Source organism: Bacillus sp. NEAU-Y102, assembly GCF_054788175.1.
Genome location: NZ_JBTWFK010000014.1, coordinates 1 through 55,682, shown reverse-complemented (window position 1 = coordinate 55,682; position 55,682 = coordinate 1). Strand labels below are relative to the sequence as shown.

The 55,682-nt window shown below is 36.0% G+C and carries 62 protein-coding genes, 20 tRNA genes, 2 rRNA genes and 4 riboswitches (1 of these 88 running past the window's edge); of the genes, 17 read left to right on the top strand and 67 right to left on the bottom strand.

From position 1 onward, the window contains the following. The 5 genes from ACYFX0_RS27115 to ACYFX0_RS27095 form a co-directional block, all read right to left on the bottom strand. Positions 1–99, bottom strand: the 5' end (the start) of a protein-coding gene (locus ACYFX0_RS27115) for a PTS sugar transporter subunit IIC (RefSeq protein ID WP_098662060.1). The gene continues 1,212 nt to the left of window position 1, outside the view; the window shows 99 of its 1,311 coding nt (coding positions 1–99); it begins with the start codon at positions 97–99; its stop codon lies beyond the left edge, outside the window. Positions 100–182: 83 nt separating this feature from the next. Beyond that, complete coding sequence (locus ACYFX0_RS27110; RefSeq protein WP_000275645.1) at positions 183–488, bottom strand: PTS sugar transporter subunit IIB; 306 nt, start codon at positions 486–488, stop codon at positions 183–185. A 1-nt stretch (position 489) separates the two neighbouring features. After that, complete coding sequence (locus ACYFX0_RS27105; protein ID WP_000774623.1) at positions 490–810, bottom strand: PTS lactose/cellobiose transporter subunit IIA; 321 nt, start codon at positions 808–810, stop codon at positions 490–492. A 110-nt stretch (positions 811–920) separates the two neighbouring features. Then, positions 921–2,861 (bottom strand): BglG family transcription antiterminator, encoded by a 1,941-nt coding sequence (locus tag ACYFX0_RS27100; RefSeq protein ID WP_142398813.1) that lies wholly within the window; start codon positions 2,859–2,861, stop codon positions 921–923. A gap of 76 nt (positions 2,862–2,937) precedes the next feature. Further along, positions 2,938–4,026 (bottom strand): DUF871 domain-containing protein, encoded by a 1,089-nt coding sequence (locus tag ACYFX0_RS27095; protein WP_001253355.1) that lies wholly within the window; start codon positions 4,024–4,026, stop codon positions 2,938–2,940. Between the two features lie 472 nt (positions 4,027–4,498). Here ACYFX0_RS27095 and ACYFX0_RS27090 point away from each other — a divergent pair, with 472 nt between their 5' ends. Together ACYFX0_RS27090 and ACYFX0_RS27085 are read left to right on the top strand one after the other, a co-directional pair. Beyond that, complete coding sequence (locus ACYFX0_RS27090; RefSeq protein ID WP_106082136.1) at positions 4,499–5,701, top strand: MFS transporter; 1,203 nt, start codon at positions 4,499–4,501, stop codon at positions 5,699–5,701. Positions 5,702–6,052: 351 nt separating this feature from the next. Next, positions 6,053–7,708, top strand: a complete 1,656-nt coding sequence (locus ACYFX0_RS27085) for a Na/Pi cotransporter family protein (RefSeq protein ID WP_000456251.1) — start codon at positions 6,053–6,055, stop codon at positions 7,706–7,708. A 36-nt stretch (positions 7,709–7,744) separates the two neighbouring features. On the opposite strand, the gene ACYFX0_RS27080 is transcribed toward ACYFX0_RS27085, so the two are convergent. Then, on the bottom strand, positions 7,745–8,830 hold the full coding sequence (locus tag ACYFX0_RS27080) for a YhdH/YhfP family quinone oxidoreductase (RefSeq protein WP_106082135.1): 1,086 nt from the start codon (positions 8,828–8,830) through the stop codon (positions 7,745–7,747). A 227-nt stretch (positions 8,831–9,057) separates the two neighbouring features. Here ACYFX0_RS27080 and ACYFX0_RS27075 point away from each other — a divergent pair, with 227 nt between their 5' ends. Together ACYFX0_RS27075 and ACYFX0_RS27070 are read left to right on the top strand one after the other, a co-directional pair. Next, positions 9,058–10,257: an LCP family protein gene (locus ACYFX0_RS27075; RefSeq protein WP_000437427.1), complete on the top strand. Its 1,200-nt coding sequence runs from the start codon at positions 9,058–9,060 to the stop codon at positions 10,255–10,257. Between the two features lie 148 nt (positions 10,258–10,405). Next, positions 10,406–10,846: a hypothetical protein gene (locus ACYFX0_RS27070; RefSeq protein WP_000642361.1), complete on the top strand. Its 441-nt coding sequence runs from the start codon at positions 10,406–10,408 to the stop codon at positions 10,844–10,846. A gap of 32 nt (positions 10,847–10,878) precedes the next feature. Here ACYFX0_RS27070 and ACYFX0_RS27065 read toward each other — a convergent pair whose 3' ends face one another. The 13 genes from ACYFX0_RS27065 to ACYFX0_RS27005 all read right to left on the bottom strand — a co-directional run bounded on the left by ACYFX0_RS27065 (position 10,879) and on the right by ACYFX0_RS27005 (position 20,435). Further along, positions 10,879–11,643: a sulfite exporter TauE/SafE family protein gene (locus ACYFX0_RS27065; protein WP_017762812.1), complete on the bottom strand. Its 765-nt coding sequence runs from the start codon at positions 11,641–11,643 to the stop codon at positions 10,879–10,881. A gap of 33 nt (positions 11,644–11,676) precedes the next feature. Further along, the gene (locus ACYFX0_RS27060) at positions 11,677–12,156 is read right to left on the bottom strand and encodes a DsrE/DsrF/DrsH-like family protein (RefSeq protein WP_000437741.1); all 480 of its coding nucleotides are present in this window, start codon (positions 12,154–12,156) and stop codon (positions 11,677–11,679) included. Between the two features lie 73 nt (positions 12,157–12,229). Continuing rightward, positions 12,230–12,526, bottom strand: a complete 297-nt coding sequence (locus tag ACYFX0_RS27055; protein WP_000661799.1) for a rhodanese-like domain-containing protein — start codon at positions 12,524–12,526, stop codon at positions 12,230–12,232. Between the two features lie 13 nt (positions 12,527–12,539). Continuing rightward, positions 12,540–12,899 (bottom strand): rhodanese-like domain-containing protein, encoded by a 360-nt coding sequence (locus ACYFX0_RS27050; RefSeq protein WP_001092313.1) that lies wholly within the window; start codon positions 12,897–12,899, stop codon positions 12,540–12,542. A gap of 37 nt (positions 12,900–12,936) precedes the next feature. Next, positions 12,937–13,164: a sulfurtransferase TusA family protein gene (locus ACYFX0_RS27045; protein WP_001022560.1), complete on the bottom strand. Its 228-nt coding sequence runs from the start codon at positions 13,162–13,164 to the stop codon at positions 12,937–12,939. Positions 13,165–13,189: 25 nt separating this feature from the next. Then, complete coding sequence (locus ACYFX0_RS27040; RefSeq protein WP_000351932.1) at positions 13,190–14,326, bottom strand: MBL fold metallo-hydrolase; 1,137 nt, start codon at positions 14,324–14,326, stop codon at positions 13,190–13,192. A gap of 38 nt (positions 14,327–14,364) precedes the next feature. Then, positions 14,365–14,925: a sulfurtransferase TusA family protein gene (locus tag ACYFX0_RS27035; RefSeq protein WP_000023977.1), complete on the bottom strand. Its 561-nt coding sequence runs from the start codon at positions 14,923–14,925 to the stop codon at positions 14,365–14,367. Between the two features lie 88 nt (positions 14,926–15,013). Beyond that, positions 15,014–15,277 carry a metal-sensitive transcriptional regulator gene (locus ACYFX0_RS27030; RefSeq protein WP_000456202.1) on the bottom strand — a complete coding sequence of 88 codons (264 nt, stop codon included), beginning with the start codon at positions 15,275–15,277 and terminating at the stop codon, positions 15,014–15,016. Between the two features lie 189 nt (positions 15,278–15,466). Beyond that, positions 15,467–15,856, bottom strand: coding sequence for a DUF2606 family protein (locus ACYFX0_RS27025; RefSeq protein WP_106082133.1), 390 nt, complete (start codon positions 15,854–15,856; stop codon positions 15,467–15,469). Continuing rightward, positions 15,822–16,790, bottom strand: a complete 969-nt coding sequence (locus tag ACYFX0_RS27020; RefSeq protein ID WP_142399140.1) for a trypsin-like serine peptidase — start codon at positions 16,788–16,790, stop codon at positions 15,822–15,824. The genes ACYFX0_RS27025 and ACYFX0_RS27020 overlap by 35 nt, the downstream gene beginning before the upstream one ends. Positions 16,791–16,964: 174 nt before the next feature. Further along, the gene (locus tag ACYFX0_RS27015; protein WP_106082132.1) at positions 16,965–18,236 is read right to left on the bottom strand and encodes a neutral/alkaline non-lysosomal ceramidase N-terminal domain-containing protein; all 1,272 of its coding nucleotides are present in this window, start codon (positions 18,234–18,236) and stop codon (positions 16,965–16,967) included. A 108-nt stretch (positions 18,237–18,344) separates the two neighbouring features. Beyond that, on the bottom strand, positions 18,345–19,760 hold the full coding sequence (gene spoVR, locus ACYFX0_RS27010; RefSeq protein ID WP_001202690.1) for a stage V sporulation protein SpoVR: 1,416 nt from the start codon (positions 19,758–19,760) through the stop codon (positions 18,345–18,347). A 114-nt stretch (positions 19,761–19,874) separates the two neighbouring features. Beyond that, a complete protein-coding gene (locus ACYFX0_RS27005; RefSeq protein WP_460272022.1) occupies positions 19,875–20,435 on the bottom strand; it encodes a nitroreductase family protein in 561 nt (186 codons plus the stop codon). 232 nt (positions 20,436–20,667) lie between these two features. On the opposite strand from ACYFX0_RS27005, the gene ACYFX0_RS27000 reads away from it, so the two are divergent. The 9 genes from ACYFX0_RS27000 to ACYFX0_RS26960 all read left to right on the top strand — a co-directional run bounded on the left by ACYFX0_RS27000 (position 20,668) and on the right by ACYFX0_RS26960 (position 27,377). Next, positions 20,668–21,264 (top strand): hypothetical protein, encoded by a 597-nt coding sequence (locus ACYFX0_RS27000; RefSeq protein WP_142399139.1) that lies wholly within the window; start codon positions 20,668–20,670, stop codon positions 21,262–21,264. Positions 21,265–21,389: 125 nt separating this feature from the next. Continuing rightward, entirely contained in the window at positions 21,390–22,907 is a 1,518-nt protein-coding gene (locus ACYFX0_RS26995) for a spore germination protein (protein WP_106082130.1), read from the top strand. Further along, on the top strand, positions 22,904–23,986 hold the full coding sequence (locus ACYFX0_RS26990) for a Ger(x)C family spore germination protein (RefSeq protein ID WP_106082129.1): 1,083 nt from the start codon (positions 22,904–22,906) through the stop codon (positions 23,984–23,986). Before ACYFX0_RS26995 ends, ACYFX0_RS26990 begins: the two co-directional genes overlap by 4 nt. A 16-nt stretch (positions 23,987–24,002) precedes the next feature. Then, positions 24,003–25,112 (top strand): GerAB/ArcD/ProY family transporter, encoded by a 1,110-nt coding sequence (locus ACYFX0_RS26985; protein ID WP_001092365.1) that lies wholly within the window; start codon positions 24,003–24,005, stop codon positions 25,110–25,112. Between the two features lie 45 nt (positions 25,113–25,157). After that, positions 25,158–25,670 (top strand): PCYCGC domain-containing protein, encoded by a 513-nt coding sequence (locus ACYFX0_RS26980; protein ID WP_106082128.1) that lies wholly within the window; start codon positions 25,158–25,160, stop codon positions 25,668–25,670. 120 nt (positions 25,671–25,790) lie between these two features. Then, positions 25,791–26,039, top strand: a complete 249-nt coding sequence (locus tag ACYFX0_RS26975; protein ID WP_001195459.1) for a YhdB family protein — start codon at positions 25,791–25,793, stop codon at positions 26,037–26,039. A gap of 165 nt (positions 26,040–26,204) precedes the next feature. Continuing rightward, positions 26,205–26,624, top strand: a complete 420-nt coding sequence (locus ACYFX0_RS26970; RefSeq protein WP_000532272.1) for a disulfide formation protein C — start codon at positions 26,205–26,207, stop codon at positions 26,622–26,624. Positions 26,625–26,636: 12 nt separating this feature from the next. After that, positions 26,637–27,089: a thioredoxin family protein gene (locus ACYFX0_RS26965; RefSeq protein WP_106082127.1), complete on the top strand. Its 453-nt coding sequence runs from the start codon at positions 26,637–26,639 to the stop codon at positions 27,087–27,089. A 72-nt stretch (positions 27,090–27,161) separates the two neighbouring features. Beyond that, positions 27,162–27,377, top strand: a complete 216-nt coding sequence (locus tag ACYFX0_RS26960; protein WP_106082126.1) for a DUF1540 domain-containing protein — start codon at positions 27,162–27,164, stop codon at positions 27,375–27,377. Between the two features lie 33 nt (positions 27,378–27,410). Here the strand turns inward: ACYFX0_RS26960 and ACYFX0_RS26955 are convergent, their stop codons facing one another. The 3 genes from ACYFX0_RS26955 to ACYFX0_RS26945 all read right to left on the bottom strand — a co-directional run bounded on the left by ACYFX0_RS26955 (position 27,411) and on the right by ACYFX0_RS26945 (position 29,460). Further along, positions 27,411–27,662, bottom strand: coding sequence for a hypothetical protein (locus tag ACYFX0_RS26955; protein WP_000834195.1), 252 nt, complete (start codon positions 27,660–27,662; stop codon positions 27,411–27,413). Between the two features lie 103 nt (positions 27,663–27,765). After that, positions 27,766–28,527, bottom strand: coding sequence for a L,D-transpeptidase (locus ACYFX0_RS26950; protein ID WP_106082125.1), 762 nt, complete (start codon positions 28,525–28,527; stop codon positions 27,766–27,768). Between the two features lie 66 nt (positions 28,528–28,593). Beyond that, entirely contained in the window at positions 28,594–29,460 is an 867-nt protein-coding gene (locus tag ACYFX0_RS26945; RefSeq protein WP_106082124.1) for an SDR family oxidoreductase, read from the bottom strand. A 201-nt stretch (positions 29,461–29,661) separates the two neighbouring features. Between ACYFX0_RS26945 and ACYFX0_RS26940 the strand changes: the two genes are divergently transcribed. Beyond that, entirely contained in the window at positions 29,662–30,963 is a 1,302-nt protein-coding gene (locus ACYFX0_RS26940) for an NCS2 family permease (RefSeq protein WP_000482710.1), read from the top strand. A gap of 83 nt (positions 30,964–31,046) precedes the next feature. On the opposite strand, the gene ACYFX0_RS26935 is transcribed toward ACYFX0_RS26940, so the two are convergent. The 3 genes from ACYFX0_RS26935 to ACYFX0_RS26925 all read right to left on the bottom strand — a co-directional run bounded on the left by ACYFX0_RS26935 (position 31,047) and on the right by ACYFX0_RS26925 (position 32,821). Further along, positions 31,047–31,250: a hypothetical protein gene (locus ACYFX0_RS26935; RefSeq protein ID WP_000432821.1), complete on the bottom strand. Its 204-nt coding sequence runs from the start codon at positions 31,248–31,250 to the stop codon at positions 31,047–31,049. Between the two features lie 126 nt (positions 31,251–31,376). After that, a complete protein-coding gene (locus tag ACYFX0_RS26930; RefSeq protein ID WP_000892695.1) occupies positions 31,377–32,231 on the bottom strand; it encodes a patatin-like phospholipase family protein in 855 nt (284 codons plus the stop codon). A 128-nt stretch (positions 32,232–32,359) separates the two neighbouring features. Beyond that, a complete protein-coding gene (locus tag ACYFX0_RS26925) occupies positions 32,360–32,821 on the bottom strand; it encodes a MarR family transcriptional regulator (protein WP_000384217.1) in 462 nt (153 codons plus the stop codon). 140 nt (positions 32,822–32,961) lie between these two features. On the opposite strand from ACYFX0_RS26925, the gene ACYFX0_RS26920 reads away from it, so the two are divergent. Beyond that, the gene (locus ACYFX0_RS26920) at positions 32,962–34,143 is read left to right on the top strand and encodes an MFS transporter (RefSeq protein WP_000748586.1); all 1,182 of its coding nucleotides are present in this window, start codon (positions 32,962–32,964) and stop codon (positions 34,141–34,143) included. A gap of 22 nt (positions 34,144–34,165) precedes the next feature. Here ACYFX0_RS26920 and kdpDN read toward each other — a convergent pair whose 3' ends face one another. The 18 genes from kdpDN to tenA all read right to left on the bottom strand — a co-directional run bounded on the left by kdpDN (position 34,166) and on the right by tenA (position 49,141). Further along, positions 34,166–35,320, bottom strand: coding sequence for a KdpD-like non-kinase potassium sensor (kdpDN, locus tag ACYFX0_RS26915; protein ID WP_074790778.1), 1,155 nt, complete (start codon positions 35,318–35,320; stop codon positions 34,166–34,168). Positions 35,321–35,376: 56 nt separating this feature from the next. After that, on the bottom strand, positions 35,377–35,958 hold the full coding sequence (kdpC, locus tag ACYFX0_RS26910; RefSeq protein WP_001085562.1) for a K(+)-transporting ATPase subunit C: 582 nt from the start codon (positions 35,956–35,958) through the stop codon (positions 35,377–35,379). Positions 35,959–35,974: 16 nt separating this feature from the next. Beyond that, positions 35,975–38,065, bottom strand: coding sequence for a potassium-transporting ATPase subunit KdpB (gene kdpB / locus ACYFX0_RS26905; protein ID WP_025988994.1), 2,091 nt, complete (start codon positions 38,063–38,065; stop codon positions 35,975–35,977). A gap of 13 nt (positions 38,066–38,078) precedes the next feature. After that, entirely contained in the window at positions 38,079–39,746 is a 1,668-nt protein-coding gene (gene kdpA, locus ACYFX0_RS26900; protein ID WP_000638320.1) for a potassium-transporting ATPase subunit KdpA, read from the bottom strand. A 19-nt stretch (positions 39,747–39,765) separates the two neighbouring features. Continuing rightward, the gene (kdpF, locus tag ACYFX0_RS26895) at positions 39,766–39,843 is read right to left on the bottom strand and encodes a K(+)-transporting ATPase subunit F (protein WP_223153441.1); all 78 of its coding nucleotides are present in this window, start codon (positions 39,841–39,843) and stop codon (positions 39,766–39,768) included. After that, a complete protein-coding gene (locus ACYFX0_RS26890; RefSeq protein WP_000887894.1) occupies positions 39,843–39,947 on the bottom strand; it encodes a SipW-dependent-type signal peptide-containing protein in 105 nt (34 codons plus the stop codon). Before ACYFX0_RS26890 ends, kdpF begins: the two co-directional genes overlap by 1 nt. A gap of 99 nt (positions 39,948–40,046) precedes the next feature. After that, positions 40,047–40,192, bottom strand: a riboswitch (cyclic di-AMP (ydaO/yuaA leader). 260 nt (positions 40,193–40,452) lie between these two features. Beyond that, a complete protein-coding gene (locus ACYFX0_RS26885; protein ID WP_003309103.1) occupies positions 40,453–40,686 on the bottom strand; it encodes a hypothetical protein in 234 nt (77 codons plus the stop codon). 13 nt (positions 40,687–40,699) lie between these two features. After that, positions 40,700–41,086 (bottom strand): hypothetical protein, encoded by a 387-nt coding sequence (locus ACYFX0_RS26880; RefSeq protein WP_000424070.1) that lies wholly within the window; start codon positions 41,084–41,086, stop codon positions 40,700–40,702. Positions 41,087–41,179: 93 nt separating this feature from the next. After that, positions 41,180–41,327: riboswitch (cyclic di-AMP (ydaO/yuaA leader) on the bottom strand. Positions 41,328–41,412: 85 nt separating this feature from the next. After that, positions 41,413–42,225, bottom strand: a complete 813-nt coding sequence (gene thiD / locus ACYFX0_RS26875) for a bifunctional hydroxymethylpyrimidine kinase/phosphomethylpyrimidine kinase (protein ID WP_000867373.1) — start codon at positions 42,223–42,225, stop codon at positions 41,413–41,415. A 15-nt stretch (positions 42,226–42,240) separates the two neighbouring features. Then, entirely contained in the window at positions 42,241–43,260 is a 1,020-nt protein-coding gene (gene thiF, locus ACYFX0_RS26870; RefSeq protein ID WP_001065410.1) for a thiazole biosynthesis adenylyltransferase ThiF, read from the bottom strand. Then, on the bottom strand, positions 43,253–44,023 hold the full coding sequence (gene thiG / locus ACYFX0_RS26865; RefSeq protein WP_000931979.1) for a thiazole synthase: 771 nt from the start codon (positions 44,021–44,023) through the stop codon (positions 43,253–43,255). The genes thiF and thiG overlap by 8 nt, the downstream gene beginning before the upstream one ends. A gap of 2 nt (positions 44,024–44,025) precedes the next feature. Then, the gene (thiS, locus tag ACYFX0_RS26860; protein ID WP_001049502.1) at positions 44,026–44,229 is read right to left on the bottom strand and encodes a sulfur carrier protein ThiS; all 204 of its coding nucleotides are present in this window, start codon (positions 44,227–44,229) and stop codon (positions 44,026–44,028) included. Positions 44,230–44,244: 15 nt separating this feature from the next. Then, a complete protein-coding gene (gene thiO, locus ACYFX0_RS26855; RefSeq protein ID WP_016078108.1) occupies positions 44,245–45,354 on the bottom strand; it encodes a glycine oxidase ThiO in 1,110 nt (369 codons plus the stop codon). Beyond that, positions 45,347–45,967, bottom strand: a complete 621-nt coding sequence (tenI, locus tag ACYFX0_RS26850; protein WP_000787170.1) for a thiazole tautomerase TenI — start codon at positions 45,965–45,967, stop codon at positions 45,347–45,349. Before tenI ends, thiO begins: the two co-directional genes overlap by 8 nt. A 10-nt stretch (positions 45,968–45,977) precedes the next feature. After that, the gene (locus ACYFX0_RS26845) at positions 45,978–46,979 is read right to left on the bottom strand and encodes an ABC transporter substrate-binding protein (protein WP_000670447.1); all 1,002 of its coding nucleotides are present in this window, start codon (positions 46,977–46,979) and stop codon (positions 45,978–45,980) included. Next, on the bottom strand, positions 46,976–47,728 hold the full coding sequence (locus ACYFX0_RS26840; RefSeq protein ID WP_001080852.1) for an ABC transporter permease: 753 nt from the start codon (positions 47,726–47,728) through the stop codon (positions 46,976–46,978). Before ACYFX0_RS26840 ends, ACYFX0_RS26845 begins: the two co-directional genes overlap by 4 nt. Next, positions 47,728–48,477: an ABC transporter ATP-binding protein gene (locus tag ACYFX0_RS26835; RefSeq protein WP_001256793.1), complete on the bottom strand. Its 750-nt coding sequence runs from the start codon at positions 48,475–48,477 to the stop codon at positions 47,728–47,730. The genes ACYFX0_RS26840 and ACYFX0_RS26835 overlap by 1 nt, the downstream gene beginning before the upstream one ends. Beyond that, positions 48,446–49,141, bottom strand: coding sequence for a thiaminase II (tenA, locus tag ACYFX0_RS26830; RefSeq protein ID WP_000666828.1), 696 nt, complete (start codon positions 49,139–49,141; stop codon positions 48,446–48,448). Before tenA ends, ACYFX0_RS26835 begins: the two co-directional genes overlap by 32 nt. Positions 49,142–49,226: 85 nt before the next feature. After that, positions 49,227–49,330: riboswitch (TPP riboswitch) on the bottom strand. A 60-nt stretch (positions 49,331–49,390) separates the two neighbouring features. Next, positions 49,391–49,502: riboswitch (TPP riboswitch) on the bottom strand. A 269-nt stretch (positions 49,503–49,771) separates the two neighbouring features. Here tenA and ACYFX0_RS26825 point away from each other — a divergent pair. Continuing rightward, positions 49,772–50,926 carry an SH3 domain-containing protein gene (locus ACYFX0_RS26825; RefSeq protein ID WP_247727740.1) on the top strand — a complete coding sequence of 385 codons (1,155 nt, stop codon included), beginning with the start codon at positions 49,772–49,774 and terminating at the stop codon, positions 50,924–50,926. A 5-nt stretch (positions 50,927–50,931) separates the two neighbouring features. Further along, positions 50,932–51,270, top strand: coding sequence for a hypothetical protein (locus ACYFX0_RS26820; RefSeq protein WP_001137822.1), 339 nt, complete (start codon positions 50,932–50,934; stop codon positions 51,268–51,270). Between the two features lie 240 nt (positions 51,271–51,510). On the opposite strand, the gene ACYFX0_RS26815 is transcribed toward ACYFX0_RS26820, so the two are convergent. The 24 genes from ACYFX0_RS26815 to ACYFX0_RS26700 all read right to left on the bottom strand — a co-directional run. Then, positions 51,511–52,662, bottom strand: a complete 1,152-nt coding sequence (locus ACYFX0_RS26815; RefSeq protein WP_000648912.1) for a DUF3965 domain-containing protein — start codon at positions 52,660–52,662, stop codon at positions 51,511–51,513. Positions 52,663–52,983: 321 nt separating this feature from the next. Continuing rightward, positions 52,984–53,403 (bottom strand): CBS domain-containing protein, encoded by a 420-nt coding sequence (locus tag ACYFX0_RS26810; RefSeq protein WP_000195543.1) that lies wholly within the window; start codon positions 53,401–53,403, stop codon positions 52,984–52,986. Between the two features lie 129 nt (positions 53,404–53,532). After that, a tRNA-Glu gene (locus ACYFX0_RS26805) sits at positions 53,533–53,604 on the bottom strand. 1 nt (position 53,605) lies between these two features. After that, positions 53,606–53,680: transfer RNA gene (locus ACYFX0_RS26800), tRNA-Asn, on the bottom strand. Between the two features lie 11 nt (positions 53,681–53,691). Further along, positions 53,692–53,765, bottom strand: a tRNA-Ile gene (locus ACYFX0_RS26795). A gap of 9 nt (positions 53,766–53,774) precedes the next feature. Continuing rightward, a tRNA-Trp gene (locus ACYFX0_RS26790) sits at positions 53,775–53,845 on the bottom strand. Positions 53,846–53,851: 6 nt separating this feature from the next. Beyond that, a tRNA-Thr gene (locus ACYFX0_RS26785) sits at positions 53,852–53,924 on the bottom strand. A 10-nt stretch (positions 53,925–53,934) separates the two neighbouring features. After that, positions 53,935–54,010, bottom strand: a tRNA-Phe gene (locus ACYFX0_RS26780). An 8-nt stretch (positions 54,011–54,018) separates the two neighbouring features. Continuing rightward, positions 54,019–54,094: transfer RNA gene (locus tag ACYFX0_RS26775), tRNA-Asp, on the bottom strand. A gap of 3 nt (positions 54,095–54,097) precedes the next feature. Beyond that, positions 54,098–54,174 (bottom strand) — tRNA-Met (locus tag ACYFX0_RS26770). Between the two features lie 20 nt (positions 54,175–54,194). Next, positions 54,195–54,287: transfer RNA gene (locus ACYFX0_RS26765), tRNA-Ser, on the bottom strand. A gap of 54 nt (positions 54,288–54,341) precedes the next feature. Beyond that, positions 54,342–54,434 (bottom strand) — tRNA-Ser (locus ACYFX0_RS26760). A gap of 20 nt (positions 54,435–54,454) precedes the next feature. Continuing rightward, positions 54,455–54,527: transfer RNA gene (locus ACYFX0_RS26755), tRNA-Ala, on the bottom strand. 15 nt (positions 54,528–54,542) lie between these two features. Next, positions 54,543–54,616, bottom strand: a tRNA-Pro gene (locus ACYFX0_RS26750). A gap of 10 nt (positions 54,617–54,626) precedes the next feature. Then, a tRNA-Arg gene (locus ACYFX0_RS26745) sits at positions 54,627–54,700 on the bottom strand. Between the two features lie 3 nt (positions 54,701–54,703). After that, positions 54,704–54,792, bottom strand: a tRNA-Leu gene (locus tag ACYFX0_RS26740). 16 nt (positions 54,793–54,808) lie between these two features. Then, positions 54,809–54,883, bottom strand: a tRNA-Gly gene (locus ACYFX0_RS26735). A 29-nt stretch (positions 54,884–54,912) separates the two neighbouring features. Beyond that, positions 54,913–54,993, bottom strand: a tRNA-Leu gene (locus ACYFX0_RS26730). Between the two features lie 15 nt (positions 54,994–55,008). Then, positions 55,009–55,084, bottom strand: a tRNA-Lys gene (locus ACYFX0_RS26725). A gap of 4 nt (positions 55,085–55,088) precedes the next feature. Continuing rightward, positions 55,089–55,163 (bottom strand) — tRNA-Gln (locus ACYFX0_RS26720). A gap of 11 nt (positions 55,164–55,174) precedes the next feature. Continuing rightward, positions 55,175–55,258, bottom strand: a tRNA-Tyr gene (locus tag ACYFX0_RS26715). A gap of 8 nt (positions 55,259–55,266) precedes the next feature. Then, a tRNA-Val gene (locus ACYFX0_RS26710) sits at positions 55,267–55,342 on the bottom strand. Between the two features lie 5 nt (positions 55,343–55,347). Continuing rightward, positions 55,348–55,463 (bottom strand): 5S ribosomal RNA (rrf, locus tag ACYFX0_RS26705). Positions 55,464–55,563: 100 nt separating this feature from the next. Then, positions 55,564–55,682: ribosomal RNA gene (locus tag ACYFX0_RS26700) — 23S ribosomal RNA — on the bottom strand; the annotation flags it as partial.

Sequence of the window (55,682 nt, the reverse complement as noted above, 5' to 3'; positions counted from 1 at the left end):
AATAACCCCATTTCGAATTGCCAATAAATGTCGTTGTCCTGCAATCTTTTGCGTTGTTGGCATAATCTTTTGTTCCATAAAACTCATAAACCCATTCATCAATAGCCCTCCTCTTTCTCTCTACTATAAAAGAATGAAATAAACTTTATAACATTATAATGTTTATATTTAAAAAGATATAATTATGCTAAAACTAATTGTTCTGCTTGCCTAAGCACTTTCAAACCATCACACATGCCATAATCTCGTTGGTCTATAATTGCAACTGGTATGTTGTATGAGTTTGCAAGAAACTCTACAGCTGGAAATAAATATTTCACTTGTGGACCGATTAAAACGACATCGGCTTCTTTTATTTCAAGTTTCACAAGTTCTGAATCAACCGCCTTAATTTTATAATTCTTCCCCTGTTTCTTTGCCTCTTCTTGCATTTTTCTTACGACCATACTCGTTGACATGCCTGCTGCACAACATAATAAAATATACATCTTATACTGTCACTTTCTCTTCTACTCGTTTATGAAGAGTAATAAATTCTTCAGCTAGTTCTTTCACTGTAATTGCATTCATTAAATGGTCTTGTGCGTGCACTAACAGTAAACTGATTTCTGCATGATTTCCTCTTGCCTCTTCTTGAATTAAATCCGTTTGAATACGATGTGCTGCTGAAATTTCCTCACTAGCAAGTTTCATCTTTTCACCCGCATTCTCAAAATCTCCTTGTCTTGCAAAAGCGATTGCTTCAAGCGCTGCACTTCTCGCATTGCCACCATGTAAAATTAATGCAAATGGAGTTTGCATATCAGCCATTTTAAATTCCCCCAAGCTATATGTTTTCTATATTTTTATCTTATTATGAAAACGCATACAATTAAACATAAAAAACTTCCGTTATGTAACGGAAGTTTTTATATACTTTTTCAAAATGATAATAAAATCTCTTGAAAATCTTCAATTACCTCGGTCTGAGTAAGTTTCTCTATCGTAGTTTGACTAGACATAATATCATATAAAAAATCATAAAGCCTTTGCAAATCTTCATTATTATTGCGCTTTACACTAAATAAAATAATTACTTGTACTTTTTTATCTCCCCAATCAACAGCCTTTTCAAGTGTGCAAAACATCAAAAAAGTTTCCTCACTTAATAACTGCATCGGATGCGGAATTGCAACTGAATTCCCAACCGCTGTCGGAGACGTATTTTCTCTTTCCATAACAGAAGCATAAAAGTTTTCTTGTACATAATGTTTCTCAGCAGCTTTCTCACATAAAAACTGAATAACATCCTCTTTCGTAGAAGCACTATGATTTAAAAAAATTAAATCTTCCTTAATATAAGGCTGCACACTAGTATTCACATGCGTAAACAACCGCTGACCAATCGATTTAATCTCTTTATCATCAAATATTGAATTCACTTTTATAACTGGAACAGGCAAGCCACTCGGTATATGAATCGTACTAATAATACAATCTATTTTTTCTTTATAAAGATCTTCTACTTTCAATTGATAATAGCCTGTAATACCTACAATCTCTAATTTATCTCGGAACTGTGATAAAATTTTATATTTTAATAGTTGTGCACTTCCTTGACCAGTCGCACAAACTAATAAGCATCTTTTCTTTTGATTTTGCTCCTGCAAACGGCTCATCGCTCCGCCGAAGTGAATTGCAATATAGCCAATTTCACTTTCAGGGATCGATTCACCCGTATATTCACCAATGATATCTCCAACAAGAACCGCAATTTCAAAAGCATACGGATAATTCTTTTTCACTTCTGCCAAAAGAGGATTTCTCGTATTTAACTTATACTTCAAACGATTTAATAACGTTTTTAAATGAATACCAAATCCAAATAATAATTCTTCATCATAATAAAAAATAAGATTCCGTTCTTCCGCTACTTTAAAAAGAATATGTTGCATAAATGCATATATATCTTTTCCTAATAGCTCTTCTACATTTTCATAGCGATCTCTCGTTGTAACAGCAGTACTTAATAAATGCATCGTCACATATAATACTTCTTCTTCTGGAAATGAAAATTTCAACTCTTTCTCTAAATCTCCTAAAATCTGCTTCGCAATTGTATATTCTTTCTTTATTATAAGTTCTGATTGCTCCGTATGCAGTTCTTTCATATAATGTTGACTTTGACAACGCTTTAATGCGATTGCAATATGAATGACTAAATTATCAATTTCTATATCAGATAAATATATTGTTCCACCTTCAATATACTTTAATATAATTGAACGGATGTGTGATATATAAGGTAGCGATAAATATGTCTCCGTCTGCTCAAATTGCTCATGAAACGGAGTATGGTCATAACGCGGTAAACCATATTGTGATAAACAAGAACGAATATTAAATTCCTCTCCAACAATACGTATACCATAATACGGTCTCTTCTCAATTTGTAATTTATAGCGACCACATATATCTGTAACATCTTTCATAATTAAATTAACCGTTGATTTGCTCACATAAATCTCTTCCGCTAATTCTGAAAGCTTCACATATCCCTCTGTCGTTAAAACACGCTGCAGAATGTACGCTATTCTTTCTTCATAAGAAGTTGGGATCTTTTCCGTCTGTTTTTGAAATAGACTCACACAAAAGTCTTCAAATTTCTTCGTTTGTATAATTTCTAATTCGTACCCAGTCCCTCTTTGCGATTCGATTTTCGCTCCGTTTTCTTCCAATATATCATTTAATAATTTTATATCCTTTTGAATCGTCTTCGTTGATACATGTAAACGGCCCGCTAAAAAAGCTCGATTTAACATCGATTTCTCTTCTAAAAACTCCTCTAAAATAGAAATTAATCGCTGCTGCACCTTTGTCATAGCTCTTCCTCTCGCTCTTTATATATAAAGGGGGAAAAGCTGCTGAAATCAGTAGTTTTTCCCCTTTATATTCTCTCTATTTCTTTAATATGAATCCGAATTTATCCCATGCTTGTAAATAATCTAATAAGAAAATTTCTTCTTCTATAATTCGACCAACTACATTTGTTTTTCCTGTATTCACCATATCTTTTAATGCAATTTGTAATTCGCCCTTATACTGGCCATATTGTTCATTATCAATTAATAAATCTCCACGCTTAATTTCGCGCGTATTATGAGGTTTAAACTCTTCTTTTTTATATTTCACACGACTTTGTGTAGAACGAATCATATATTCAGATACATCTCCGCGATAAAAATGTGGTTCGTCTAATACGATAATTCTTTCTAGTTCTGTCGTTGTATCATATAGTTCTATATCAAATGTTTGTTTCTCTTTATTTAATGCACCTAGTGCTTGTAATTCTTCTTCTGACGCATATGCGTTTGCAATAATAACATCATCAATTAATTCTGTCGCAAATAAATGCTTCGCCTGTGTTGTCATCGATAATTCACGATGCTGCTCTAATGTACATAACCCTTCTGTTACTGGCCAAGGTCCATATGTTGCATCAAATGATGAAATAAAAGCAGCCGTTCTCATACCGTAATCTTTAAATTGTTTCGAGCATTTAATGAAATGATCGTATGATAAACCTGAATAGCGATGCGGATAAAAATTATGACAACCAATTAAATTTTCACGATTTGGTCTATGGCTCATAATGTTATCTACATACTTCGTACCATTGCTCATATTAATCTCAATTTTCAAACCATACGGATTATAAGTCATAATTGATTCTTCTAATCCTGAGAAACCGACATCTAAACGAATACCGTACGCACCCAATTCATGGAAGAATGATAAATCATTATACGAAATACCTAATTGTTCAAAAACAGATGGACTAATATCAACTAATACTTGGAACCCTAATGCATTCGCATGTGAGATCGTTTCTTTAAATTCTTCAATAATTTTCTCTTTTTCTCCATCCACAGATAATAAACATGTGAACACACGTGTAAATCCATATTTACTTGCTAATGTTAAATACTCCTTATCTTTCTCTACTGTTGAATGTTCTGGATAAATAGAAATACCTAATCGTCTCATATGTACACGCCTCTTTCTTCATCATATTGTAAACCCTTTCAAATATATGTAGTGAAAAAGTATATCTCCCCTTCTTGTTCACTACTCTTTTGAATCCGCTTTCTTTAAAGAAAAAACAATTTCTATCATTCTTAACACCTACAAGTCTATACATCTATACTTTACATCTTTTTTTCATAGTTGTGTAGCTTTTACACAAATTTGTCAGTTTTTCGCCTTAAAAATTGTTATCCGTTTTCAAGACACCTTCCTTGACTGTTGCATTGGCCAATACATATACTCGAAAGAAAAGAGATACAGTGAAACTTTAATCAGTGAGGGGGGTGTTCATCCCCCACTGATTATTAGTTGAACCAATCGGGCATTTACGGGCAGTTGATCTCCCACCTAACTTCTTTGCTCCAGTCCGATTTTGAGGTGGGAGTTTTACTGCCCGTTAATAGCGGGAAAATTTTATATAGGGGATGAATATATGGGAGAAGCAATACTCGTAAAACGAGAACCGTTATGGACAAAAGAGTTTGTTGCTTTAATTTTTGCAAACTTATGTATGTTTTTAGGGTTTCAAATGTTAATTCCAACCTTACCTGTTTATGTGAAAGAAATTGGTGGCACAAGTTCCAATATCGGATTTGTTGTCGGTATGTTTACCGTTGCGGCACTTTTTGTTAGACCGCTAACTGGGAACGCCTTGCAAAAATTTAATAAAAAAATCATTTTAATGATCGGTACTGCTATCTGTTTACTCGCTATGGGCAGTTACCTTTTCGCCTCAACTATCTTTCTCTTGCTTGCTGTTCGTATTTTACACGGAGCTGGTTTCGGTATTACAACGACTACATATGGAACTGTCGTTTCTGATTTAATTCCCTCAGCTCGCCGCGGAGAAGGCATGGGATATTTTGGCCTTTCTGGAACAATTGCAATGGCCCTCGGTCCACTTATAGGACTATGGCTCATGCAAACATATAACTTCACAATTCTTTTTTTATGTGCACTATCGTGCACAATTGTTTCATTAATATTAACGAAACTACTTCAAATCCAAAAAACGAAACAGCCGCCACAACAATCATCTAGTACTTTTCTCGATGGATTTATTGAGCGTAAAGCTTTACTTCCTTCATTATTAATATTATGTATTACATTAATGTACGGAGGAATCGGAAGTTTTATCACACTATTTGCTACAGAAGTCGGCATAGCTGATATTAGCCTCTTCTTTTTATGTAATGCACTAGCAATTGCTGTAACTCGTCCATTCTCTGGAAGGCTATATGATGCGAAAGGCCATACATTCGTCATCATTCCGGGAGTTATTATAACGTTTACAGGCATTATTTTATTGTCGTATACGACGACAATTCCGAGCTTAATTATTGCTGCAGCATGTTACGGAAGTGGTTTTGGAGCGATCCAACCTGCACTACAAGCATGGATGATTGACCGCGTAGCACCGCATCGACGCGGCGTAGCAACGGCTACATTCTTCTCCGCATTTGACCTTGGTATCGGCGCTGGAGCTATTATATTTGGATTTATTGCTCATTTTACAAACTATGCAACTGTATATCGTTACTCCTCTCTGTTACTTATTGCTTTTCTCTTCATTTACATTACAAGCATAAGAAAACAAAAGCATAGCGATAAAAACACGGAAAAAGCTGCTGGATAATTCAGTGGCTTTTTTATCGTGTTAAAAAAATTGTTTTCTCTCGTTTTGCTGTTATAAAACTACATGCATTTTCCTACATATTTTTTTAACTTTCATCAAAAAATATACGATGAACTCGCAGACGCTTTCCTTGATATTCAACTGAACAATACTATTCTAAAAAGTATGATTTCTTTACAAAATTAAGATTTATACAAGATGAAAACCAATAAAATACAGCTGTTTCTTTAAGGTATTGTAAACTTTTCTACCCTTTGTAAATTTAGTGTAAATTTTACTAGCAAACCGTTTACAGTGACTCAAGGTTCAGTTAATAATTACATCGTACATGAAATTTAAGGAGTGGAATGCGTGGAATATAATGTTCAAGATATGATCTTCCAGTTCATTGGTGGATTAGGTATTTTCTTATTCGGGATTAAATACATGGGCGATGGACTGCAACAAGCAGCTGGAGATCGTCTTCGTGATATTCTAGATCGTTTTACAACAAACCCACTCATGGGTGTACTAGCAGGTATGTTAGTTACGGTATTAATCCAATCAAGCTCAGGAACAACCGCTTTAACAGTCGGACTTGTAAGCGCAGGATTTATGACATTAAGACAAGCAATCGGTGTTATTATGGGTGCAAACATCGGTACGACAGTTACTGCATTTATTATCGGAATTAAAATCGGAGAATACGCTCTCCCAATTATGGCAGTTGGAGCTATCTTATTATTCTTCTTTAAAAATAAAAAAGTACATTCTTTAGGTCAAGTTATATTCGGCTTTGGTATGTTATTCTTCGGTTTGGAATTAATGAGCGCAGGTATGAAACCTCTTCGCTCTTTAGAATCATTCCAAGAATTAACGGTTAGTATGAGTGATAACCCAATTTTAGGAGTTGTTGTCGGTACAGTCTTCACTTTAATTGTACAAAGCTCAAGCGCAACAATCGGTATTTTGCAAGAATTATTCGGTCAAGGTGCAATCGATTTACAAGCTGCCCTTCCTGTATTATTCGGTGATAACATCGGTACAACAATTACAGCTGTATTAGCAGCAATCGGTACTTCTATTGCCGCAAGACGTGCAGCATTAGTTCACGTTATCTTTAATATCGTCGGTACAATTATATTTACGATTTTATTAGTACCATTTACAAGCTTAATTCAATATTTCCAAACATCATTAAACTTAAATCCAGAAATGACAATTGCATTTGCACACGGAACATTTAACGTAACAAATGCAGTTATTCAATTCCCATTCATCGCTGTATTAGCATGGATTGTAACAAAACTTATTCGCGGCGAAGACTCTGCTATTGATTTCAAACCGCAACATTTAAACCCAATCTTTATTGAGCAATCTCCAGCTATCGCTTTAACAGAAGCTCAAAAAGAAATTATCCGTATGGCTGAGTTTTCATTACATGGATTAAAAGAAGCAAACCAATTTTTAAATACACAAGACAAAAAACACGCTGACATGGCTACTCAATTAGAAGGAGCTATTAACAATTTAGATAAAAAAATTACCGAGTATTTAGTTCTACTATCTGAAAAGCCGCTTTCACCTACGGATTCTGAAAAACATTCCGTTTTAGCAGGTGTTGTTGGAGATATTGAACGTGTTGGTGATCATGTAGAAAACCTTGTAGAACTTGTAGATTTCCAAATTTCAAATCGTGTTTCACTATCAGACGAAGCATTAGGTGAATTAAACGAAATGCTGGAATTAACGATTTCAACACTGCAAGACTCAGTTGAAGCTTTAACAAACTTCGATACCGAACTAGCTCAAACTGTTATTGCAAAAGAACGCAAAATCGACCAAATGGAACGTGTTCTTCGTAAACGTCACGTATTACGTCTAAACGAGCGTAGCTGTTCAGGTGATGCAAGTATCATCTTCGTCGATATGGTAAGTAACTTAGAACGCATTGGCGATCACGCTGTAAATATCGCTGACGGTGTTTTAGGTGAACAAGGAAAAATCAATTTAAAACAATCATTATAATGAAGAAAAGAGACGCTACATTAAGCGTCTCTTTTTTCACTTTATTTTAACAACTGTTCTTCCTTTTAACTTTCCTTGCAATATAAGTGCAAACTTCTCATCTAATTCTTCTAATGTACATTCTTCTGTATAAGACGCTAACTTTGAATTTTCCCATTCATCCGCTAACAATGTCCACACATCTCTTCTCACATCCACCGGGCATTGCACGGAATCTATCCCTAAAAGGCTTATGCCTCGTAAAATAAACGGATATACCGTTGTATGTAATTCCTGTCCTGCCACATTACCGCATGTCGTTACACAACCACCATACTTTACTGTTTTTAAAGCTGTTTCTAACATATGTCCACCTACAGTATCGATAACTCCGGCGTATATCCCTTTTAACATTGGTCTTCCTGATTCATCATTCAATTCCGCGCGATGAATCACTTTTTTCGCTCCTAGACGTAGTAGCATCTGTTCCTCTTCCATTTTCCCTGTCGCTCCTACTACATTAAACCCTAACTTACTTAAAATACTAACAGCTACACTCCCTACGCCGCCTGTAGCACCAGTTACTAGAACGTCTCCCATACCAGGATTAATTCCTGCTCCAATAAGCTTATATACCGACAAAGCAGCAGTAAAACCTGCTGTCCCATACATCATACTTTCCTTTAATGACATTCCTTCTGGTAAAGGCACGACCCAAGATGATGGGACGCGAATATATTCTCCGAAACCACCAGAGGTATTCATACCTAAGTCATATCCCGTTACAATAACTTGATCTCCTACATTAAAGGAGTTATCTTCACTTCTCACAACTTCTCCTGCGGCATCAATTCCTGGCGTATGAGGATACGTTCTCGTAACACCTTTATTACCAGTAGCTGAAAGGGCATCTTTGTAATTTAATGAAGAATAATGAACTTGTATGAATACGTCTCCCTCAGGTAAACTACTTACTTCTCTCTCAACAACTTTTCTTACAAACTGATGATTTTCCGTTTCGTTCACAACGATTGCTCGGAATGATGTATGATTCATTATGCTCTCTCCTTTATCCGTCAAATTCTTCTTTATTATATAGAAGAAATAAGTAAGCTTACTCATTTCTTGTTGGCTATATTTCAACAAATCTTACTTCCCTATCACTTTCTCATAATATATATTTTCATTTCTACCAAAAGCCCTTATACTTATTCTACATCTAAAAAAGAATATATAGAAAATCTGACTTTTTATAAATAAATTGAATTTTTACGAAATGTAAATGATTTGTAATGTTTTTTTTCGCTAAATTTCATTATAATAAGTGGATATGAGTGTCGTATTTCAATCCAAATGAAGGAGTACAGGAAATGGAGCAAAACCCATCTTTGCAAGAAAATACACGCAGTAAACCGAACAAAAATAAGAAAAAAATAAAAATTATTATAAGCGCTATACTATTCGTTTTATTAATAGGTGGCGGTTATACTTGGTTTTTAGTAAATAAAGCATCTTCTGCTGTTCGAAATGCCGCACACGATTTAGCACGCGGTGATAAATCAGATTTACGAGATAAAGCTGTTAAACCTATTACAAATAACGTCTCTGTTTTAATAATGGGTGTTGATGAAAGCGATGTCCGAGGAAAAGAATATGGTGAAGCTATAAGAACAGACGCGCTTTTACTTGCAACATTTAATAAAGATAGCAAAACTGTTAAACTATTAAGTATTCCACGTGACACATATACTTATATTCCAATAGAAAAGAAAAAAGATAAAATTACACACGCTCATGCATTCGGTTCTGCTAAAAACGGAAAAAATGGTGGACCACAAGCAAGCATTGATGCAGTTGAAAAATTAATGAATGTTCCTGTCGATTATTTTGTGAAATTTAACTTTAAATCATTTATAAAAATCGTCGATGACTTGGGCGGTGTTGAAGTTGATGTACCAGTTGAATTTACTGAGCAAGATAGCAATGATAATGCTGAGGCAATTCACCTAGAAAAAGGTGTTCAAAAGTTAAATGGCGAAGAAGCTCTTGCTCTTGCTAGAACAAGACACATCGATAGTGATGCAATGCGTGGACAACGTCAACAACTCGTTATCGAAGCTATTTTAAAGAAACTAACAAATGCTGGTTCTGTAACAAAAGTTGGCAACATCATTGATGATATTAACGGACAATTCGTTACAAACTTAACATTTGATGATATGCTTTCATTCTATAAGTACGGATCGGATTCGGAAATTGAGAAATTACAAATCCAAGGTGATGATTGCTATATGGCAAAAGGTGACGATACATGTAGCAAATCTGCTGGTGGTGGTCGAACTTACTACTACAATCCAGATAAAAAAGAATTAGCTAATGTTACAAATGAACTTCGTACTCATCTTGGGCTACCTGCATATACAAAGTCTGACTCAGACTCTGATTCGAAAAAGACAAAAGAATCTAAGTCTGAAAATTCAAGTGAACGCGAATCAAGTAACAATGAAGTGAAAAATAAGAACAAAAATAGCAGTGAAGATACAGAAACATCGTCTAACGACAATGAATAGTAAAGAAGCAGTACTCTATGGAGGTAGAGTACTGCTTCTTTTTATTTCGTCAGAATCAAAAATCAGAACTTTCTAACTATCTTTTTTAATATTTTTAAATTATAATAAACAGTAGCAATCTATTCCAATTATCAGGGGGCTCATACATATGAAAGCTGCAGTAAAACATAACATCTCAGATTTTAAAGACTACTTAAAATCCAACGATATATACATGGAAGAAAATATAGATGAAAATGATGGCTCTGTTCATTTTTCAGTAGGATTAGAGACAGAAGCTGGCGCAAAAATTCAACTTATCGCTGCTTTCCAAAACGAACATCCTACGGTGGATATATACTGCTTCAATGTTGCTCACGTGCCTGATGCAACATCAACAAATGATATTTTACATGTCATTAATGAATTAAACACATCTTATCGCTTTGCAAAATTCACATTAAACAAGCAAAATGCAATTGATATTTCAGCATCTCTTGCATTCTCAGAACCAAACTTTAATCCAGCACTTGTCTTTGAACATACGAGAATGCTATATAAATTAGCAAATGACGAATATAAAAACTTAATGAAAGTTATTTGGGCATAAATAAAAGGATGGGCTACAAGCAGCCCATCCTTTTATTTCGATATCATATCAATCCACATTTTAACAGCAGTGCCTACAATCAAAATCGATAACATATATTGCAGTGCTTTTTGATTGATCCTCTTCCCGACTCGCACTCCAAGCGGCGCAGCAAAGATACTTGCAACCGCAATAATAAGAGCTGGAATTACAACTACTTGACCAGTTATCACTTTTCCAGTCGTAATCCCTACTGAGGAAATAAACGTAATAGCGATAGATGTTGCTATTGTTGTACGTATCGGCAATTTTAAAATAACTAACATAATCGGTACTAATAAGAAAGAACCGCCAGCACCTATAATGCCTGATGCTCCTCCTACAATAAACGCTAACAAGCTTGCTAACCATTTATTATATGTCACTTCACCACTATTATTTCGTTTCGGTACGAACATCATAATAGCAGCAATTGTTGCTAACGCTGCATAAACAACATTGACCGTATGTTCCTCTAATACGTTAGCACCAAAGCTCCCTATGAAACTTCCTATTAAAATACTAGCTCCCATATACACAACTAACGTTTTATCCATATCATTACTTTTCCGATAAGCCCATGCGCCTGCAAAAGTTGCAAAGAATACTTGTACCGCTGTAATACCACTCACTTCATGTGACGTATAACCAGTAAATCCTAACAATACTGGAATGTATAAGATCATCGGATAATTAATAATCGCACCGCCAATTCCAACCATTCCTGATATAAACGATCCTATAAACCCAATTATAAAAAGTAATAATACTAAACTCACCTTACATCCCCCTCCTTCTAAAAAGAAGGTGATTTAAATGAATAAGTTTACATTCCCATCCGAAGCATCTGCTAAATATGCCCCTACGCCTGCAAACTCTACCCCTTCCATAATCTCTTCCTCTTTTAACCCTAATAAATCTACTGTCATTTGACAAGCTACAAGTTTAATTCCTTGTTCTTTCGCCAAATCAATTAAATCTGGCAAAGGCATTGCGTTATGTTTTTTCATAATGCCTTTAATCATCTTTGGCCCCATGCCAGCAAAATTCATTTTGGATAATCCCATCTTATCGGCACCGCGTGGCATCATTTTTCCAAATACTTTTTCTATAAATGTTTTCTTTACATTCACATGTTCATCTTTCCTTAAAGCATTTAATCCCCAGAAAGTATGAAAAATAGTTACCTCTTGGTCATACGCCGCTGCACCATTTGCAATAATATAAGCAGCCATTGCTTTATCGTAATCTCCGCTAAATAACACGATTGTCGTTTTCTTCTGTTGTTCCATATTGTTCCTCCTTCAAATTACCTATAGGGGTATTTAATTATTTATAAAAAGGCTCAAACCTTTTATCTCTATGCTATATGACTTTACCTTCCCAAGCTAACATACCACCTACCATATTGATTGCTCGAAAACCGTAACCTTCTAAAAATTGAACGGCTCTTGCACTTCTCGCGCCAGAGCGACAAACGATAATATATTCTTTCTTTTTATTCAACTCATGCATACGAAACTCTAATATCCTTAGCGGAATATTACATGCTTCTGGAATTTTTCCTTCAGCTACTTCTTCTACTTCACGGACATCCACAATATTTACTGCTTCTTTACGTAATAATTTTTCTTCTAATTCTTTTGCTGTCATTTCTTTCATTTTAAAGTCCTCCTCACAAACCATTCATACCACCTGAAACATTGATAAGGTGCTGGAATCCTAATTTCTTTAATACCTTTGCCGCTTGCTTACTTCTCATCCCGCTCTGACAAATAACGATTACTTCCGCATTTTTATCTAATTGATTTGCTTTACTAGCTAACTCATTTAACGGGATATTTCGAAATCCCTTCATATGATTCCCTCTATATTCACCTACTGTACGAACATCGATAAATTGCTTCCCCTTTTTCCCCACTATACTCTTTAATTCTTTTCCACTTATATTTCGAACACCTTTTACCGGTAAAAAACGTGAAATAACAAATCCTGCAGCAAGTACAATGAAAAGCGTACTTAATATTGTGTTCATATAACTCCCCCTCTATATTTATAAAATTATTTCTTTACTACGCCTTCTTAATCCAAAACTTTAGTACATCGCCTTCTTCTTCATGCTTTACAATGTCATGACCACTTTTATTTGCCCACGCTGGAATATCCTTAACTGACCCTTTATCCGTTACATGTATTTCTAACACTTCTCCAGTGTCTAAAGCATCCATTGCTCTCTTTGTTCTTACAATCGGCATTGGACATGCTAAACCTTTCGCATCTAATACTTGTTTTATATTCATGATCAATTCCTCCAATTTGTTATTTTTATAATGACTCATGCACTGCACAACGATTTGGGCCAATCTCCATTTCTCGCTCTTCTTCCACACTCGGATGAATTTTCCCCATATTCGTTTGACGAATTTCTTCATATGCATTTGGTTGTGGCGGTAAGTTCTCTGTCACAGCTTTACGAAACTCTATTTCATCAGCAATATTTAACCCTACATTCTCTTTAAATAAATCTTGTAAGCTCGCACTCACAACGCCTCTTTCATCCATTTCACTTATTTTTGAATAATGGGCTGGTAAAACAATTAAATCTTGAGACAGTTCCTTATAAAGTGTATATAACGTATTTCTTAAATCACTCACCCAATCTTCAGCCTTACCAGCAAGATCAGGACGCCCGATTGAATCTACAAATAAAATATCGCCTGATAATAAATAAGAATCATCAACAATGAATGACGTACTTCCAATCGTATGCCCTGGTGAGTATAATGCGTCAATTACAATTTTAGTACCCCCCACCGTAATAACAGATCCTTCAACAAGCGGTTCGTATGAGAAAACAACTTCCTCGGCATCTTTTGGCGGTAACCAATACGTACCACCTACCTTTTCAGCTAACTTACGTCCACCAGAAATATGGTCTGCATGTAAATGTGTATCCATTACATTCGTAATCGTAACGCCATGCTCTTTCGCAAACTCTTCATATGCCTCGGCTGTCCTTACCGCATCAATAACTGCTGCTTCACCGTTAGAAACAACCATATAAGATAAACAGCCTTTTCCAAGACGATTAAATTGATATATACTCCCTCCGCCCTGTACATCCCCTACTTTTAACGGCTTCACATATTCACTCCAAGCTTTCATTCCACCAGCTAAATAATAAATATTTTGTAATCCCGCTTCTGTTAATTGCTCTGCCACAAATATAGAAGACCCTTCTTTTGCACATACTACTAAAACATCTTTATCTTTAGGTAATTCACTTACAATATGATCTACACCATCTAACAAGTCAAAGTAAGGTTTATTAATAGAAGAAACTTGTTTCCCTTCAATTTTCCAATCTTCATAATCCGTCTCATTACGAACATCTAAAATGAATAACTCTCCGAATAAAACTTTCTCTGCAACATCTTTTGCTTGTAACATCTTAATGTCCATTTAATTACCCCCATAGGTATATTTTTGTTTAAAAAATTTTATTTCTCCACATTTCCTTGCCACCCTAACATACCAGGAATGACATTTTTCACATTTGAAAAACCTTTCTCTTTCAACATTTGGCAAGCTACATCACTGCGGTTACCAGTTCGACAAATAACATAAATTTGCTTCGTCTGATCTAACACTGCGCTGTCTAATTCACCTAATGGCACCGAAATGGCAGATGGAATATGGCCAAAAGTAAATTCCGCTGCTTCGCGAACATCTAATACAATGCTCTCTTCCCCATGAGACAATATAGACTGTAATTCTGCATTCGTAATTGTATGTGGATATTTCACAGCTTCATTCACTTCATGCTCATTTGCTTTCCTAACATAATGCACCAATACATCACCCTCGTGTTTCGTCCCGATATATTGATGTCCTACTTTACTCGCCCAACTTTTTATATCTACCGTAGATCCTTTATCTGTTGCCTTAACTTCAATCACCTGCCCTGGTGTTAACCCTTCTATCGCCTTCTTCGTTTTCACAATAGGCATCGGACAAGCCAAACCTTTACAATCTAAACTCATATCCACTTTTATACTCATAATCGATTCCTCCACAATTTACATACATATACCTGTAGGGGTATGTTAAAATGTTTTTGAAAATCTGTCAACACTTACGTTTGACAGATTATCGGCTTTTTACAAGTAATTGAACAGCTTCTTTAATTAACTCTTCATTTGAACCATTGCCACTTTCAAACTGTTCACGTAAACAATGCTCTAAATTCGTTCCAACAACAAGTCCAATTGTACGATCAAGTGCAGAACGAGATGCCGTTAACTGTGTAATAACTTCTCGGCAATCTTTTCCTTCTTCCATCATACGAAGCACACCACGAACTTGACCTTCAATACGTTTCAATCTATTTTTCATATCTTGATTGTATTCCACTATAGACCACCTCCGTAATTGTAACTATATTATACATTACTTTATAACTTTGTATAATATCATATACCCTTCAGGGTATATTGTAAAGTTTTTAATCTTTAGACTGAAATTTATACTTACTTCACAATTTTTCTAAATCATATAAAAATAGGCCGAATCAACCATATGATTGGTTTCGGCCTATTTTTATTAATTTACGTTAATCATTATTAATTTAGCTACATTTCTATCATTAATCACAATCTCTTTTTTCTCATTATTCGGCAATAAAATTATATACTTTCCTTTTCTAGGAATCTTCCAAATCAATTTTCCTTCTTGATTAGTTTTCTCTATCGAAATCACGATTTCTTTACTAGGCTGAGGTAATTCATCTTTTATAAGCATAATTTCAAAGTCTTTTATCTGTTGTTTCTCTTTATTTTGAACATAGAAAGTTATAGGATTAACAACTTTACTAACATTCTCTTCGTTATTTACTATATAACTAGACATCATGATTATGACCAATATACAATACAAAATCCAAATAGAATTACTATATTTATTCAGGCCATTTTTTAATATTATTAAACACATCGTCTGTTATCCGATTTCCAAAATTCATATTTTTATTTCCTCTTGTATGAATGGCTATTATTTTGATACCGGTATCGAAATACTGATATACAGGTGATCCACTTTGCCCCTCATAAGTATCAATCTTGTATGTTAACATTCTAGGAGAAACTCCCTCAATTGGACCATAGTCTCTCCACATTGTGTAACGTTCATTTCCTATTTTATCAGCGGGATATCCAGGAATCGCCGCAAGTAAACCTTTTGGTGATTCTACATAGGTAGTTCTATATCCCAACCAGCCAATATAATCTCCTGGAGACCCATTTAATTTAATCGTTCCATAATCATAATCTGAATTTTCATTATCAGTCCATCCACTTACTGAATAGAGTTTTGTCCAACTATAAGGTAAATACGGTGCTTGGTTTCCATTTCTACCAGGGGTCACAATAACATTTGTCGCCCATCCACCAATTTCTTTATTGTAAATACAATGTCCAGCTGTAAGCACTGTATCTTTACTAATTAGTGCTCCTGTACACCCATAAACTTCTCCACTATTATACTGAGTCGCAACATGGACTATAGCGCTATACGGATATGAATTTGTATCATTAACCCGTATTCGATCATCGCTTCCTATAACAGAATAGGTAAGAATATTAGGTGAATAATTTAACGTACTATTTTCCAAATATGCTCCCCAATCTTCCCCACCATGTTTTCGCCCTTCAAATGAGGGCGAAACAAGATCTTCTCCCCTTCGATCATTACTATACAATGATTGTTCTTGAAACAGTTCACGTTCTCCCTCATTTGAGACCGATGTCCACGGTACATCTTCTGCATACACCTTCTGATGCACCAAAAATACTATGCAAAAAAATATAAAAAGAACACCAAAACGATAAAGAGCCAACCTGCATCTTATAGAAATAAAGCTATCCAACATAACTTACCTCCTATACAAGTGATAGCAAACAATTGAGGATCCCTTTATAAATTCTAGTTTTTCTTTTTTTAGAAGTCAACGTAATTAACAATGATAATCATTGTTAATTACGTTGACTTAATAAACTCAAACAATTATTTATATTCTTTACTCTGCTTTCAAAAATCTGTCTTATTAAAGCTTCACTTTATTACATAAGCCCGTAACCTTCTTCACAATCAGCTCCGCAGTATTTTTCTCCGGTGGCATCAATAAATTCGTAACAGGCCCATATACAACAGGATTTAATTCTACTTCATATCCACCATATGTAAACTCTTCCCTTGTCGGTAAATAACCAATATATCCATTCGTATATCCACCAAGAAAGGCTATTTCATTTTGAAGACTCTCTTTCACTTCTAACGCGGTTTCTGAAAAAGGTTCCATCGGTATACCAAAGAACATTCCATCATTAACTTGAAACAGTTGAACTTCTAAATCAATACGTAACTGCCGAATACCTTGCTTATATTTCTCTAAAACGATAGTAAGCCACTCGTCCGTGTTCACACCCCACTGCTTCTCCGCCAATTGAGCCATGCTTCGTATCTCATTCATTTCAGGAATATCTTTCAACTTCATTTGCATCATACTCGAAACTGTTCTTAAATTTACAATTGGGCTATATGTAACTATTGGCAATATTGCTAATACATGTCCACTAAGTGTGTAAGCCATTTGCTTTACTGCTTCCCTTGAACCGCGATACTTCGCATTTACATTACCAGCAGCTCCTTGCACAATAATAACAGGGCAATTTACGATTTTCTCAAGAATCTCCCTCGTCATTCCAGGATAATCCGCTGATAATACATCGCTATCACCTTTTAAAACATTCGGATGCGCAGTACAAAATACAATAATCCCAGATAGCTCCTTCGTTTCAGCATTTCTTATTGCTAACATGCCAATTCGTTTATCTACAACACCCTCTATATTTGTTCCCATCTTTGCTCTTCCATCAGATGTTCTCTCTCTTCGGTTTATCCCAATATCACCTGTCGTAACACTCCAGCCAACTTCACATAGCCCCAAGTTATTATTTGCAGTAACAGCACCGTGCACTACATTATTTACTAAACTCGTTTTATACGACTTTACTAAAGCTTGCTCACCAACAGTTTCCGGACCAGAATGTGTATGTGTATAAACAACTGTTATTCGCTCAAATGGCACATGAAGCCTGCTAGCTACGCGCTCACGAATAATATTCGTATCTTCTACTAACATCCCAATATTATCAATGCTTATAAACACAGTTTTCATTTCATTTTTTTCAAATACAAAAACTGTCCCATAAATATGCTCTTCAATATTATTTATTCCTGTCTCTCTATGGTATCCAACAAAATCAATACCGACAGGCGGCGTAATATCTACCTTGCATACCCCTATTTTGCTCATTTGAATCGCTCCATTTCTCTATATAACTCCCTTTCTTCAAGAATAGCATATTTAACTTTGCCCCAAATAAAAAAGAACGGACATAGCATTCTATGTCCATTCTTTTCATCACACATACTTCCGATGCACCATCTTCCCATCATAAGAAAACACAACGCCCTTACTTTCCACAATCGACTCCATATGCACCGTTCTTCCCCATAACTGATGAATGTATGGCAGTACTTTTTCTAAGTATTTTAAATCGAGCTCAATTCCTTCGTAACTATGTTTAATGTACAACTCTCCGTTCTTTAAGTAGTCACCATCTTCTACTACTAAGTACGGGAAGCCACCATTTGTACGCATATTTACGAGCTGATCACGTACATGTTCCCACTCTTTATCTATTACCTTATATTCTTTTCCTTGGCGTTGGAATAAGTACATATCTTCTCTCATTACGAGATCTTTGTTTAAGTAGTTCCTTAAGAATGATACATCCCATTCGATTTCGCGTACTTCAAAGATTTTGTCACGGCCAGATCCTGGTTTTACACCGCGTCGTTTCATTTCTTCTGTCGGGTTATTGTAGCGCTCCTCTATATCTTCAAACATTTTAATACCTAGGTAGTATGGGTTAATACTTGTTTTTGATGGTTGAACTACACCTGCATTAAGCTTTGCGAATTCAATCGCTTCAGAAGATGTTAAGTCCATTTCACGGAGTATGCGTTGATGCCAGTATGATGCCCAGCCTTCATTCATAATTTTTGTTTCAAGCTGCGGCCAGAAATATAGCATTTCCTCACGCATCATCGTTAATATATCTCGCTGCCAATCTTCTAGCTCACGGCTATATTCTTCAATGAAGAGGAGTAAATCTTTCTCTGGTTGCGGCGGAATTTTCTTCTTTTTATGCATATTAGGTCGTTCTCTCTTTTTGTTTCGATCATCTAAATTCCATAAGTCATCGTACTGTGATATCTTTTTCTTTTCTACATCCTCTTCTAAATCTTCAATACTCCACGCAAGTTTTGGACGCATAATCGATGGGTCAATATGCTCTTGAATGGCAAGTACGGCATCTAAAAATGTTTCTACCTCTGCTTTTCCGTACTTATGCTCATACGCTTTCACACGGTCCGCTGTTGCCGCCATACTTTCTACCATATCTCGCTTCGTATTTGAAAAACGAATATTATTTTTGAAGAAGTCACAGTGTGCTAAAACGTGCGCTACAATTAATTTGTTTTGAATTAACGAGTTCGTATCTAATAAAAAGGCGTAACATGGATCAGAGTTAATAACGAGTTCGTATATTTTACTAAGACCTAAATCGTATTGTAATTTCATTCTAAAAAACTGTTTTCCAAAACTCCAATGTGAAAACCGCGTCGGCATCCCATATGCACCAAATGTATAAATAATTTCCGCTGGACATATTTCATAACGCATCGGATAAAAATCAAGCCCAAATCCAGTCGCAATTTCCGTAATTTCCGCAATCGCATATTGCAGTGCTTTATCGTCACTTGCTCTCATTATTTTCCCTCCTTACACTTTCCCTTAAGAAAGTGTATGATGGAGAACAAGCTTTCATGAGGATTGATTGCATAATAAAAAGACACCCCCGCAAAAACGAGAATGTCTTATCTATTAACCTTCAATAATCTCCATCTTCTCCGTAATCGGAGTACGAGCTTTTCCTTCTGGTGCTTTATCGAAATAGCCAAGGTGAAGAATTCCAACGATACGTTGACCTCTTGTTAAACCAAGTCCTTCTATAAATAATGGATTATAGTTTAATCCGCCTGATTTCCAAACACAACCTAATCCACGTTCCCAAGCAAGCAGTTGGAAGTTTTGCATAAATGCACATGTTGCAGCGTAATCTTCGTCACGTTGAATTTGACGTGGATCTTCATTAATATAAACAACGATTTGTGCGAGCGTGCTTAAGAAACGATCTGATAAAATTTTGCCGCGTTTCGCTCTTTCTTCTTCTGTGAAAGAGTTTAATACTGCGTCTACTAATTTTTTGCGACCTTCTCCAATGTATAATTTACAATTCCATGGTTCACGGTGTTTATGATTCGGTGCCCACGTTGCGTCGTTTAATAGTTCAATTAATAACTCTTTATCTACAGCTTTATCTGTGAATGTACGTACAGAGCGTCTTTCTTTAATCACATTTGCGATGGAAGTATATGTAGTCATATTTTTCTCTCCCTTATTTTCATCTATATGTATACATTTGTTATTGATATTGATTTTCAATTTCGATTATACCTTAGTTTTTTACTATTAATCAATGTTTTATGTTGGAAAACTTCTAAAAATGTCATTTCATACTGTGAATAAAAAAACTTAACTTGTTCACAAGTATTTCACATTTTATGGAAATGATATGTGTACAGTTTTCTACATTATCCATCTAGGAGGAGTTTACATGTACAAAAAAATCGCAGTAAGTATGACTATGGCAGCATTATTATGCGGGATATCCACCTTCCCTACGTCCGCTGCCACGCCAAAAGAAGTAACGATACATCATCATAAACCAATTTCAGAAGAAGAAATGCAATCGCTAGAAAAACTTGGCTATAACAAACATGAAATTTGGAGGGCTGCTCACATTGCAAGGATTAGTAATAAAGAAATAAAAGACGTTTTAGCTTACTATAAGCAAAATAAATCTTGGGAGAAAACAGCCGAGCATTTCGGTGTAGATCCAAGTAAGCTGAAAAAACATCATATGAATAAAGAAACAAAGCAAGCACTGCTACAACAGTTAGCAACTATGCAAAAATCCACACCGGATCAGCTAAAACAAAAAATGAAAGAATATAACATCAAATTGCGTCACCTTACTGTGTTAACAATCATCTCTCAAAAAAGCAATACCCCTCTTGATGATGTATTAAAAATGAAAAAAGATGGAATGGACATTAAACAAATTGCCGAAAAATTAAATGTAAAAAGAGAAGATATACGGGCGGAAATGATGAAATTAGTGAAGTCTATTAAAGAACAAAAAACAAATTAAAATGCTAAAAAGGAAGAGCCATTCACCACTCTTCCTTTTCTTTATGAACTTTCAATTTTTAAGTATAAATTCCCGTCTTTCCCAAAAACTAACATAAGTAAATGATGTAAGTTAGGGGTGAGAAAATGTTCGGTTTATCATCTAAGAAATCAAAAAAGACTAATACAAAAACACTTTGTTCTATTCCAGAATTTATACAAACCATGAAAGAATCAAGCGATTTTGTCTCTTATAACATACTTAAAGATGAAACGTTGTGCTTGTTTTATTATAAATCTGTCGTGGAAGCACTTATTATTAAACAATTCATTTTAACTCCTATAAAAAAGGAATCGGAACAAATCCAAAACATCTCTGATTTATGTAATATCATCTCTATTGAAGATATCATTACATCCCCTTCTATTGATGATATTCGTGAAAAATTATTAGGTGGATATATTTTAATACGCTTAAAAAACAATTCGAATCCTGATCAATATGCTTTAATTCGTGCCGAAAGTACTGTTTTAGGAAAACGATTATATAACGATACAGAAAATGAGTATAGCGTAATCGGGCCTAAAATCGGTTTCGTTGAAAACCTTGATACAAATATCCACTTATTACGCCGAAATATCGTAACGGAGCAACTCATTTTTAAAGAAGTTACCGTCGGATCTATATCAAAAACAAAAGTAGCAGTTGCTTATATAGAAGGAATTACAAATGAACAATTTGTCAACGCCGCAATTCAACGGCTAGAAGACATTGACTTTGATGTCCCATTTGATTCAACTATGATTGAGCAATTTATTAGTGATAATAGCAATTCACCTTTTCCTGTTCTATTACCTACAGAGCGATTAGATCGAGCTGTATTTGCGTTAATTAACGGGGAAGTTTTAATTTTAACAGATGGCTCTCCATATGCTTTATCAGGACCAACAACGTTACTGGATTTTTTCATTTCACCAGAAGATTATTATTTACCGTGGATGATTGGATCGTTCTTTCGTATTATTCGTTTTTTCGGAGCTATATTTTCTCTGTTTTCCTCCGCTATTTATACAGCGGCTTTAACATATCATTATCAAATGATTCCTGCCGATTTACTAGGTCCTATTATTTTCTCGAGAGCTAACGTACCTTTCCCTCCTATTCTAGAAGCACTCTTTTTAGAAATTACAATCGAATTGCTTCGTGAAGCGGGAGCGCGTTTACCGACAAAAGTCGGACAAACGATTGGAATTGTTGGGGGGATTGTAATTGGCCAAGCATCTGTTGAAGCGGCTTTGACAAGTACTATTTTACTAATTGCAGTTGCTTTATCCGCTCTTGCATCATTCACAACACCAACCGTAAAGATGTCTTCTACTATCCGGTTGTTACGCTTTCCGCTTATTCTTTTAGCCGGTGCATTCGGAGGATTAGGCCTTATTGTCGGATTTGTATTTATTTTAGCTCATTTAATTAAATTAAAATCACTTGGATCACCTTATTTATTACCTTTATATCCATTTCGTGGTTTAGGTACAGCAGAAGGTTTTCTTCGATTACCATTTAGTCAAACGGCACAAAGACCTTCTTTTCTTAGACCAAAATCAAAATGGCGCTATAATCCAAACAAATCGAAGCAAAAACGTGATGGTGAGAATGAATGAAAAAAGTTTTATTGCACCTTATCATTATCTTCTTCGTTTTACAAACTGGCTGTACACAAACGTATATAGTGGATGCACAGCGTATTATTCATATTGCTGGATTTGACATCACAAAAAACAAAAGATTCCAAGGAACTATTCTATTCCCAGAGTACACACATGGTGTAAAGTCTAAGCCAGAGACGCAAACAACATCTGCCCGTTCACTTGAAACAATTGCTTCACGATTGAATGCGAAATCTCCTCACAATGTTGTTGTAGGTCAAATGCGTGTCGTCCTATTTGGAAAAGCTCTAGGAGAACGCGGAATGGGAGAGATTATTACTAACTTACAACGTGACCCAAATATCGGGCGTGATGTACAACTAGCAATTGTAGATGGATCGGCTGAAGAGCTTTTAAATTACGGAAAAAAAAATGGGTCTTTATATATTGCTGATTTACTCGAACAAAATATAAGAAATGAGAACATTCCACAAACCGAATTAAACATTTTTTTATATAATTATTACTCTTCTGTATGTGATGCCTATGTTCCTTATATTAAAATGGACGATAATCATTCTGTCGCTGTCAAAGGACTTGCCTTTTTAAAAGGCGATAAAGTCGTCATGTATACGGATAAAAGACATTCTGTTTTAGCAAAATTACTTATTAACCCTACGAAAAATGGACGTTACGAAGCTGCGATAACAAAGGATAAACATAAAGGCATGGTTGTTATACAAAACTTAGCTGGGGAAAATAAGTATGATATAGATCAATCTGGCGACATACCAAAAGTAAAAATCCATTTAAAATTAAATGGATTAATTAAAAACTCTCCTAATTGGATTGATTTAAGAAAAAAAACAAATATCAACTATATAAAAAAACAAATTGAACGAAATGTCGAAAAAGACTGTGAAGATTTAATAAAACAATTTCAAGAAAAGGAAATTGATCCTTTAGGAATACGAGATGAAATTAGAAGCCATACAAGAAAATGGAATATAAAACAAATTCGAAATATGTATAAAAATGTAGCGGTGGATATAAATTTAGATCTTAATATTGTACAATCTGGAATCGGAGAATAGTGAGGTGAAATAAGCAATGAATACAATAAATAAAACAAAGACAGTCTCTCCATATTTTGCATTTATTTTATTGCATTCTCTCCAGATTGGTATAGGAATTCTCGGATATCAACGTGTAATTTTAAAAAACGCTGGTTATGATGCCTGGATTTCTCTTATTATTGCGGGAATTGCAACTCATATTGTGCTGTTTTGTATGTTAAAAATGCTTGAAAAAGACGGAGATTTAATTAGTATCCATACAACAACCTTTGGAAAGTGGTTTGGCTCTATATTTTCTGTAATTTTCACTCTTTATTGCTTATTATTTTGCCTTACTGTTCTTCGTACATATATGGAAGTGATACAAGTTTGGATTTTCCCTACCATTAAGTTATGGAAACTTACGCTTATGTTTTTGTTAGTCACTTACTACATTATAAAAGGTGGCTTCCGTTCTGTGACAGGGATATGTTTTTGGGGTATTGTTCTTCCTATTTTCGTTGTATTCTTTTTAATCTATCCAATGAAATATGCTCATTTCCGTAATATTTTACCTATTTTTACACATTCACCTTTTGACATGCTTATATCTGCAAAACACTCTGCATTGGAATTTCTGGGGTTTGAAACAATTCTTATCTTTTATCCCTTTATTGAAAAAGGAAAATCTTTAAAACGATGGGCCCATGCTGGAATTGCTTTTAGCACCTTAATTTATGTAGTTTTAGCTATCGTATCCTTTATGTATTATAGTGAGGGTCAATTAAACCGTACTATTTGGCCTACTTTAACAATGTTAAAAATAATTAAAGTTCCTTTTATTCAGCGTTTTGAATATATTATTATTTTCGTTTGGTTTTTAATTATTTTACCAAATCTTTGCTTAACCATTTGGTCATCATGTCAAACAATGAAGCGTTCCTTTCATATTTCATTTAAATTTACATTACCGTTTTTTATTTTCATCATATTTTCAGCTTCTCTGCTTTTCACAAACCGTGAAAGTATCAATACATTAAATACCGTACTATCTCAAGCGGGTTTATATATTGTATACGCTTATATCCCAATTTTATTTCTATTTCATTCGCTAAGATGGCGTTTCAAAAATCAGTCGAAAAAATCTTCACCCGACACTCCATAATCTCTGATACAATTTGATTAATACATTTGTAAAGGGGACAAGCGAATGAAAAAGTATGTATTTTCTTTACTTGCAGTACTAAGCTTAATTCTTGCTGGATGCGGAAGTACTGGTACAAATGACCAAAAATCTTCTGAATCAAAAAAAGAAGAACATGACCATGCATCCCACACTCAACAAGCTGACATTCAAGAGAAAACAAAAGGAGTCGACACACTTCCGACCTTCCTAGATAAGCTTGATCCACAAATGAAAGATATTTACAGCGTCGCTGGGCAAAATGCAGAGCTATTAGATTGGATTCCATGCTATTGTGGTTGCGGTGAAAGTGTAGGACATAAAAATAATAAAAACTGCTTTATTCGTGAAATTAAAAAGAATGGTGAAGTTGTTTGGGATTCCCACGCAACGACTTGCGTCAATTGCCTAGAAATCGCAGTTGAATCTGCTTCCATGAAACAAAAAGGAAAATCAACGCTTGAAATTCGTAACTATATCGATAATAAATACAAAGAAGGCTATGGCAAACCAACACCTACGCCAATGCCAAAAGCTTAAAAAACGAGGGAATTCCTCGTTTTTTCTTTTCATTCTCTTTTTTTCTTAACAAATTCTTTCAAGTGTATTTCTCCTTACTTATCACACACTATATATAACTCTCGGTAAGGAGGGTACACAGTGCAAACATATAACGACTATGATAAAGCTCTCTATTACACGTATTGCTGTAATTGGGATAAATTACTCGTTCTCATGGTTCAAACGAACGATCAATTATTTTCTAAGCGTATTGAGCATTTTTTACACGCTTATCAATACAGCAAAGAACTACCAGAAGTTGATAAACAACTGCAGCTCCTATTTCAATATATTGACCATGCATCCCAAAAGTCGCATGTAGAAGAAGTAGAGCAAATTCAAATGTAAAATATAGCGCTATTCTCTTTAGGAGAATGGCGCTTTTTTAAAATATTAATACCAATAAAAGTTTCCTCTTATAAAACTTTTATTGATAAACATATTTTTTCTTTCTTTTCTATACCACTTCATACTATAATTTAGTATGTAACTATTATAAGAGAGGTATAAAATATGGGACGAGAAAAAAAGCAAGAATATGCTTTACTTACCGCATGGGGAGCTTCTTTTGTTGCTACACTAGGAAGTCTGTACTTTTCCGAAATCATGAAATTTGAGCCTTGTGTCCTTTGTTGGTATCAACGCATTTTTATGTATCCATTCGTTTTATGGCTTGGTATCGCTGTGGCAAAGAAAGACTATCGCATCGCAAGTTATTCTTTACCAATCGCAACTATTGGCGCTTGTATTTCTTTATATCACTATGCAATTCAAAAAGTCGCAGCATTTTCAGCAGCTGGGGCAGCTTGTGGACGTGTACCATGTACGGGAGAATACATAAACTGGTTCGGCTTTGTGACAATCCCGTTTTTAGCACTTATCGGCTTTATTACAATCGCTGTTTGTAGCTTTATTGTCATCAAAAACAAATAAGGAGATGAAAGAATGAAAAAAATGCTTATATTTGGTGGTATTATTATCGCCTTGTTCGTGGCAATTTTTGCAGTAACACAAATGGAAGAAAAAAATGCTACTAGCCAAAAAATTGATAATCCTACTGAAAGTAAGACAAACGTTTCTGACTACTACACAAATAAAATCTCTCTTTCAGATCTTCAAAAGAACTTAAAAGAGAAAAAAGAAGAAACAGTATACTTTTATCAAACATCTTGCGTTCATTGCCAAAAATTATCTCCTGTCGTAGTGCCAATGGCTAAAGACTTGAACGTTGATATGAAAGTTATGGATATTGAAAAATTAGATGTTCCTTGGGATGAATATAAAATTCAAGGTACACCAACAATCATTCATTTTAAAGATGGCAAAGAAGTGAGCCGTATTAGCGGTGAACAGCCGAAAGACAAATTAAAAGAATGGCTTGAACAAACGAAAAAGTAATAAGAAAAGGAAACTCCTTCTACACATGAAATGGGCGTAAAATCCCACACTAATGTATAAGGAGGGGGTTTTATGCCAGAAGTAAGATGTTCTGTTTCCAACTGTTCTTTTTGGGGACAAGGTAACTTTTGTCAAGCAAGTACGATCATCGTTCAGCCTGATGCAGATGAAACTGGTCAAACTGAAAATGATTCATATACAGCTGCTGTTTTAACAAACGAGACGCTAGAAAGTTCTGTAGCAACGAGTGTAGAGACTTGTTGTCATACATTTAAGCCTAAATATTAAACATAAAAAGCATACGATTCATCGTATGCTTTTTTACATCCCTCTCCAAAAATCATGCATAATAAAAAAGTACAAAATAACGAGAACGGCCGTCCCGCATAGGGTAATGCGCCGATATATACTCTTCTCTCCTTCCCTCGCTTTCACAAACGCCCAAATAAATCCGAAGAACAATATTAAATCAACATATGGAACATAAAAAGAAAAGACGAGAAACGCATATAAATACACGATAAATAAACAGGTCGTTACTAAGAAAACTTTAAACGCAAATTCACTTTTCATAATATAACCGCCCCCTATCTGTACTGTATTATATTCAGCAAAATACAATAGTTGCAGTTAAACTCCAAGTATAAATAAGCTACCGTCTATAATACGGTAGCCATTACGGAACATTGTATTTCCGTTTATATATATTACTTAAAATCGAAGAAGGAATTTGCTCGTAACGAACTTTCTCTCCTGTTTCATCTATAATATACGAATTGTTTCCTATATAATATATTCCATCTTTTCGTTTTGAGTATACCGGATATCTTTCATTTGGCAATACAGTTTTTACTTTCATTAACTGTCCATTTGGTTCTTGCCAATATATATCCGCGCGGTCTACTAACGTAAGTACTCCAATTTGTTCTTTTTCTATTTTTCGACCATTCCAGCTCACAACGCGATAACCAAGCTTATTCGCTTCATATTCGGGGCTCGTATGAAAACGAGAAATGATTACTTTTGTTTGTAATTGTACTCGGTCATATAACCATTGTATATCCCTGTCATGCATACGAATACAGCCATTTGATTCCCTACTTCCAATCGTCCATTCCCGGTTCGTCCCGTGAATCGCATATTCATTCTTATCTAGTCCAAGCCACCTCGTACCGAGAGGGTTATTCGGTGCACCCCCAGGTATTTTTTTTCGATGGTATTCTTTATTTTTAAATTTAGTTATAATACAAAAATTACCTTCAGGCGTAGGTGTACGATCTCTTCCAGTCGTTACTGGAAATGTTTTTGTATAATTTCCATTCTCAAAAAAAGACAACTGATTTGTCGTAAGATTCACTAATATTAAATGATCTGTATCAGCAAAAGCACTAACCGGTAGGAAGAAAAATAATAGTAAGACGAAACATACCCTTTTCACCTATATCCCCCCTAGCGCTCACCATAATAATTGTAATTAGCTTTACTTTGCTCTTATAAATGAAAACTATCCATTTACAATAACGCCCCCATTTACATGTATCATTTGTCCAGTAACATAAGAAGAATCACCAGACGCTAAATATACGTATGCCGGCGCTAACTCATATGGTTGACCAGGCCGTTGCATCGGGACATTGCTTCCAAACTGAGAGACTTTCTTCTCATCAAAGCTCGATGGAATAAGCGGTGTCCAAATCGGTCCCGGTGCAACACCATTTACACGAATCCCTTTTTGCACTAACGATTGAGAAAGTGATCTTGTAAACGCTACGATTGCTCCTTTCGTTGCGGAATAATCAATTAACGTTTCATTCCCTTCATATGCAACGATAGATGCCGTATTTATAATGACATCTCCTTTCTTCAAATGAGAAAGTGCGGCTTTCGCAACGTGAAAATAAGAAAAAATATTAATACGAAAAGTCTTTTCTAGCTGTTCTGCTGTAATATACTCTAGTCCTTGCTGCGGATATTGCTGCGCGACATTATTTACTAAAACCTGTAAACTACCTAGCTGCTGGACGGTCTCTTGAACAACATCTTTACAATGCTGTTCATCACTTAAATCACCCGGCAACAATACACACTTTACTCCTTCTTTTTCAACACGTTGTTTCGTCTCATTTGCATCTTCTTCCTCATCTAAATAAGCAATCGCAATATTTGCTCCCTCTTTCGCAAAAGCGATGGAAACAGCTCGTCCAATCCCACTATCTCCCCCTGTAATTAATACATTCTTTCCTTTTAACTTTTCGCTACCTTTATAATTTGAATCTTCAAACTGCGGAAGTGGATTCATTAATGATTCAATACCAGGCTGTTTATTTTGATGTTGCGCTGGCATTGTTACAAAGTTTTTTTGCTGTGGCATAGCTTCTTTCAACTCCTTTTCCTTATAATGTGCATAATAAAAACTGAAATTCACACATCAAGTTACGATTAATATTCGAATTTAAGACACAAAATATGAATTGTTGTAAACTTTTTATACAAAACTATTGCAAAATAGTTAAAAAACGAATATTATATATAACTGTTGTGAAAATTATTCGTAAACAGAAAGGATGTTTATATGTTTAACCTTTCAAAACATAAAACTTCTATTAAAACTGAAATTATGGCAGGTATTATTACCTTCTTAACAATGGCATATATCATTGTCGTAAACCCAGTCATCCTTGGGGATGCAGGTGTTCCATTTGAACAAGCATTTACAGCAACAATTATCGCTGCTGTTGTCGGAACATTATTTATGGCGATCTTTACAAACTTACCAATCGCAATTGCACCAGGTATGGGATTAAATGCTTACTTCTCTTACTCTGTTGTAAAAGCGCATGAAGGCATGACTTTCGCAATTGCATTCTCTGCTGTATTCGTAGCAGGTATGATTTTAATTTTGCTATCATTTACATCTTTCCGTACAAAATTAATGGAAGCAATTCCTGAAAACTTAAAACATGCAATTACTGCTGGTATTGGGCTATTTATCGCCTTTATCGGTTTACGTTTAACAGGTATCGTTACAAAAAATGATGCAAACTTAGTTGGACTTGGTGATCTTCACTCTGCTCCAGTTCTACTAGCATTAGCTGGACTTGGAATTACTATTATCCTTATGTCTTTAAATGTAAATGGCGCACTATTTATCGGTATGCTATTAACTGGTATTATCGCTTTCTTCACAGGACAATTAACATTCTCAAACGGTGTTACATCAATGCCTGGATTACCAGAAGGAATTATCGTTTCCAATCCAATTACTGCTGTATCTGACGTAATTAACTACGGATTATACGGCGTTGTATTCTCATTCTTCCTTGTTACATTATTTGATACAACAGGTACATTACTTGGCGTTGCACAACAAGGTGGATTTATGAAAGACGGAAAGCTTCCAAAAGCAGGACGAGCTCTTCTATCTGACTCATTCTCAGCAACAATCGGTTCTATGTTCGGAACAACACCATCAACAGCTTACATTGAATCATCTGCTGGTGTTGCAGCTGGTGGTCGTACTGGTTTAACAACTGTTACAGTAGCTGTTCTATTCGCACTAGCAGCATTCTTCGGCCCATTAGTAAGTGCTGTTTCTGGTGTATCAGCTATTACTGCACCATCATTAATTATCGTTGGTAGTCTTATGATGGGTTCAGTTCGCCACATCGATTGGGACGCATTTGATGAAGCATTCCCAGCATTCTTAGTAATCTTAAGCATGCCACTTACATCAAGTATCGCAACAGGTATCGCACTTGGATTTATTTCATACCCACTTATGAAAGTGGCAAAAGGTAAATTCCGTGCTGTTCACCCACTTGTATATGTATTTGGAATTTTGTTTGCTTATCAATTAATTTTCTTACCACATTAAAATCCCTCATAAAGAGGGATTTTTTATTTATAAAAGAAAAGTAGAGCATCGAAATTAGATGCTCTACTTTTCTTTTGTTACTTTTAACACTTCTCATTTACTTGTAATTCTTTACTGTACTTTTGAATGAACACTGACGAAATAACCATTACCATCCCTACACTCAACCCAATAAGCTGATCTAGTAGCATTTCATCATGAATGAACCAGCGCAGTAAAAATACACCACCAAAAATAAGCAACATAGTAAATCCAGTATGTCTAAGACCTTTATATACATTTTCCATATGTATCACCTCTTCACATACTTTTATCCATATTATACCATAATCTAAAAACGTGTATAACCAACATTCGGTATTGAAACCAATAATAAAAAGACTGCAGAGAACTCCATCTCCACAGCCTAATTATTATTTTTGCAAAAACGCCTGCAAATCTGCAAACTGTCTCTTTGCATCTTCATAGCCTTGCTCATATAGATTTTGTAGTTTTGCTGTATCTTTTTCCATACGATCTACTTGAAGCGGCACTTCTGGACGAATAACAAATAAATTCCCAGCTTGTTCTTCTTTTTCAATGTAGTGAAGTGTTTCATTATACACTTCATAACGATTCAGCATCGTGTTAACAAGGTTCGGATATTTTTTATAAGCTTTCGCTGCAACCCATCCAAACTTTGATTTTTTCTTCGCGTAACCATGATTTCTCGTTAAAATAACGACTGATTTTTTAAAACCATCTTCCTGTGCTTTACGAACTGGAATTGGATCCGAAATCCCGCCATCTAATAATTGCTTACCACGGTAATTTACTACAGGTGCAATGAAAGGCAATGAACTAGATGCTTGTAATAAATTTAGTGCATCATCATTCGTTCCTTCTTTTTCAAAATAAACAGACTGTCCTGTTTCACAATCTGTCGTTCCTACAAGGAAACGCTCTTGGCTATTAAAGTATGTTTCAAAATCAAACGGAACATGCTTTTCTGGAATCTCATGAAAAATGAACTCCATATCGAATAACTGGCGTTTTCTCCATAAATTTTTATACGATAAGTATTTTGGGTGTGATGCATAATCAATATTTACTGTTTTATTTCTATTTCTTTGTCTGGAAAGATACGACGCTGCATGACAAGCACCAGCTGATACACCGATTACATATGGAAAATATAAATCTTGTTCCATAAAGTATTCTAATATCCCGCCCGTGTACACACCACGCATACCGCCGCCTTCTAATACTAACCCCGTATTTTCAAGCATGTTACTCTCTCCTCTATATATATTGACTCTTTAATTATTCACCATGTTAAGTATCTTTTTCTATTATATATGAGTTCTTTCAGAAATTATATTCAAAAGACTTGAGAAAAAGGAGTTTTTTCTTCCAATTATATTTCCAAATGGTTGGAGACATCCTTTATAAATCTTTGAATAAAATCTTGCTCTTCTTTCGTATATCTATCTAAAAATAACAGCCACTTTTCTTCAGCTTGTTTATGTAATTTATCATGAGCTTTATATATTTCATTTCCGCTTTCCGTTAAACGGAAGAAGATTTCTTTTTGATTATCTAACATTTGCATCTTCTCAACGAATTTCTTTTGAAACAACTTTGTACAAATTTTAGAGATTGCACCCTTCGTCATTCCCATTTCTGTCGTAATAGCAGTTACATTCATCAAACCATTTTTCCCGATACACTCGATCACATGTAACTCAGATAAAGACATACCACTTATACCTGTCTCACGAAGAAATTTCTCATTTTGCCCTTTCAAATGTTCTTCTTTTTTATGCAAAAGTGTACGAATGTCCGAAAGTATTTCCATTTGTTTCGTTGCATAATCCAATCCGTTCGCCTCCTGAGTTTCTAAAGAAACAAATTAACTATATACCATTTTAAAATCATTTTTTCATATTTACAAGTGAGAAAATCATGTTAAAATAAATTTAGTTTCCAAGGAAACTAAATGACAAGGAGGTTAACAAGATGAAAAAATCCAAAATACATTTCATTTTATATGTCGTCTGTATGAGTGCCTTACTCGGTTCCTTCGCTCAAAATATTTACACGCCTATCTTGCCCATGATTCAAGGTTCTTTTCACACTTCTCTTTATCTTGTAAATGTAACAGTTTCCCTTTTCACATTCGTTCTTGCGATTATGCAGCTCATATATGGACCTTTGATTGATACAAGAGGGAGAAAATCTGTCCTTATCCCTAGTTTGATCATTAGTACAATTGGTTCAATCGGATGTGCTTTTTCAGCGAACATATATGTATTTCTATTTTTCAGAGCTGTTCAAGCTATAGGAATAGCAGCTATACCTGTAGTAGCAGCAACGATTATCGGCGATTTATTTGAAGGAAAAGAACGAGGAGAAGCAATGAGCCTGTATCAAATGTTACTTGCTCTTGCACCTGCGATCGGCCCTCTCATTGGTGGTTATCTAGGCAGTATAAATGGCCACGTATCCGTATTTCTCTTTTTATCTATACTTGGCATTCTCTTATTAACGATAAATATTTCACTACTTCCAGAAACAAAACCAACTGTAAGTAAACAACCGCAAGCAAAAAAGAATTACTGGTTTATCTTAAAAAATAAAACTGGATTTTCTATTACTCTTATTGGCTTCATTCAATTTTGTATTTACTTTTGCTTCCTCGTTTTTTTACCGAGCATTTTAACAAATTCATTTCACTTAACTGCAAGTAAAATTGGCCTTATATTTGTACCAATGTCCCTTTCTATTATGTTAGGAAGTTATTGCTACAAGCTTTTGCAAAAACGCCTCACAACAAAGCAAGCTTTATTCATCACTAGTTTCTTCAATATTATATGTGTCACTTTATTCTCTTTCACATATAGCATCAATATCCCATTCACCATTATCGTTACATCTTTATACGGTTTTAGTATGGGACTTTCTATGCCAACTCACACTACTTTATTAACGGAAGAATTCGTACAAGAACGCGCAACAGCCATCGGTATGTATAACTTCATACGCTATCTCGGTATGGGCACAGGGCCACTTGTAGGTGGATTTCTTGTATTTAATCAAAATTACTTTTGGATTTTCTTCCTAGGTGCAATTACATTTCTATTTATCATTTTATGCGCACTGAAAATGCTACGTTTTCAGGCTGTACAAAAAGCAAAATAGAGACCTATAGATGGTCTCTATTCTAAACTCTTTGATCTGCAACGATATGAATATCAATATACTTCGTTTCTCTCATAATTTCATTTACAATTGAACCTTTTCGAATTTCTTCCCACCTTGTTCTTGCTGATTGTCCGAGTAAAATTTGCGTTACTTGTAGTCTTTTCGCAACTTCAATAATAACATCCGCTGGCTTTCTTCCTTTTGCCTCTTCTAAAACAAAACTCGCATCAAATTGATTCGTTAACGACTTCCACTCTTCAATCGTCTGCTTTTTCCCAGCTGAAATAGAATCTATATTTTCCCTCTCAACGTTTAATACGTACAATTCAGCATTTAACCGATCAGCCATGCGCCATCCCCGTCGTATTAATTTCTCCGCTGTCGAACTGTATTGTACACAAACAAGAATTTTTTCTTTTACACCAATCGGTTCTATTACTGTTTGGCTAATTTTCTCGTCCATATCATCTGCCACTTCCCGAAGTGATAATTCTCTTAGTGCCCCTAAATTATTAAGCGTAAAGAAATTTTGTAAGCTTTGCTCTATTTTTTCTTCCTTATATATCTTTCCATCTATTAACCTCTTCCTTAATACTTCCGGCGTTGCATCAACGAGCTGAATTTCATTTGCTTTTTGTAAAATAAAATCTGGAATACGTTCTCGCACTTTAACATTCGTAATTTGAGCAACAATGTCATGAACACTTTCTAAATGTTGAATATTAAAAGCTGATAAGACGGATATACCGGCATCTAGCAATTCCTGTACATCCATATAACGTTTCTTATTTTTAGATCCAGGAATATTGCTATGCGCAAGTTCATCCACAACAACGACTTGCGGTGCACGTTTTATAATTCCTTCCACATCGAGTTCATAAAATACTTTCCCTTTATACTCTATTTCTTTTAAAGGAACTTTTTCTAAATCAGCAATTGCTTCTTCCGTCTCTTTTCTACCGTGCGTTTCAATTAAACCAATTACAATATCCGTACCATCCTTTTTCATTTCTCTTGCATCAAAGAGCATTTTATAACTTTTTCCTACTCCTGGAGCCGCTCCTACATATAACTTTAACTTCCCGCGGTTTTGCTGACGAATATATTCTAAATACTCTTCTGGTGTTCGCCTTTGAAAAGTTGGTTTATAGTCATCCGCATACAAAACACTCACAACCTTTCTTTCGAAACAACGCTACCTCAATCCGTTAGATTGAGGTAGCGTTGTTTCTATTTCAGTAGTTTCTGCAATTCTAAATTTAACTTTAAAACGTTTACGCGGTTCTCTCCAAATAAGCCAAGTGCAGCACCTTCTGTTTGATCTTTAATCAACTGATTTAGCGTTTCTTTCGGAATATTCGTTAATTTAGAGATACGATCCACCTGCACAGAAGCTGCCTGCGGACTAATATCAGGATCTAGCCCTGAACCTGAATTCGTCACTAGATCAATCGGCACTTCTGTTACCGGAACAGCCCGATTTTGTTTCTTCCACTCTTCAATACTTTTCTCTACTCGTTTCTCTAAATCTGGATTAGATGGTGCATAGTTATTTGAACCAGATGCTTCAGCCTTATATTCAATACTAGAAACACGCCCTTGAAAATAACGTGGATCCGTGAAGTTTTGACCAATTAATTTAGAACCAATCACTTCATTTTTATCATTATATATTAGACTTCCATCCGCATTATCCTTCATTACTGCTTGTGCAATACCAGTAACAATAAGCGGATATACAAGCCCGCACAACACTAAAAATGTAAAAGTAATACGGATAATTGGTGATAGTATACTTTGTTTCTTCGCCATCTTTTTCCCCTCTTCCTTATATGAACAAGCCGACAATTATATCAATTACTTTAATTCCAATGAATGGTACAATCACTCCGCCAAGTCCATAAATAAGTAGGTTTCGGCCAAGTAGTGCATTCGAACTCATTGGTTTATATGCGATACCTTTCATCGCCAATGGAATGAGTAATGGAATAATAACTGCATTAAATAGTAATGCTGATAAAATCGCTGACAGTGGTGATGTTAGTTTCATAATGTTTAATGCCTCCATTTGCGGAATCGCAAGTGTAAACATCGCTGGAATGATTGCAAAATATTTTGCAATATCGTTCGCAATACTAAACGTCGTTAACGCACCACGCGTCATTAACAATTGCTTACCAATCCCTACAACCTCAATAATTTTTGTCGGGTTCGAATCTAAATCAATCATATTCGCTGCTTCTTTCGCAGCTGTCGTACCACTATTCATCGCTAATCCAACGTCAGCCTGCGCTAATGCCGGCGCATCATTTGTACCATCACCTGTCATCGCTACAAGTTTCCCTTTATCTTGCTCTGCTTTAATAACCGCAATTTTATCTTCTGGCTTACACTCAGCAACAAACTCATCTACCCCTGCTTCTTTTGCAATCGTTGCTGCTGTTAACGGGTTATCACCTGTACACATAACCGTTTTAATCCCCATTTGGCGCAATTGTTCAAAACGCTCACGCATACCTGGCTTTACTGTATCCTTTAAATAAATTAAACCGTAAATACGATTATCCACTGCAACTACAAGTGGTGTCCCGCCCTCTTTGGAAATGGAATCTGCTTTTTGATTTACATCTTTCGGAATCGTTCCACCTTGTGACCTAACCCATTCAATTACGCTACCTACAGCACCTTTTCTCACTTTCGTTCCGTCCTGTAAATCCACACCACTCATTCTCGTTTCTGCTTTGAACGGAACAAAATCACCTTGCTCTGCAATTTCTCGATTATATGATATAGCTTTCGTTTTTACATATTCTATAACTGATCGACCTTCTGGTGTTTCATCTAAAACTGAACTAATCGCGGCCCATTTCCCTACTTGCTCAATCGTCTCATTTCCTACAGGAAGCAATGTATGTGCCATTCGGTTCCCGAAAGTAATCGTACCTGTTTTATCTAAAATGATTGTATTAATATCACCCGCAGCTTCTACTGCTTTACCCGACATCGCTAACACATTGAACTTTGTCACGCGGTCCATCCCGGCAATACCAATTGCTGATAATAAACCACCAATTGTCGTTGGAATTAAACAAACTAACAACGCTACAAGTACAGCTGTATCAATTTGAAATCCTAAATAGTTTGTAAAAATCGGCAACGTCACAACAACGATTAAGAAAATAAGCGTTAAACTCGTTAATACTGTATTTAAAGCAATCTCATTCGGCGTTTTTTGACGAGCAGCTCCTTCTACTAACGAAATCATTTTATCAATAAATGATTCACCAGGATTACTCGTAATGACAATTGTAATCTCATCACTTACGACCATCGTCCCGCCTGTTACGGAACAAAAATCGCCGCCCGCTTCTTTTATTACAGGAGCTGATTCCCCTGTAATTGCAGATTCATCTACAGATGCTAACCCTTTGATTACTTCGCCATCATTCGGAATCATTTCTCCTTGTTTTACGATAACAACGTCACCTTTTCTCAGATCAGTTGCTGAAACTTGGACAATGTCTCCATTTTCTTTTACAACATTTGCAAACACATCTTTCTTCGACTGCTTTAAAGAATCGGCTTGCGCTTTACCACGACCTTCTGCTAATGCTTCTGCAAAATTCGCAAATAAAACTGTAAATAATAGAATGAGAGAAACTGTTATATTAAACCAACCTGGTATACTACTAGAACTACTTGGAAGAAAAGATAAAATGAACGTAATGATAAATCCAATTTCCACAACGAACATAATCGGATTCTTTATCATGACTTTCGGATTCAATTTCGCAATGGATTGCTTCATCGCATGTGTTACGATATCACGATCCATCGTTTTCGCTTGTCTAACTTCATCTTCTACAGCATGTATTTGTGACTCATTTAATTGTTTTTCTTTTACTACTACCGGTCTCATCATTTACCCTCCATTACTTCAATGTAAGAAATTCTGCAATTGGTCCGAGTACTAACATCGGGAAGAATGTTAATGCACCAACAATTACAATTGTTCCGATAAAGATACCACCAAATAAACTATTATCTGTACGGAACGTTCCGACTGTTTCTGGCACTACCGTTTTTTCTTTCAACGAAGCTGCCACAGCTAGCATCGTAATTAAACTGAAGTAACGTCCTAAAAACATAACTAAACCAGTCGTAATATTCCAAAACGGTGTATTATCTCCTAATCCTTCAAATCCAGATCCGTTATTCGCAGCTGACGATGTATATTCATATACAACTTGCGTTAAACCGTGGAAACCGGAATGAGAAATAGCATCCGTCCCTAAATTTGTTGAAAGAGCTAATGCCGAAAAGCCTAAAATGAGCAATGGATGAAATAGTATCGTGACCGCAATTAATTTCATTTCCTTACCTTCAATCTTTTTACCTAAAAACTCTGGTGTCCGTCCAACCATTAACCCAGATATAAACACTGCAATAATTGCATACATAATAATATTTACAAAACCTGCTCCAACGCCGCCATATACTGTGTTTAACATCATATTTACAAGTGGAACTAAACCGCCAATTGGTGTTAACGTATCATGCATCGTATTAACGGCGCCTGTTTCAGCAGCTGTCGTTACCGTTGCGTATAGTGAAGAAAATACTGTTCCAAATCGTACTTCTTTCCCTTCTGTACTTCCTTGTACATGTTCGATACCCATTCCATTTAATGCCGGATTCCCGTTTAGTTCAGATGTCGTAATTGTTATAAATCCTAGTAGAAACACCATGAATAGTGATACGAAGAGAATACGACCTTGTTTTTTATTTCCTACCATTCGTCCGTACGTAAATGGAAGTGCTGTTGGCAATAACATCATAAGCATCATTTGCAAAATATTACTCATTTGTCCTGGGTTTTCAAAAGGATGCGTAGAGTTTGCTCCGAAAAATCCACCGCCGTTATTTCCAAGTTCCTTAATGGAAACGAATGATGCAACAGGCCCACGTAATATACTTTGTTTTGCCCCATCAATCGTTTGTGCTGTAACCGCTCCATCTAACGTTTGCGGTACACCAAGTGCGACAAAGACTAGCGCCGCAATAAATGCGATAGGAAGAAACACTCTCGTTAGTGCTCTCGTAAAATCAACGAAAAAGTTACCAAGTTCTTTTCCAGCGAGCCCTCTTATAAATGCCATAACGAGTGCTAATGTCGTTGCCGGTGCTGCAAACATTAAAAATGTAATTCCGATTAATTGTGATAAATAAGATAAACCATTTTCACCGCTATAATGCTGTAAGTTTGTATCAGCCATAAAACTAATTGCTGTATTAAAAGCGAGCGTAGGCTCCATTCCTTCAATATGTGCTGGATTTAGCGGCAACACACCTTGTAATCTGAAAATGAAATATACGACAACAATCATAAATCCATTGAGTAAAACTAATGATAATGCGTACTGTTTCCACGTTTGATTGTATTCTTTTACACCCGTAATTTTAAAAATAAGTTTTTCAAAAGGGCCGAATACTTTATCTAGCATTTTGCTACCTTGAAAAGCTTTTTCTAAATAAATCCCCATTGGCTTTGCTACTAAAATAAACAAGAGCATTGTAATAATGACTGCAACCCAAATCATAATGAATGATTCCCCCTAATTAAAACTTCTCTGGATTTAATAATGCATACACTAAATACACTGTAATTGCTGCGACTATAACCGATAAGACAATCATCATGATTGCTTTCCTTCTTTCACAACTTTATCTGACCAACTTGCAAGACTTGCCATCGATGCAACTAATAAAATAAAAATCCCGACCATTACAACATCTAACATAACTATCCCTCTCTTCATTTTGTTAAAATTTACCATTTAAATATTAAAAAAGAACACTGAGCTCTACTCAGTGTTCAAAAAATGAACAACAAAAAGTAAACCTCCTCTCTAAACGCTTACGAGGTTAGCTGTCGGATTCGGGCCTAAAGAGTAGCCCTACTTTCAAAACTGAAAGATTCACCCCAAGTGACGATGCACAAAATTGGTTCCCCCGCTCCATTTCTGGAACTCAGCGATTTTAGGTTTTTTTGGAAATTTTATGAATGATTTATGAGAGTAAATATACTCCTCTATATTTCACTTGTAAAGGGGTAAATTACTGAAAATAAGAAAATATCCATCTATTTAAACGCTTACATTGAGTATTATTAATATTCTTTCATCTATTTACTCGTCTTTTCTTTCATTTTCACAGAAATGATCTTTTCAATACGAAATAAAAAGAGCGAATGACATAAAGTGCATAGCTTGTTGCACTTAGCATTCGCTCTTTTTATTTCACTATTTATTCTCCTCGTAAAAAAGCACGTAAATTTCTCCCGCGAATATAAACCTGTGACAATTCTGCATGTAGCTGCTCATATTCGGTAATATCCACCTCTAAATACAAAGCATCTTTTGATGGTAATATAATATACGGCCCTGGAAAAAGGGGATCGATCTGAACCAATTCTTGAACTCGCTCTACCGATACTGCCCAACGATTTGCTATATCTCCAAGTAATAGTACCTTCATCATTTCTTCCCCCGCTCTATTCAAAAAATAAAAAAGAAATATTATCACAATTTGTAAACACGACAAACTTAGCTCCAATTGTTTCATAGAGCCTCGCTGGATATCGTTTATTCCTTGTAACAACAGTAATAGGTGCTTGAAAAGAAAAGCGAATGTGTTCTGTGAAAAAACTAACGATTGGAAGCTCATCCCCTAGTAAAATCACCTTCTTAATACACTCAAAAATACTAGTAAAGTCCTGCTCCTTACTGCAACTATAAGTCCAATCAAACCCACAATTCCTAACTTCAGCCGCTATCTCTTCATTTGCCGTAAAAATAATTAACTCATGTTGAAATGATACTAGATCTCTTAAACTATCTACCTTACTTTCTTCTCCAACACAAATAAGTGTTAGTTCCATGTACCTCATCCTCCTTAGTATAAAAGAAATCAAACATAGATTGATATTCCCCTATACTAATCAGATCGATGAAGTGATGTATCCATCATGGCACCGTCCTCTCTCAAGACGCTTACGAAGTTAGCTGTCGGATTCGGACTTTGAGAGTAGCCCTACTTTCAAAGTTGAAAGATTCACCCCTAGTGCAGACGCACAAATTGGTTCCTCCGCTCCATATAATTGGACTCAGCGTTTACAAAAAAATATATTCTGGCTGATATATTACTCCTGTATTTTGAAAAAGTAAACAGAAAAAAAGCCAGTTATAAAACTGGCTTTTCACTTATCTATACACGCGTTCTATTCACTTTATACGCAAAATGATTCGTCGGTCCATGACCACTACCAATATTCAATGGCTCTTCAATTGCTATACTAATAAATCGTTTTGCTTCTTGAACAGCATCTTCAATTGAGTATCCTTTCGCAAGTCCTGCTGTAACCGCTGAAGCAAATGTGCACCCACTTCCGTGCGTTTGCTTTGAAGGAATTCGCTCGCTTCTAAACTCAATAAATTCTTCTCCATCAAAGAGGAAATCAATTACTTCATTACCTTGATATTCTGCATGTCCGCCCTTCATAAGCACATATTTAGCACCTAATTTGTGCAATACTTTTGCAGCTTCCTTACTATCTTCAACATTATGAATCTCCATCCCAGTTAACACTTCTGCTTCTGGAACATTCGGTGTTATAACGGTTGCTACTGGTAATAAATATTCTTGTAATGCATGAACTGCTTCTTGCTGTAATAATGATGCACCGCCTTTTGCGATCATAACGGGATCTAGCACAATATTATTCCAGCCAAATTTTTTAATTTGTTCTGCAACAATTTGAATTATTTCACTACTAAATAACATTCCTAGTTTCACTGCATCTGGTGTTAAATCCGTACCAATTGAATTCAGCTGTTCTGTAATACCTTCTAAAGGAACAGGATATACCCCTTGAACGCCAAGCGTGTTTTGAGCAGTAATTGCCGTAATAGCCGTCATTCCGTATACACCAAGCTCTTGGAATGTTTTTAAATCTGCCTGAATTCCAGCACCACCGCCGCTATCAGACCCTGCAATTGTTAAAGCTTTATTCACTTTCATCCCACTCATCCTTTTCTATCCAAAATAGCGATGATAAATCGTTTTTGCTTCGCTTATATCTTTCGTTCCATGTACGAGCACACGGCCATCTTTAAAGGCGACTAACCTCTTGTCTTCAACAGAAAATGATAATAAATATGGATTTACATTTAAATCATTCACGCGACCTTCCAGCAACTCTTTATATTGTTCAAAATTTATTTCTTCTTTATGAGGTGGTCTAATTTGAACTGTATTTCGTCCGCATAAAACTGCTGTTTTTGATGTGTTCTCTTTATTTAAATATGGATACAATGCATTCTCTCCACATGAAGGACAATTATGCTGGCGAAGCTTTTGTACATTCATACATAAATACTCATTCTTCCACATATCAAACGATACAAGCCCATCTCGAAGTGATTCGTAATCTTCTACTAACAGTTTAAGAGCTTCTGTTACTTGATGAGAAACGACAAGAGATACAGCAGGTGATATAATACCCGCTGTATCACATGTTGCCCCGCCAAGCGGAATCGACTGTAATAAACATGATAAACATGGTGTTTTACTAGGAAGGATTGTGTAAGAAAGACCGTAACTACCTACACATGCACCGTAAATCCATGGAATAGAATATTTTTGTGCTATATCATTCACAATAAAGCGTGTTTCGAAATTATCAGTCGCATCAATAATTACATCAACGTTTGTAACAAGTTCTTCTAGCTCTTCAGCTGTTACATCTTGAACGAGAGCTTTTATTGTTACATCGCTATTAATCTCTTCTAAACGTTTTTTAGCCGCTATAGCTTTTGGGAGATTATTCTTTACGTCGCTCTCTGCATACAATTGTTGTCTTTGTAAATTACTCCAATCTACATAATCACGGTCAACAATTGTTATCTTGCCCACACCCGCTCTTACAAACATCTCTGCATTTGCACTACCTAATGCACCTGCACCGATAATAAGTACATGCTTTTCTCTTATCTTTTGCTGCCCTTCTGCTCCAATTGGAGAAAATAGTTCTTGGCGAGAATATCGATTATTCAACTACGCTCATTCCTTCTAAAGGACTACTTGCAGTTGCACAGCGCTTACGTGCAATACGACCTGCTTCAAATCCTAAACGGCCTGCTTCAATACTTAGTTTCATTGCTTGTGCCATTTTAATAGGATCTTTTGCTCCTGATACAGCTGTATTTAATAACACACCATCTGCTCCTAATTCCATTGCAAATGCCGCATCAGCTGGGCTACCAATACCAGCATCAACGATAACTGGTACTGTCGCTTGTTCAATAATGAAGCCCAAATTTAATGGATTTACAATACCAAGTCCTGATCCGATTGGAGATGCTCCTGGCATAATCGCATGCACGCCAAGCTCTTGTAATTTACGTGCTAATACAACATCATCAGATGTGTACGGAAGTACGATAAATCCTTCTTCCAGTAACTTTTCAGATGCCTTTAACGTTTCTACCGGATCCGGTAATAACGTTCTATCATCACCAATAACTTCTACCTTTATCATGTCACAAAGCCCAGACGCTTTTGCTAATTTTGCAATGCGAACAGCCTCTTCAGCATTTTTTGCCCCTGCTGTATTTGGTAATAACGTATATTTTTTCACATCAAGTTTCTCTAATAAATTAGGTTGCTTTGCATCAAAGATATCCATACGACGTACTGCAAACGTTAAAATTTCAGCTTCAGAAACGTCAATTGCCTTTTGCTGTACGTCAAAATCAGGGAATTTACCTGTTCCTAATAAAAGTCTAGAATGAAATGAAAATGGTCCAATGTTCAACATAATCAACCGCCTCCTACGAAAGTTACAATCTCAATTTGGTCTCCATCAAAAACAGATGTATCTGTATGATCATCTTTTTGTAAAATATCTTTATTACGCTCTACTACAACAATTCTGTTATCTAGCTCTAAATGTGTAAGTAACTCAGCTACTGTTTTTACACTCGCTGGCACTTCAATTTGGTTACCATTAATTTTTAAATTCAAACTTCCATCCCCTTTCTAAACTCTTCTAGAAAGCAATGAATCTAGCAAATGATTCTCTTGCTTTCCTTCTATTAAATCAGCCATATATTGGCCAGAAATAGGACTTAATAAAATACCGTTTCGATAATGGCCCGTACAAGCATATAAACCTTTTATTTCTTCATGCTCTCCCATATAAGGAGCTTCATGATTCGATTGTGGTCGTAATCCTGCCCACGTGCTTTCCCATTCTGCTTCTTTTAAAGCTGGCAATATTGTATAAGCACGCTCTAATATAGAAGTTATACTTTCTGGCTGCACAGTTTTATTGAACGTATGTGGCTTCATTGTTGCCCCAATTACATAACGTCCACCGCGCTTTGGAGTAATGTAAAATCTTTCTTGAAAAATAGGTGCTTTTAAAAGTTGTTTTCTACTTCTTACCGCAACCACTTCTCCTTTAACTGGATATGTACCCCAATCACGGTGAAAATAACTGAGTAACTGCGTGCTCCATGAACCTCCTGCAATAACGACTTTCTCACATGTGACAATACCTTCACTTGTAATAACTCCAGTCACTTTATTATTTTCAATACGAATATCAAACACTTCTGTCTGTTCATATATATCAGCACCGGAAATTGCTGCAGAATGTGCGAATGCTTTCGTAAGCTCTGGTGCAATAACATGACCGTCTTTCGGATAATATACTGCTCCTATAATAGATTCGGATAGATATGGCTCTTTTTCCCGCACATGGTCTCCCGTTAGAAAATAAGAATCTTCACCTGTTTTCTGCTGCCAATCCATAATGTGAAGAATTCTTTCCTTCTCATCTGCATTTTGAGCAATACGATAAATTCCTTTTTCTTCATATCCAATATCAATACCCGTCTTTTCACGTAAAACTGCTGCAAGTTGTGGAAATATAGCTCGGCTTTCTCTAGCAAGTTCAAATAGCGGATCATACGCATCCCATTCTGCCTGAACCCCGAGTAAACCAGCAGCTGCTTTCGAAGCTTCCGATGCAATTTTTTGCTTCTCTACAATCGCTACTTTATGTCCTCTTTCTGCTAGAAAATGTGCAACTGAACTACCAATTACACCACCACCAATAATCGCTACATCATACTTCTCACACATGTTTTTCCGCCCACTTTCTTATTGATTCCTTATAAGACTTCGCTTTGCTATACGGGTTACTACTACTTACAATTCCAGACATAACTGCTATACCACTTACACCGTTAGTAAGAACATCCACTGTGTTTTCTGGGGTAATTCCTCCAATTGCTGTAATCGGTATAGATAAACACCTTGCAATGTCTGAAATTTCTTCAAGCCCTCTCGCTGGCACACCTTTTTTACAATCTGTCGGAAATACATGGCCATAAACGAGTGAATCCGCTCCATTTTTAAAAGCTACTATTGCTTCATCTAGCGAATGCACAGAATAACCGACATGCAAATACGAAAACTTTTCTTTCACTGACTTTACATCTGTACTTCGATATCCTAGTTGAACACGAGGAATATTTAATAAAATGGCGATATCAATTCGATCGTTTATGACAATTTTAGAAGCCGGAAAGCCCTCCATTAATAGACTTTCCACACCTTCATATAATTCCTTCGTACTCTTCTCACGCTCACGAATATGCAAATAATCAATCTCACTCTCAATTTGCATCGCTACATTCACTAACTCTTCGAATGGCATATGGCCATTTGAGATTACGTGGAGCTCATTTTTCATATTCATTCGCCTACTTTAAAATATTTTCGAATAGTTCATCGGCTGGGACGGTTTCTTTCGTCATTCCTTTGTCTTTCAGCCATTTATTTTGTTTTTCCCATGATTCTTTTGAATCTGATAAAAATGGCTCATCTTTCGTTTCCATCTTCTCTAATAAAATTTTCATACTTTCTTTTTCAACTTCTGGCACAAGCGGGAAGTTTTCTTTTTCTTGATGATTTAATAAAATATTTAATGCTTCATCTGGATTTTTCTTCATGAAATCATAGCCTTTTTTCGTACCACGTAAGAAGGCTTGCAACGCTTCTTTATCTTTTTTCAACGTTTTATCACCTGTTACAAATACAAGCTCATGATAATTCGGTACACCATAATCTGCTGGATTAAAGTACGCTGGTTCATGACCTTCATGACGCATAACAGGTACTTCATGGTTAATGTATGCCCCTGTTACCGCATCCACTTTTTTCGTAATTAATGCTGGTACTAAATCAAAGCCAACATCGACTACTTTCACTGTATCTGGATTACCACCAGCTTCTTTTACCATCGTTTTTAAATACATCTCACTTAAAGGTGTTCCAGAATAGCCAACTGTTTTCCCCTCTAAATCTTTTGGCGATTGAATGCCTGCTGATTTCAGCGATACAACATGATTTAATGGTGAACGTACGACAGCTCCAATTGATTTTACTGGAATTTGTTCATTTGCTTTTGCCATGACAACATCTGGCTGATAATATAAACCAACCGTTACTTTTCCTGCAGCTGCTAAAGTTAATGGATCAGTCGGATTAGAAGGGAATTTTATATTCACCTTTACTCCTTCTTCTTTAAAATAGCCTTTTTCAATTGCTGCATAAATAAAGCTATGTACCGCATTTGGGTACCAATCAAGCATGACCGTTATTTCTTTTTCCTTTTTACCCTTATCTGACGCTGAGTTACTAGAACATCCAGCAATCATTGCAACTAATAATGTCAACACAAAGATGCTTTTTAAAAATTTCATGAATACTTCCTCCAACTAATAAATTTCTTTTCTAATACTGAGATAAGTATGACGAAGAAAATAGCTAATAATGATAACAATACAATAGGTGCAAATACGCCAGCTCCATCTAACTGCGTCATCATTCTCTTACTGAAATATCCAAGCCCAGCTTGTGCACCGAGCCATTCTCCAATTGCTGCTCCGATAACACTAAGCGGAACTGCAATTTTTAAAGCTGAGAAAAAATAAGGAAGAGCAGATGGCAACTTTAATTTAAGAAAAACATCTTTTTTCGTTGCCCCATACGTAACTAATAGCTCCTCCCATTCTTTTTTCGTACTGCGTAGTCCATCATACGTATTGACCGCAATTGGGAAAAACGTAATTAAAACTGTGACAACAACCTTACTCCAAATTGTGTATCCAAACCATAAAACAAATAGCGGAGCAAGCGCAGTAATCGGAATCGTTTGTGAAGCAACTAATAATGGATAAAATGCTCTCTCCATCCATGTACTCACATTCATTAACATCGCTAGCCCTACACCTAATACGATAGAGATAACAACACCTATTAAAACGACGTATAACGTTGCAGGTAAATGAACTGTAAATAATATGTCTTTTAGTTTCCATATCTTCATTACAATCGCAGAAGGTGACGGTAAAATGTACATCTCATCTACAATTCTTGCTCCTATTTCCCACACAGCTAGTAAAGTACTAAAAAGTGTAATAGCAGGAACTAATTCTTTCAATCGGTTCATCACACAAGTACCTGCCTTTGTAACATACTAAGAAGCTCATCTTTCAGCGCTAATACTTCCGGTTTATATAAATCTTTTCGTGTTCTGTTATGATCAAGCGGTACAGTCCGCTCAGTCAAAGTCGTTATCGGCTGCTGTTCCACTACTAAAACTCGGTTTGAAAGAAATAACGCTTCTTCAACATCATGAGTAATGAATAAAATTGTTTTTTCCCACTCTTGCCATTGTTCAAACAACCATTCTTGCAAAGAGGTCTTCGTTAAAGCATCCAATGCACTAAATGGTTCATCTAACAGCAATATTTCCCCGCCTGTTAATAAAGTTCGAATAAAAGATACACGTTGTCTCATACCACCAGATAAATCTTTCGGATATTTTTTCTCATACCCTTGCAAACCAAATTTATGTAACAGTTCCTTTGCCTTTACTTGTGCTTCTTTCTTCTGTACACCTTGGCACTCTAGCGGCAGGGCAGCATTCTCAATAATTGTTCTCCACGGCAAAAGCATATCTTTTTGCGGCATATATCCTACAGGATGGTGCTTTGTTTCTGTCAGTTCTATCTGTCCAGTACTTACCTTTTCTAGACCTGTAATAAGGCGAAATAAAGTACTTTTCCCACATCCACTCGGTCCGATAATACTGACAAACTCTTTCTCATGTATAGAAGCATTTAATTCATGGATGATTGGTTTCTCATCATAATGAAAAGAAACATTATGAAACTGTAGTATGTTCTTGCTCCTCAAATCCCCACATCTCCTTACGATAGGACATATCCCAGAATAAATATTCAAATCGACTGGAATATAAGAAAATCTCCTCTAATCTTTCTAGTTCTGTCTCAGACTTTCCAACTGCCATTTCATTTAATAAATCTATTAACCAAATACACAGATTACCGTATTCTTCCGAACTATATCCTTGAATCCACTCACCAAAAAACTCATGATCTCTTGCTCCAGGAATATCATTTAAACGCTTTCCAATTTCCCAATAGCTCCACATACATGGAAGAAGCGCTGCTATTAATTCCGCAAGTGTGCCATTTTGAGATACAGACATCATGTAATTTGTATAAGCTAAATTTTTAGCAGATGGTTTCGCAGACTCTATCTCCTCTATAGAAATTCCAAGTCTTTTTGCATATTGTTTATGGATTGTCATTTCGCCATTTAATATTCCATCAATTTGTTCAGCGAACTTTCCCATTACTTGTGGATTCGTTGCTTTTACAACACCAATCGCATATAACTTTGCATAATCTAGCAGATATAAATAGTCTTGAATAATATAATACTGGAATTTATCTTTTTCTAACGTGCCATCTCCCATACCCACTACAAACGGATGATTATGACTCATCTCCCAAACCGGTTGCACAGTTTCTAATAATCTATCGCAAAATTTCATTTCTCTATCCCCTTTCAATATATGTATCTAAATAAAAAACCACTTCTATATATAAGAAGTGGTTACAGCAAATAAAGTTATACATTTATTCGATGTTCCACTTCCCTTCGCTAGTATTACCTAGATCAGGTGTTGTAAGGGTTAAGGATTATTCCTCTCTCAGCAAATCAAGCACCCCTAGTGGTTTCAATATGAAATTTTTAAATAAAAAAGCCCCGTTTCTATACGCAAAGAAACGGGGACTCATTGTTAGTGTCCGAATTGCTTCCCTACGCTAGCATAATCTAGATCAGGTAATAAAAAGGATCAAAGGCTTACGGCCTACTCTCAGCTGGCAACACCAGCTCTCCTAGCAAACTATAAAATTATCACTGTCAGTATAACACCCTAATAAGACATCATCAACTTTTTTAATTTTCTTAATTATTAACAGAATATCAAAGTTATACAATACATACATTCTATTTTAGAAAATAAAACCCCAATTAATTGCATAAGAAGGAATCATTATCCTCAAAAAATTTATTTTTATATTGATTTCATATTACATTTATGTGAATACACCCACTATATTATATCTTTATACTATAATAAAATTACAACTATACAACTAGAGGAGGTCTCTATTCCATGAATATGAAAGCTACTGCTTTAACAGCAACTACTGTAGCGATTGCTTCTTTACTTCCTTCTATGGGTGAAACAAATGTACAAAAAGCAAACGCTGAACAATTATCTAATATTAAAACTGGGTATGTCAAAGTCGATCAAGTAGCATTACATACAGAAGATAACGTAAAAAGCACATCAATTGATACAATTCGCTTTAATACAAAAGTGAACATCCTTGAAACAACTAATGAGTGGTATAAAGTATCTGTTCATAATAAAGTAGGTTATGTACAAAAAGATGCTATTTTACTAAAAAACAAACTTCATTCTAATGATCAATACATCGTTAATGCTAATGCATTAAACTTTCGCTCTGAACCTAATTTAGAATCTTCCATTTTAGATGTATTACCAAATGGCAAGTTTATTACCGTTCAAGAAGATCAAGGCGAATGGTATAAAATATCGCATAATGGCCAAACAGGTTACGTACAAAAAGCATTCATCTCTAATGGTTCACAACCCTTAGTAAAAGGAATCACCGTTCAAAATAATACAAAATATACTGTTGCAACACCTAATCTAAATGTACGTAGCAACGCTAGTACAAGTAGCGCTCTACTCGGTTCATTACAAAACGGTACACAAGTACAAGTAGTAGAAACTGTAGGAACTTGGTATAAAATTCGTTTTGGCACAGGATACGGGTATGTAGCAAAACACTATGTAGTACAAAATCAACCACAAGCTAAAACAGATCAACCTTCATCAATTCCAGCTGCTTTCAAATTCCCTGCTCAAGGAAGAATTAGCTCAACCTTTGATATACGCTGGGAACAAATGCATTATGGTATAGATATTGCCGCTCCAGGAAACGTCTCTATCCAAGCTGCTGCTGCAGGTAAAGTTGTGAAATCTTATTATTCAGCTAGCTATGGCAATGTTGTTTTCATTGCGCATCAAATCAATGGGAAATTATATACAACTGTTTATGCTCATATGAAGGATCGCACTGTACAAGCTGGTGATCAAGTACAAACTGGACAATTAATAGGTCATATGGGAAACACAGGTCATTCATACGGGCAACATCTTCATTTTGAATTACATAATGGAGAATGGAATTTTGAAAAAACAAATGCAGTAAATCCACTGCCATATTTAGTTAGGTAAATTGTATGCCACGCAATATACCTCTTATAATTGAATACGTAGCCTTTTTAGGTTTAATCTGTTGTTTAATCATTTACAATACAAACATTGTATTTTTATCTATTATTATTGCTTTTGTTGCATTAGAAATTATGATGGAATCATTTCAAGTGCAACTAAAACAAAAAATTGCCCATATTTATAATGCTATTTTTCTTTTGAGTGCTCTCATAACAAATATAATTAGTAATGGCTTTTATTTATCTACTGTATTTCCAGTATTCTTTATGGCTGTTTTATTATTTGTAGCTAGATATATTAATGTCCCTTATAAACAAAAACAAGAACAAGAACACGAAGCTTAGAAAGAGGAGACACTGTGTACCAATCTTTCAAAGATACTCCAATAAAATACATGTTGAATTTGTATAAGAAAGCCAATACTTTTTTTGGTATACAAGGAAGTTATACTGCACAACTTCTCCTATATGGAATGTTGTTTCTTGTCTTAATCATTTTCTCCTTGTTTTACTAACAAAAAAGGATCTCACATAAACTGGAGATCCTTTTTAATTTATATTAATTTTTCATATCGAAAATATTGTTTATCCACAAGCATATTTTTCATAAATAAAGCTCAGATTATATTTTTTCTCTAAGCTCATTCGTTGTTCATCATCGCACCAATAGAAAAGAATATCATGAATCGTTGCATAACGCTTATTTTTAAGAAATAGCCTAAAGAATGATGGTAAACAATCATGTAATTGTATAAATATATAATTGCGTAGTGTTTCTTCTTTATATTCAATGCCCTTACAAATATACAGTAATTCTTCACAATAATATGCATGCTGTGGAACTTGTATCATTTCGAAAAATGGCACATAAGATAGTAGCTTTCCAATAAAATGACCATATCGATCCATTACTCCTATCGTCATATGCTCCATCATTTCTTTCATCACATATAAATAATCATCTACATGCGTTGTCTTTAATGGGTCTAAGCGATCGGAAATTTGAGATAATACAGCTCTTTGACATGCTAAAACTGCCTGACTAGGTCCATAATATGATAGGAAATCTGTACACTTACGATATTTCCGTAATAAATCATGTGTATACAAATCATATACAAAAGTATTACAATACATTGCTAAACTCATCATATCACTATTTAATTGCTCTTTTGATAATGATTTCGCTCTCTTGCACATATAAAAGAATGTAAATTCCAATACTTCTTTATGAGATAATAAATGTTTACAATCGGTTATACACTTCTCATTAAATTTAACTCTATCCCAAATTTCAATATCCCTATCTGTCAATTCACCTATACGATATTTAATAATTAAATAATTTAAAGCAACTGATTGCGTCAAAAGATCCCATGTTTCATATTCCAATGAAGTATGAACAAACTCAGCTAATCCTTGCGCTATCATAAAATCATTTGCCTCTTCATACCAACCAATCTCTTGGCATAAGCGAAGAATACGCACTAAAGTTGGAATTTCATCTTTATGAAACTGCGGTAATTTCTTTGCTTTATTCATGCCATATACGATAAATGCCGCTAAATTTTCTTCTTTATAAAATTCTTTCTCTTTCCATACTAATATAGTTCGTTCTTTCCCCTCACCTTTTGGGTGACAAGGTACAAGCAAAGAAAATAATTCAGCGAAATTATTTGGTTCTATATATGTATCTGTAACCAAATTCCAATTTGGATCGCCCTGTACAGCCTTCATATAATTCCCCTTCCCTTTTCATCTATGTAGGAAATATTAATTTATTATCGCACCACTAAAAATTAATATTGTTATATTCAAAATCTATCATAATACTTATATCTATCAGTATATCATCTTTTCTCTTATTAAAAATTAAGAATAACAAATTTTAAAAAAATGTCGAAATTATTAACCGTATCCTTATTATATAATGTCTCAGATACATCACGCTAACATATTAGTTTAATCCATATATGCTAGAATAATGCATCTGAACTTTATATATAATTTAGCTCTTTATGAGTGACCATTAAACTCTCGGTTAATTAAAGTTTCAATTTACTCTGTACGCTCTGAGATTTCGCTCAAGGCAAATCCAGCTTGATCATCTGCTGATTCCCTTATAGCTAAATCTCCTAGTGCTAACATGCCAATAAGCTGACCACTATCAACTACTGGTAACCGTCTAATTTGATACTGTGCCATTAGCTCTGTAGCTTTTTCAATAGAATCATTTGGAGAAACTGAGATAATATTTGTTGTCATTACATTTGTAATTTTATTAGATCCAGGATGTTTTTCAGCAATCCCTCGAACAACTAAATCTCGATCAGTAACAAGCCCAACAACTTGCTCATTTTCAACAACAGGAATTAATCCAACCGATTCTTCCTTCATTTTTACAGCTGCCTCATATACATTGTCTAGCGGTGTACAATGTACAATATGGGTACTCATTAAGTCTCTAACTTGTGTCATTATTTATTTCCTCCTTTTTATACATACCATAGCTTTTCCAAAATTCCTTTATTTATTTCTGGAAAGTAACATTATAAAAAGGATTAACAAAATAAAAAAGAGCCAGCATAATGCTGACTCTTTTTTGTATGACCCGTACGGGATTCGAACCCGTGTTACCGCCGTGAAAGGGCGGTGTCTTAACCACTTGACCAACGGGCCATGGCTCCGCAGGTAGGACTCGAACCTACGACCGATCGGTTAACAGCCGATAGCTCTACCACTGAGCTACTGCGGAATAATATATGATGGGCCTAAATGGACTCGAACCATCGACCTCACGCTTATCAGGCGTGCGCTCTAACCAGCTGAGCTATAGGCCCATATACTTACAGGGGCAGTAGGAATCGAACCCACACTGGAGGTTTTGGAGACCTCAGTTCTACCTTTAAACTATGCCCCTAAATGATGCCGGCTAGAGGACTTGAACCCCCAACCTACTGATTACAAGTCAGTTGCTCTACCAATTGAGCTAAGCCGGCATAAAAAAAATGGTGGCTCGGGACGGAATCGAACCGCCGACACGAGGATTTTCAGTCCTCTGCTCTACCGACTGAGCTACCGAGCCAACATAAATGGCGGTCCCGACCGGGGTCGAACCGGCGATCTCCTGCGTGACAGGCAGGCATGTTAACCACTACACCACGGGACCATTTGGTTGCGGGGACAGGATTTGAACCTGCGACCTTCGGGTTATGAGCCCGACGAGCTACCGTACTGCTCCACCCCGCGACAATATTAAATTTAAAAAATGGAGGAGGTAGAGGGATTCGAACCCCCGCGCGACTCTCGCCGCCTGTCGGTTTTCAAGACCGATCCCTTCAGCCGAACTTGGGTATACCTCCATGAAGGAAAAATAAATATTTTATTATTATATGTCTAAACCATTTAAAAGAAAATGGAGGAGGTAGAGGGATTCGAACCCCCGCGCGATTCTCACCGCCTGTCGGTTTTCAAGACCGATCCCTTCAGCCGAACTTGGGTATACCTCCGAGACATATATTAAATAAAGTGGAGCCTAGCGGGATCGAACCGCTGACCTCCTGCGTGCAAGGCAGGCGCTCTCCCAGCTGAGCTAAGGCCCCATGTTTTTTGGAATATCGGGAAGACAGGATTTGAACCTGCGACCCCCTGGTCCCAAACCAGGTGCTCTACCAAGCTGAGCCACTTCCCGTTAATAAAAGCGCGCCCGAGAGGAGTCGAACCCCTAACCTCTTGATCCGTAGTCAAACGCTCTATCCAATTGAGCTACGGGCGCATATGGTGCCGAGGGCGGGGGTCGAACCCGCACGGTGGTCACCCACCGCAGGATTTTAAGTCCTGTGCGTCTGCCTGTTCCGCCACCCCGGCATGTCATATTGAAAATTGGAGCGGAAGACGGGATTCGAACCCGCGACCCCAACCTTGGCAAGGTTGTATTCTACCACTGAACTACTTCCGCAAGACATGTATGAGTTGTTTTATTAAAAGTGCGGGTGAAGGGAGTCGAACCCCCACGCCAAAGGCGCTAGATCCTAAGTCTAGTGCGTCTGCCAATTCCGCCACACCCGCATGTTTTATTAAAAATGGTGAGCCATGAAGGATTCGAACCTTCGACCCTCTGATTAAAAGTCAGATGCTCTACCAACTGAGCTAATGGCTCTTAATGGCTGGGCTAGCTGGATTCGAACCAGCGCATGACGGAGTCAAAGTCCGTTGCCTTACCGCTTGGCTATAGCCCAATAATTAAGAATGGTGGAGGGGGGCAGATTCGAACTGCCGAACCCGAAGGAGCGGATTTACAGTCCGCCGCGTTTAGCCACTTCGCTACCCCTCCGACATATATGGTGGAGGATGACGGGATCGAACCGCCGACCCCCTGCTTGTAAGGCAGGTGCTCTCCCAGCTGAGCTAATCCTCCATTTTGCCTGGCAACGTCCTACTCTCACAGGGACAAGGTCCCAACTACCATCGGCGCTAGAGAGCTTAACTTCCGTGTTCGGTATGGGAACGGGTGTGACCTCTCTGCCATCATTACCAGACTGTATTCATTTAAGACAAGAATCATTTTAACTTATTTACTTTTGAAAGTCAACAAGTTTTTATATTCTTTCAAAACTAGATAACATTGCTTCATATTATATGGTTAAGTCCTCGATCTATTAGTATTCGTCAGCTCCACATGTCACCATGCTTCCACCTCGAACCTATCAACCTGATCATCTTTCAGGGATCTTACTAGCTTACGCTATGGGAAATCT

What these genes read in the sequence shown, in the direction of transcription:
- ACYFX0_RS27110 (WP_000275645.1), bottom strand. Translation starts at nt 488, where the DNA reads ATGTATATTTTATTATGTTGTGCAGCAGGCATGTCAACGAGTATGGTC.
- ACYFX0_RS27105 (WP_000774623.1), bottom strand. Translation starts at nt 810, where the DNA reads ATGGCTGATATGCAAACTCCATTTGCATTAATTTTACATGGTGGCAAT.
- ACYFX0_RS27100 (WP_142398813.1), bottom strand. Translation starts at nt 2,861, where the DNA reads ATGACAAAGGTGCAGCAGCGATTAATTTCTATTTTAGAGGAGTTTTTA.
- ACYFX0_RS27095 (WP_001253355.1), bottom strand. Translation starts at nt 4,026, where the DNA reads ATGAGACGATTAGGTATTTCTATTTATCCAGAACATTCAACAGTAGAG.
- ACYFX0_RS27090 (WP_106082136.1), top strand. Translation starts at nt 4,499, where the DNA reads ATGGGAGAAGCAATACTCGTAAAACGAGAACCGTTATGGACAAAAGAG.
- ACYFX0_RS27075 (WP_000437427.1), top strand. Translation starts at nt 9,058, where the DNA reads ATGGAGCAAAACCCATCTTTGCAAGAAAATACACGCAGTAAACCGAAC.
- ACYFX0_RS27070 (WP_000642361.1), top strand. Translation starts at nt 10,406, where the DNA reads ATGAAAGCTGCAGTAAAACATAACATCTCAGATTTTAAAGACTACTTA.
- ACYFX0_RS27060 (WP_000437741.1), bottom strand. Translation starts at nt 12,156, where the DNA reads ATGGAACAACAGAAGAAAACGACAATCGTGTTATTTAGCGGAGATTAC.
- ACYFX0_RS27055 (WP_000661799.1), bottom strand. Translation starts at nt 12,526, where the DNA reads ATGAAAGAAATGACAGCAAAAGAATTAGAAGAAAAATTATTACGTAAA.
- ACYFX0_RS27050 (WP_001092313.1), bottom strand. Translation starts at nt 12,899, where the DNA reads ATGAACACAATATTAAGTACGCTTTTCATTGTACTTGCTGCAGGATTT.
- ACYFX0_RS27045 (WP_001022560.1), bottom strand. Translation starts at nt 13,164, where the DNA reads ATGAATATAAAACAAGTATTAGATGCGAAAGGTTTAGCATGTCCAATG.
- ACYFX0_RS27040 (WP_000351932.1), bottom strand. Translation starts at nt 14,326, where the DNA reads ATGGACATTAAGATGTTACAAGCAAAAGATGTTGCAGAGAAAGTTTTA.
- ACYFX0_RS27035 (WP_000023977.1), bottom strand. Translation starts at nt 14,925, where the DNA reads ATGAGTATAAAAGTGGATATGAGTTTAGATTGTAAAGGTTTGGCTTGT.
- ACYFX0_RS27025 (WP_106082133.1), bottom strand. Translation starts at nt 15,856, where the DNA reads ATGTGTTTAATAATATTAAAAAATGGCCTGAATAAATATAGTAATTCT.
- ACYFX0_RS27020 (WP_142399140.1), bottom strand. Translation starts at nt 16,790, where the DNA reads ATGTTGGATAGCTTTATTTCTATAAGATGCAGGTTGGCTCTTTATCGT.
- ACYFX0_RS27015 (WP_106082132.1), bottom strand. Translation starts at nt 18,236, where the DNA reads ATGAGCAAAATAGGGGTATGCAAGGTAGATATTACGCCGCCTGTCGGT.
- spoVR (WP_001202690.1), bottom strand. Translation starts at nt 19,760, where the DNA reads ATGAGAGCAAGTGACGATAAAGCACTGCAATATGCGATTGCGGAAATT.
- ACYFX0_RS27005 (WP_460272022.1), bottom strand. Translation starts at nt 20,435, where the DNA reads ATGACTACATATACTTCCATCGCAAATGTGATTAAAGAAAGACGCTCT.
- ACYFX0_RS27000 (WP_142399139.1), top strand. Translation starts at nt 20,668, where the DNA reads ATGTACAAAAAAATCGCAGTAAGTATGACTATGGCAGCATTATTATGC.
- ACYFX0_RS26995 (WP_106082130.1), top strand. Translation starts at nt 21,390, where the DNA reads ATGTTCGGTTTATCATCTAAGAAATCAAAAAAGACTAATACAAAAACA.
- ACYFX0_RS26990 (WP_106082129.1), top strand. Translation starts at nt 22,904, where the DNA reads ATGAAAAAAGTTTTATTGCACCTTATCATTATCTTCTTCGTTTTACAA.
- ACYFX0_RS26985 (WP_001092365.1), top strand. Translation starts at nt 24,003, where the DNA reads ATGAATACAATAAATAAAACAAAGACAGTCTCTCCATATTTTGCATTT.
- ACYFX0_RS26980 (WP_106082128.1), top strand. Translation starts at nt 25,158, where the DNA reads ATGAAAAAGTATGTATTTTCTTTACTTGCAGTACTAAGCTTAATTCTT.
- ACYFX0_RS26970 (WP_000532272.1), top strand. Translation starts at nt 26,205, where the DNA reads ATGGGACGAGAAAAAAAGCAAGAATATGCTTTACTTACCGCATGGGGA.
- ACYFX0_RS26965 (WP_106082127.1), top strand. Translation starts at nt 26,637, where the DNA reads ATGAAAAAAATGCTTATATTTGGTGGTATTATTATCGCCTTGTTCGTG.
- ACYFX0_RS26960 (WP_106082126.1), top strand. Translation starts at nt 27,162, where the DNA reads ATGCCAGAAGTAAGATGTTCTGTTTCCAACTGTTCTTTTTGGGGACAA.
- ACYFX0_RS26955 (WP_000834195.1), bottom strand. Translation starts at nt 27,662, where the DNA reads ATGAAAAGTGAATTTGCGTTTAAAGTTTTCTTAGTAACGACCTGTTTA.
- ACYFX0_RS26945 (WP_106082124.1), bottom strand. Translation starts at nt 29,460, where the DNA reads ATGCCACAGCAAAAAAACTTTGTAACAATGCCAGCGCAACATCAAAAT.
- ACYFX0_RS26940 (WP_000482710.1), top strand. Translation starts at nt 29,662, where the DNA reads ATGTTTAACCTTTCAAAACATAAAACTTCTATTAAAACTGAAATTATG.
- ACYFX0_RS26935 (WP_000432821.1), bottom strand. Translation starts at nt 31,250, where the DNA reads ATGGAAAATGTATATAAAGGTCTTAGACATACTGGATTTACTATGTTG.
- ACYFX0_RS26930 (WP_000892695.1), bottom strand. Translation starts at nt 32,231, where the DNA reads ATGCTTGAAAATACGGGGTTAGTATTAGAAGGCGGCGGTATGCGTGGT.
- ACYFX0_RS26920 (WP_000748586.1), top strand. Translation starts at nt 32,962, where the DNA reads ATGAAAAAATCCAAAATACATTTCATTTTATATGTCGTCTGTATGAGT.
- kdpC (WP_001085562.1), bottom strand. Translation starts at nt 35,958, where the DNA reads ATGGCGAAGAAACAAAGTATACTATCACCAATTATCCGTATTACTTTT.
- kdpB (WP_025988994.1), bottom strand. Translation starts at nt 38,065, where the DNA reads ATGAGACCGGTAGTAGTAAAAGAAAAACAATTAAATGAGTCACAAATA.
- kdpA (WP_000638320.1), bottom strand. Translation starts at nt 39,746, where the DNA reads ATGATTTGGGTTGCAGTCATTATTACAATGCTCTTGTTTATTTTAGTA.
- kdpF (WP_223153441.1), bottom strand. Translation starts at nt 39,843, where the DNA reads ATGATTGTCTTATCGGTTATAGTCGCAGCAATTACAGTGTATTTAGTG.
- ACYFX0_RS26890 (WP_000887894.1), bottom strand. Translation starts at nt 39,947, where the DNA reads ATGTTAGATGTTGTAATGGTCGGGATTTTTATTTTATTAGTTGCATCG.
- ACYFX0_RS26885 (WP_003309103.1), bottom strand. Translation starts at nt 40,686, where the DNA reads ATGATGAAGGTACTATTACTTGGAGATATAGCAAATCGTTGGGCAGTA.
- ACYFX0_RS26880 (WP_000424070.1), bottom strand. Translation starts at nt 41,086, where the DNA reads ATGGAACTAACACTTATTTGTGTTGGAGAAGAAAGTAAGGTAGATAGT.
- thiD (WP_000867373.1), bottom strand. Translation starts at nt 42,225, where the DNA reads ATGAAAGTGAATAAAGCTTTAACAATTGCAGGGTCTGATAGCGGCGGT.
- thiG (WP_000931979.1), bottom strand. Translation starts at nt 44,023, where the DNA reads ATGTTGAACATTGGACCATTTTCATTTCATTCTAGACTTTTATTAGGA.
- thiO (WP_016078108.1), bottom strand. Translation starts at nt 45,354, where the DNA reads ATGTGTGAGAAGTATGATGTAGCGATTATTGGTGGTGGTGTAATTGGT.
- tenI (WP_000787170.1), bottom strand. Translation starts at nt 45,967, where the DNA reads ATGAAAAATGAGCTCCACGTAATCTCAAATGGCCATATGCCATTCGAA.
- ACYFX0_RS26845 (WP_000670447.1), bottom strand. Translation starts at nt 46,979, where the DNA reads ATGAAATTTTTAAAAAGCATCTTTGTGTTGACATTATTAGTTGCAATG.
- ACYFX0_RS26840 (WP_001080852.1), bottom strand. Translation starts at nt 47,728, where the DNA reads ATGAACCGATTGAAAGAATTAGTTCCTGCTATTACACTTTTTAGTACT.
- tenA (WP_000666828.1), bottom strand. Translation starts at nt 49,141, where the DNA reads ATGAAATTTTGCGATAGATTATTAGAAACTGTGCAACCGGTTTGGGAG.
- ACYFX0_RS26825 (WP_247727740.1), top strand. Translation starts at nt 49,772, where the DNA reads ATGAATATGAAAGCTACTGCTTTAACAGCAACTACTGTAGCGATTGCT.
- ACYFX0_RS26820 (WP_001137822.1), top strand. Translation starts at nt 50,932, where the DNA reads ATGCCACGCAATATACCTCTTATAATTGAATACGTAGCCTTTTTAGGT.
- ACYFX0_RS26815 (WP_000648912.1), bottom strand. Translation starts at nt 52,662, where the DNA reads ATGAAGGCTGTACAGGGCGATCCAAATTGGAATTTGGTTACAGATACA.
- ACYFX0_RS26810 (WP_000195543.1), bottom strand. Translation starts at nt 53,403, where the DNA reads ATGACACAAGTTAGAGACTTAATGAGTACCCATATTGTACATTGTACA.